Consider the following 57,671-nt stretch of genomic DNA (forward strand, 5'->3'; position numbering starts at 1 on the left):
GTAGCAAAATAAACACATCCATCGTCCTTCCTTATTGGCTGCATCGGCATCAAAAATGTAGAGTCCTTTACCATCAATATTTTTTCTTTGGCTTTCTTTATCTCCTCCGGAAATATCATTGATATATATAATGGTGCCATCCTGTTCTGCTCCGTATAAAGTATTTCCCTTTTCTGTAAGTTCTGCACGGGTTAATCTTGGAGGAAGTAATCCGTCAATAGTCAGAATATCTTTTTTTGCAGTAATATCCAGCGTTGCTTTGGGATTTCCTGTATTAATTCCTGTTTGAGCCAATACAACCGATGATGTAGCTATTAAAAAGCAGCTAATAATTTTTTTCATATTTAAAAAGTAAATTTAAATCCAGTCTCTTTTTGTATTTGTAAATTGATTAAATAGAAGCGTAGCAAAATAGGCACATCCATCTTCCTTCATTATTCTCAGCATCTGCATCGAAAATATAGAGTCCTTTACTTTCAATAAATTGTCTTTGGTTTTGTGCATCCCCTCCGGAAGCATCATTAATGTAAATTATTGCCCCATCCTGTTCTGCTCCGTATAAAGTATTTCCTTTTTCCGTAAGCTCTGCACGGGTCAGTCTTGGTGGTAATAAACCTTCAATCGCTGTAGCATTTTTTTTTGCTGTAATATCCAGAGTTGCTTTAGGTTTGTCTGTATTGATACCTACTTGAGCAAATAAAATGGGTGCTGTCCCAATTAAAATCAAACTTATCAGTTTCTTCATATATTTTTTCTTACAAAGATAAATTTTACAGAAAAAAATAAAGTACATGTTTTATTGTGTGAAATGTATTAAATAGGTTGATTTATAATTAGATATAGTATAAATAAGAAATTATTTTAGCGAGAAAATAATGAATAAAGTATTATAGTAGAGATTTTTCTTGCCATGATAAAAAAGTATAAATTATACAGATTTTGTAATAAACTATACACTTTGTTCAGAACAGTTCTTTTTACTTTTGTCATAAATAGATTGGAAATGAAGACTTCATACAATAATATGTCCCGCAAGGATTTTATCAGAAATTCAGCATTGGCAATGGCAGGATTAACTTTACTCCCTAATATGATGACCGCATCACCATTTTTTGATGGAAAAAATATTTCAGCAAAAGGAAAGCTTAGCCTTAAAAATGTTCGTCTGGAAACAGGATTTGAATACGATAATGGAGAAGTATCTGCTACAAAAACAGATTTGTTCTATATAGAAGTGGAAAACGGAAAAATCACAAAGATTTCTCCGAACCAGCCTCATGCAAAAGCCATAGATGCAAAAGGTTTATTAATGTTACCAGCATTTAAAGACATGCATATTCACCTGGACAAAACCTTCTATGGAGATAAATGGCAGGCTGTAAGAAAGAGAACAGGTGGGGTAAAAGGAATGATTGAGCTTGAGCAGAAAATGCTTCCCGAAATGCTGAAAAATTCTACCTTCAAGGCTGAAAAAATGATTGAATTACTGCAATCTAAGGGAACCTCATTTGCAAGAAGTCATGTGAATATTGAGCCTACTTCAAAACTCCAGTCATTAAAAAACTTACAGAAAGCTTTAGAGAACAAGAAAAATAGTTTCGGTGCCGAATTGGTAGCTTTTCCGCAACATGGAGTTTTTTATACAGACTCAGCACCTTATCTGAAAGAAGCTGCAAAAATGGATATTGATTTCATTGGCGGAGTAGACCCTTTCAATGTGGATGGAGATATTGAAAAAGTAATAGACTTCACAGTTCAGCTGGCATTAGATAATAAAAAAGGAATTGATATTCACTTACACGAAACGGGTGACTCAGGATTGGAAACGGTAGAATATCTGATTAAAAAAGTAAATGAAAATCCATCTTTAAAAGGAAAAACCTATTTGAGCCACTGTTTTATATTAGCGAAACTGGAAGAAAAAAAGCAGGAAGAGATTGCCGAAAAACTTGGTGAAGCACAGATCGGAGTGGTTTCTACTATTCCTTTCGGAAGGCTGATCATGCCGATTCCAACATTGTACAAACATAATGTAACTGTATTGACGGGTAATGACAGTATTGTAGATCACTGGAATACTTTCGGAACAGGAAGTGTACTTCAGAAAGCGAATTTAATGGCGCAATTATATGGGTATTCAACGGAGTTTTTATTATCAAGAAGCTTAAAACTTGCTACAGGTAATATACTTCCGCTAGATGATAAAGGCGCTCAGCAATGGCCTAAAACTGGAGATCGTGCAGACTTTGTTTTATTAAATGCAAGCTGTTCCGCAGAGGCTGTATCAAGAATCTCAAATGTAGAATCATTGGTACATCAGGGAAATGTAGTTTTTTAATTTCTTAAGATCAACCTGATATGAAAGTATTAGTATTTCTTTTAGCATTCGGGAGCCTGAGTGCCTGTGAAGAAAAATTTAATGATTTTCCAAAAGAAGAAATGATGCAGGAAAAAGATATATTAAACCAGGTAAAGAAAGGTAATGTTTTTGCTGTAAAATCTGCGCTGGAAAAAGGAGAAGATGTAAATACGCAGGATAAAAAAGGTCGTTCTTTACTGTTGATTGCAACCCTTGAAAAGCAAACTGAAATGGCAAAACTGCTGGTTTCTTATAAGGCAGATGTAAACCTTCAGGATAATCAGCTGGACAGTCCGTTTTTATATGCCGGAGCAAGCGGACAAACAGAGCTTGTGAAATTATTCCTGGAAAACGGAGCGCGTTTTGATCTGTTCAACCGTTATAATGGTACTGCTTTAATTCCTGCCTGTGAACGAGGGCACGTGGAAACGGTAAAGGTTTTGGTGAAGACTAAAGGCTTTCCGATCAATCATGTCAACCGCTTGGGATGGACAGCCTTAATGGAAGCGGTAATTCTTGGAAACGGAACTCAGAAATACCAGGAGATAGTACAGATCTTAAAAGATAACGGAGCCAGTCTTACCATTCCTGATCACAACGGGAAAACGCCTTTGCACCACGCAGAGCAATTAGGATTTGAAGAAATAGCTCAGATTTTAAAATCATAAAGTCAGAATGAATACTTCCTTAAAATCATCAGTATTGAATTTTATCGGAGGTAAAATCTTTGCGCTCTTATGATTTTACAATATGAGAAGGAACAAAAAAATTTAGATATATAATTTAGTTGGTGTTTTTCAGCCACAAAGGACTCATTTGTTTCTTTTGTGGCTATTTTAGTTTTTTCTGTGATAAATTTTATTAATTTTAGAAGAAATTCAGGGAGCGTGAGTTATCATACAGATCATTTTCCTATTTTGGGAATCCAGGAGTTCAGTGAAGATCAGCTTAAGGGCTGTAATTTGCTGTTTAATGAACTTTACGGGGCGCGTTCCATTGATGATCCGCATAAGCATGACTTTTTTATTATCAATCTTTTTGAGCACGGTGTAGGCTCGCATACCATAGACTTTACGGAATATCAGGTCAAAGATCATCAGATTCACCTTGTTTTTCCGGATCAGGTACATCAATGGGTGATTGAAAAGGAAACGGTAGGATATCAATTAATGATCAGTAGGGATTGGTTTGAAAGTTTTCTGCCTTCGCTTCGTTTTTCGGCTTCTTATTACCAGAATCATCCGGTTATTAATCTGACTGATGAGGTTTTTGCAAGTTTTTTGTATGAATTTCAGGCAATACAAAAAGAATTAAAGACAGAAAAGGTGTTTTGGGAACTGATCCAAAAGAGAAGTGAACTGATCGGTTTATTGGTAAGCAAATCTGTGGAAGGCGCATTTAAAGACTTTGAAGTTTATAATTCGAACCCTATTATTTCAAAGTTTTTACATCTTATAGATGAACATTTTAAAACGGAAAGGTCAGTTTCTTTTTATGCTGATAAACTCAATATTTCTGCCAATTACCTGAATATAGTTTGTAAAAAGAATCTTAATGCTTCGGCTTCATCTCTCATTCAGGACCGTATTTTACTTGAGGCAAAACGTCTTTTGAAAGTTTCAGAAATGTCTGTAAAAGATATTGTATATGATCTGGGTTTCTATGATCATGCAAGCTTCTCCAAGTTTTTTAAAATGCAGACAGGGATGACGCCATCTCAGTTCAAAGAATAATTTATACAAAACAAGACATAATTGATACACCGGTTTTGAAGCGAAGCCTGTGTAATTTTGTATTGTTAAAATATTAAATCATGCAATTTCCATATCAATTAACTGCAAAAGGAAAATATTCCCTGAAAAATGTCCGCCTGGAAACAGGTTTTGAATACGAAAATGAAGAGGTAATCGGAACGAAAACAGACCTTTTCAGTATCGACATTGAAGACGGAAAAATAAAAGCAGTAAAAGCAAATGAACCTGCTTCGAATGCAATTGATGCAAAAGGATATCTAATGCTTCCTGCGTTCAGAGATATGCACATTCACCTGGACAAGACTTTATACGGATTACCGTGGCAGGCACTTTCACCGAAAAGAAAAACGGTAAAGGATATGATCGCATACGAACAGGAAATCATACCTGAACTTCTGAAAACTTCTGTGGAAAGGGCAGAACAGCTGATCAGTCTTCAACAGCATTACGGAACTCATTTTGTGAGAACTCATTTCAATATTGATCCTACATCAGGTTTAAAATCTCTGGAACATCTTGAACAGGCTCTTCAAAATAAAAAAGATTCTTTCAAGGCTGAATTGGTGGCATTTCCGCAACACGGAGTATACTATACTGAATCTGCACCTTTAATGAAAGAAGCCGCGCAACTGAAAAGTGTTGGTTTTATCGGAGGATTAGACCCTTTAAGTATTGACGGAAGCATTGAAAAAGTAATGGATTTTACGGTACAGCTTGCTCTTGATCATAATAAAGGAATTGATATTCACCTGCATGAAGTAGGGGATTCCGGGATGAAAACAATCAATTACCTAATCGATAAGGCTATTGAAAACCCGGTTCTTCAGGGGAAAACTTTTGTAAGTCATGCTTTTGCTTTAGCACATCTTTCCCAAAAAGAAGCTGATCAGATTGCAGAAAGACTGGCGGAAGGAAAAGTAGGAATTGCTTCTTCCGTACCATTTAAAAAGACAATTATGCCAATTCCAACACTGAAGAAGCATGGAGTAAATGTTTTGATCGGGAATGATAACGTACAGGATTTCTGGAGTACTTTCGGATCAGGAAGTATGCTGCAGAAAGCTAATCTGATTGCTGAACTATATGGCTATGCTACAGAATTCGCATTGTCAAGAGCATTACAGTTTGCGACTCAGAGCACTGTTCCTTTAGATGATAAGGGTAAACAACAATGGCCAAAAGCAGGTGATGAAGCCGCGATTGTTTTGACGGATGCATCATGTTCTGCAGAAGCCGTTTCGAGAATTTCCAAAATAGAAGCCCTGATGAATGACGGGAATCTATTCTGGAGAAAGTAATAGACTTATATATTTTTTATATACACTTGTTTTTTGTGAATCAGCCACTAGAGTTTTCTTGTGGCTGTTTTGTTTGAAAATATGAATAGTAAGGCTTGATTATAAATGGCACACTATCAAGCTGTACCCAAAACAAAAACCATCAGAAAAATCTGATGGTTTTTTACTTGAATGAAGAAACTAGTTATTGTAAAGCTGCTAAAAGGTTTACTCCATCTACCGTAGCCCAAGCTCCCGGTACTAGAGAAACTTTTGTAACACCTGTAGCATTTGTGAAAGTCTTACCACCATTTGGACTAAAAGCGTATCCCCAAGCTCCAAGGTTGTCAGAGTTTACATAAGTAAGAGGCTCTACTTTTATTTTTCCAGTGTTAACCTGACTTGTTTCTGTTGCAGCATCCTGAATAAGTATGCTATAAGCTTTTTGAGTTCCAATATTTTTATAGCCGCTAGCATAAACATTAGAGAAGATTCCAGTACCCTGTTTTTTAAACTGGATAGCAGTAATTTCTGGAGAGTTTGCTGTTTCAGGGAGTGTGTTAGTATCTCTGATTAATGTGATGTTTGAGATTTTTGGTGCTACATTATCAGCATTCCCAGAAGCTTCAATTTCCATTCCAAAGTTACCTGTGCCGGTTTGGAATGCATACCAGTTTGTATTATTTTGTCCACTCCAAGCATCCTGCCAATCGAAAGAATCGTCAAAGTTACCATAAGAAACAAGATTTTTAGCGCTTACTGTTCCGCCAAAAAACTCATAACCATCATCGGTTCCTTTGTAAGTAACGAGATTTTCAAGTATAGTTCCTGCTCCTACAGCATAGAAAGTCATAGAATTGGTTTCAGAAGTACCATCACCGATTTTTTTACCAGCATATTCTACTCTTACGAATTTCATTGTTCCTGAATTTGAGTTTGGATCTGTTCCACCATAGTAAACGTTATTTCCATCTTCTGAAAGTGCTTGTGCATTTCCATTAATAGCTTTAATTGGTGCATTTCCATATAAAGTAATTCCTCCCCAATCTCCAGGAGTTTTAGTAGATGTTGTAAATACAATCGGTTCAGCTGCAGTACCTACTGCATTGATCTTTCCGTCTTGGAGAATTACAAGCCCACTTGTTTTAGTTGTAGTAACATTGAAAGTGGCTCCTGCTTCAATAGTAATTGTAGCATCGTTGGTTACCTTTACAATTCCATCTAATGTATAGTTACCTTTTTTAATAAGGATATTTTTTGAAATAGTGCCTGATAGTGTTCCGCTTCCACTCAAAACGCCTTCATTTGTTCCTGGAGTAGTAATTGAAGTACCGTCTCCTAAACCATCATTTACCTCGATAGTACATGAATTTAAGGCTAATGTTAACACAACTGTTAACGATAGTAATGATAAAACTCTTCTTTTCATTTTTATACTTTTTATACTTTATTTTTTATTATTAAAATTATTAGAATGTATACCCTACAGTTAAATTGAATGTAGTACCTCTGTAATAGCTTGTAAATCTATTATTTCCTTGCTCAAAATTAGTTTGAAGATAATTTTTATCTCCAATTAAGATTTTGTATTGGCTGTTTAAAATATTCTGGATTCCGAATTTTAAATTCCAATTTTTAGATAACTGTCCTTGATAAACAAAATCTAACTGACTGAATGGTTTTTCATAATAATTATCAGTACCTGTACCTCCTGTTGCATATATCTTGCTTCCCGAAACATTATATACAAGAGAGAATGTATGTGCTAAATTACTACGACCTTTTAATTCGTATTTTAAATCAGCATTAATGGTATATGGAGATGCTCCCTGTAAACCTCTTTTATTTAATTTTTCACCTGTAATGGCAAACCAGTCAGGTTGTTCCATGTTAATTTGATCCTGACTTCTTTCTACATTTGAATGCATAATGGTAGCATTAGCTCCCAAAGTGAAATTTCTAAGAGATTCAGATAATCTCCCCAAACCTAGGATTCCCTCTAATTCTATTCCGAATAATTCTGCTCTTTTTGCATTGAAGAAAGTGATGGTTGAACCAGTGGCATTTCCAGAAGGAACTAATGAACGTTCTATTGCATTATCAATTCTTTTGGCGAATAAATTAACCGCAAACATTTCTTTGTTTGTTGGGAAGTATTCCCATTTCAAATCGAAGTTATAATTTTCACTATTTTTAATTTCTGGATTACCGACAATATTTACGTTATCAGGATTAATATAAGTAATAGGCATAGTCTCAATTAATATAGGACGTGTAACCGTTTTACTAAATGAGAATCTAATGTTATTTTTATTATTAATCGCTTTCTTTATTGATAATGAAGGTAAAAAGAAGTTCTTATTTTTATCTAAATTTATCTTTTCATCTGCACTTTGTTCAGAATAGCGGATTAAAGTCATATCATTTTCAAATCTCGCTCCTAATAAAATATCCCAAGAATCATTAGGTTTAAAGTTAATATTAGCATATCCTCCATTTATAATTTGGTAAAAACTTGAATAATATTGTGAAACATCAGAGCCTTCTTGATAATACAAGTCTCCTTTTCTAATTGATGAATTAAAGACTTCTTGTGGATTATCAATATTAATAATGAAAGGCGTTAAAGTTGAATTAGATGTACGTCCAAAGATAAATCTATACGACGTTTTTCTGAAATCAGAAAAACCATTATAACCTAAGGCAATTTGAATTGGAAAATCTTTTCTATCTCCTTTTTCTCCTAAAGACAATTGATATTCAGCAAATGCTGAACCATAGAATCTGGAATCAACATCTAGATATTGGCGAATAATATTATTCCCACCATAGCGCATAGAAATATTTCCACCTGTAAGATTAGCTCCAGTAACTGGATCAATTGTATTTCCCTCTATAATCTTTCTATCAGGCTGCTGATAGTTATTAATAACATAACTTGCTCCGGCTTTAAGCTGATGTCTTTCATTTATTTTTTGTGAAGCAGTCAATTGTAAATCTAAAAATCTTGAAATATCTAATTGATTAGTTCTGAAGAACGTTGTTTTATTAAGTACCTGCCCGTCTTTATAACCATGGTTATCTTCTATAATATTATTAGTGTTTTGTAAATAGATGGCATTTAAGTTAATATTTGTCCCTCTATTTTTATATCCTAAACCTAATAAAACGGAAGATTCTGTTTCGTAATTATATTGTTTACGACTAAGAAAATTCATGTTCTCAATGAATGAATTTCGACCTAGTCCTTTGAATTGGTTATTATCTCCTTCCTTATATTCAAATTTACTTCCTTGATTTAGTGAAAATAGAATTCCTAAGTTTCCTGATTCTCCCATTTTTACTTTTTGGGCAGTTGTAAAACCAATACTTGTATTAGGCATTGCTTTTACATTATCTACATTCCAGGAATCTTTAAAAGAGTTCAGAGATTGATCAGCTGTAAATCTGTAGTTGTTAGGTCTTGCGTTTCTAATTTCTTCGGGAAGTCTTCTATCCCTAGAATTCAATCCCAGATATCCCTTCATTCCGTCCGCTCCCTCAGCTACTTTGAAATTATCTCTGAATGTACTTAAAGTATTTACTCCTACACTGAATTCTACTTTTGTAAATGGCTTATCAATCGTAAGCGTTTCAATATCAAAGGTAGCTCCGGCGAAATCTCCGTAAAGATTAGAGTTGAAAGTCTTGTAAATGTTTAATTTACCTACAACATCCGTTGGAAACTGCTTCAACGCAATGATCTTTTGGAAAGGGTTGTTGGATGGTGAACCAAGACCGTTAATTAATAAATAGTTGTATCGTTCTTCAAGACCCCTTACGAAAAGACCTCTTCCTTCTACCGTAGTGATCCCCGTTACTTTCGTAAGTCCCTGTTCTACGTTGGAGATCCCTTTTCTGGAAATCTCTTCAGCACTTACAGCCTGTTTTTGAACAATTGCTTTTTTCTGTTCTCCTAATACAGCAGTTTCAGTTTTCTTGTTGCTGCTTCCTTGGATTACTACGCCTTCAATTTTTTTCTCCTTAGTGATGGTGTCCTGCTTTATTTCCTGAGCATAAAACACTGAACCAGATAAAAATAAGACTGCAATGCTAAGTTTATTAATTTTCATTCTTTTTTACTTGCTTTATTTACTAGATTCTTTCGGTGCAAAGGAATAAAAGATTGCTCGGGTAAATGGTTTAGTAAAATTTAATTTTTTTTTAACTAAACATTAAGAAAGTGGAGTTATTGTTAACTTTATATGAACGATAACTAATTTGTTAATCTATCATTCAAAAATGATTAACTTTGAAACAGTAAAAATTTAAAATGAGTCAAAAGAAAATACTCTTAATAGACGACGAACAGGACATTTTAGAGATTCTGTCTTACAACTTGGAAAAGGAAGGATATGATATCCATACAGCTACCAATGGTAACGAAGGAATAGAAAAAGCAAAGGAAATTATTCCGGATCTTATTCTACTTGATGTTATGATGCCGGAAAAAGACGGTATCGAAACTTGTCAGGAACTTCGTAAGGTGAAAGAACTTCAAAAAACACTTATTGTGTTCCTTTCAGCAAGAAGTGAAGAGTTTTCTCAGTTGGCTGGTTTTCAGGCAGGTGCTAACGATTATGTGGTAAAGCTTATTAAACCGAAAATTTTGATCTCAAAAGTAAATGCTTTATTACAGCTGACTTCTCAGGTATCTGATAATGCAAAACTTATCGAAATCGGGGATCTTATTATTGATAAAGATAACTTCAGAGTTTCAAAAAGCGGTCAGCAGTTCCTGCTTCCTAAAAAAGAATTTGATTTACTTTATCTTTTGGCTTCCAACACAGAGAAGGTGTTCAAAAGAGAAGAAATTCTTGAAAAAGTTTGGGGGAATGATGTGATTGTAGGAGAAAGAACCATAGATGTTCATATCAGAAGATTAAGAGAAAAACTGGGAATCAATACCATCCAGACATTAAAAGGAATTGGATATAAGCTGATTGTTTAATCACTTAAAATCCTAACTTGACGTTTAATCTTTAAAACTTTGTAAAATTGAGATTTTACAGACTTACCCTCGTAGCCTCCAGTCTACTGACACTGGTTATGCTCTTTCTTGTGGTCGTTTTCGATTCACTGAAAGACATCTATTATGAAACCCCTCTATTCAAAACAGGACTTATCATTTGTATTGTCCTGATTTTTATTATCAATTGTGTCGTTCTTGAGCTCCTATTCAATTACTATGGTAGAAAACAGGTAAAAGGTTTATCAGATTTTCTCCCTCAGGAAATAGTAAATGATAATGACGAGAATATTACCATTAAAGAACTGGGAGAAAGATTTTCCGATCTCAATCAGCAGAAGGTAACAGAGATTGATATGATGAAGGAAATGGAGAGTTATCGTAAAGAATATATAGGAAACGTTTCCCACGAACTTAAGACCCCTTTGTTTTCCATTCAGGGCTACGTGGAAACCTTAAGAGACGGAGGAGTAGATAACCTCACCATCCGAGACAAATATCTTGAAAGAATTGATAAATCCGTTGAAAGACTTATTGCCATTGTTACCGATCTTGATATGATCAACAGGCTTGAGGCAGGAGAAATCAACCTTACCGTTTCAAAATTTGATGTAAATCTTCTGATCAAGGAAATTTTTGATCTTCTTGAATTCGAAGCCGAAAAACATAATACCACACTACAGATCCAGACTCTTCACCCACAGATTTTTGTGGAAGCAGATAAACAGAAAATTTCTCAGGTATTTATTAACCTTATTTCTAACGCAATTCATTACGCCAACAGACAGGAAGCAAAAGTGATTGTGAAAACCAGTGTTTTAAAAAATAAAGTACTGATTGAAGTAATAGATAACGGAATGGGAATCAAATCTGAAATCCTGCCAAGAATTTTTGAACGTTTCTATCGTGTGGAAACCAGCAGAAGCCGAAGAGAAGGTGGCTCAGGGCTGGGACTTGCTATCGTAAAACATATTCTTGAAGCTCATAACGAAAACATTACCGTAGAAAGTGTTTACCTTGAAGGAACGAAATTCAGTTTTATGCTGGAAAAAAGTAAATAGTTTCGGCAAAATGTAAGAAAAAAAAATATTTTAAAAAATCCTGAAATATTTTTTTGTCACATGTCATTTATTATATATTTGCACTAGAGATTTATCATAATTATAAAGGCAAAAAAGTAATTTAAGAAACTGATATGGTTTACAAAATCCGCGTAATATTAGATGCGAAAGAGGATATTTTCGTGATATTGAAGTTAAGGGAAAACAAACGTTATGGAACTTACATTTAGGAATTAAAAGTGCATTCAGTCTGCAAGGAGATGAACTTTCTACTTTTAATCTGTTAGAAGAAGACGGAACAATCGTAAAAAGTGTTCCTTTGGAAGATATGAGCGATGATGGTGATGGAGAGATTATGTCAGACGTTTACATTGATGAGGCTTTTGAAAATAAAGGAGACAAAGCACAATTCCAATATGGGCTTCTTGACCTTTGGGAATTCTTCTGTGAGCTTATAGAAATCATTGATGAAACAAAAGGAGTTAATTATCCTATTACGGTGTACAGATTCGGAAATGTTCCATTAAAGGCACCTAGCAAAAACGGAAGTGCTGGAGGTTCTAAAAAGAAATCAGCAATGCCTTTGGCAGATGATGAATTTGGATTTGAGGAAGATTTCGGAACAGGTGGTAATTTCTCAGATGAGGATGACAGCTTCGATGACGATGACGACGACGATTACAACGATGATGTCTTTGATGATGAGGACGACAATGATGATGAAAGATAACATATAAAAATATACACCTCAGGTTTTTAATCTGGGGTTTTTTATTGAACGAATCTGAAAAAATACGAGGATACAGATGAATCAGTCTCAAAAACTGGGGATCACATTGTTAGTATTTATGAAATTTAATTTGATACAAAGCTTTTATAACCTTATCTCATATTCTTAAGAAAGCAAAGGATTGAATCAATGAAACTGATTCTTTCTAAGCGAATGCCTATCCACAAGCTTTTTCAGCGACAAAGTCGCTCTTCTTAGCTTCCTGAAATAAAACATTTGAATATCTTTCTTTGCGATAAAAAGAATGTGTTTCTTCAATAAAAAGTATACGGATGTTTTTTTTAGTTCTCAACTTTTGCGCTTGACCCAAACAGAAGATTTTAAGATAAGTCAAACTCCGGCAAAGATGAATTTAGGAAAAACTTAATGAATACTTCAGTTGTCCTCTTTATTTTCAGCTTTATCAATACCTTCAGACAGAAGAAAATTTATCATAAGCCAATCATATTTATACCTCGTATTATTCAAAAGAACCTTCGTAATTTTCCCTTTTAGCCCCTTTCCCTAAAAAACAATCCTTATTTTTGTTAAAAATAGATTAATGAAGAAATTAATTTTATTAGCCGTAATTGGTCTGGGAATTGTTTCCTGTACCACTCAAAAAAACAGAGGGAAGATGACAGAACTACCAAAAGAATGGAAACACAATACTAATATTTACGAAGTAAACGTCAGACAATATACTCAGGAAGGGACTTTTAAAGCATTTGCAAAAGAAATGCCCCGCCTGAAAGCTATGGGTGTAAAAACACTTTGGTTTATGCCCATCACCCCAATTGCACAGCAAAATAAAAAAGGAAGTCTTGGAAGCCCTTATGCAGCAGCAGATTATACCTCTATCAATCCGGAATTTGGAACAATGCAGGATTTTAAAGATATGGTTAATGAAGCACACAGATTAGGATTCAAAGTAATCATAGACTGGGTGGCAAACCATACCGGCTGGGATCATGTATGGACAAAAACACATCCTGAATTTTACCTGAAAGATCCTGATGGAAAATTCCACATTGCCTCCGGAATGGATGATATCATTGAACTGGATTATAAAAACCCTGAAATGCGTCAGGCAATGATTGATGCTATGAAATTCTGGGTAACGGAAACAGATATTGACGGATTCAGATGTGACCTTGCTTCTTGGGTAGAAGTCGATTTCTGGGAACAGGCACGCCCTGAAGTAGAAAAAGTAAAACCACTTTTCTGGCTGGGAGAATTTGACGAATTGGAAAGCCCTGAATACGGAAAAGTATTTGATGCAAGCTATTCCTGGAAGTGGATGCATAAATCCGCTGATTATTACAAGAAAAATGAACCTCTTCAGGAGTTGAAAGATCTGTTGGTAAAATATTCCAATATCGGAGACAACTCAATGAGAGCGTGGTTTACAACAAATCATGATGAAAATTCATGGAACGGAACAGAATATGAAAAATATGCAGTAATTACCAAACCTATGGCAGTGTTTTCTGCAACATGGAACGGCGTCCCGTTGTTATATTCCGGACAGGAACTTCCGAACATGAAAAGGTTGGAATTCTTTGAAAAAGATGTGATCAAATGGACAAAAACATATCAGGTCGCAGATTTTTATAAAACATTATTGGATTTAAAGTCGTCTAATCCGGCTTTAAGAGGTGGAGACTCAAATGTTACAACCTATCTACTGAATACAACAGCTAATGACAAAATTTTAGCTTATGTAAGAAAAAACGGTAAAAATGAAGTATTGGTTGTTCTCAATATGTCAAAAGAGCCGGTAAACTTTAGCATTGAAGATGAGCACTTATCCGGAGCTTTCAAAAATGTTTTTGATAAGACGAAAAGAAATTTTGATGAAAACAAAGACTTTAATTTCAAAGTGTCAGATTACGCTGTATTTGAAAAATAAAATTACAGAAGTTTTACCATCTTAATAGTGAGTTTTTAAACGTTTCTATATTCTTCTCCGCCGGAGGAATGTCGAAATCGTAGATTTTGATGGGGTGGTTCTTCCATTCACAATAAATAATCCAGCGTATCCAATGAACAAACAGGAAATTATCAATATCATCAAAGGCAAAATAGCTGATAAAGCTCAATATTTCGAAAACCTTATTGCAGAAACGCGTGCTTCCAACAACGATACAAAAAGTTCAATGGGGGATAAATATGAAACAGGGCGCGAAATGCTTCAGCAGGAAATTAATAACCTTCAGCGACAGCTCAACGAAGTTTTGAATCAACAGGTTGTTTTACAGAAAATAACTTCAGACCCTTCTGAAAAAGTTCAGAACGGAGCTTTAGTAAAAACAAACAAAGGTCTTTTTTATGTTTCTGCATCCATGGGAGAGATCATTTTTGACAATCATAAGATTATGACAGTCTCGGCAGAATCGCCATTAGTAAAAGCTATGTTTGGCAAGAAAATGGGAGACGGATTTACCATTAATAATATCAGTCAGAATATTGAAAATATCTGGTAGATCAATCTTTCAAAATGATGAAACTTAAAAACTTACTTCTCTTTGTTTTTTTATGGAGCGGCTCGATGATCAACGCTCAGATCCGTGCTATTGTTTCGGGAGAAACCTATGATCTGGAATCTGTAAAGCTTACCGTGGATGATTTTGTGATTACCATGAATGCAGACGGATCAATTGCCGATTTCAATGCTCCCGGATTGAACGGGAAAGTTGAATATTATGAAGACCGTATTTTTGATAAAATTAAATACGGAAAACTGAAAAGTATTGGCGGGATTAAAATAGATTATTGGGATGATTCATTTTTTAATAAAGATAAAGCAGGTAACCTGAAAAGTATAGGGAATATTGCTGTTGAGTATTGGGATGACACAGCCTTTACCAAAGAAAAAGCAGGTAAAGTAAAGACTATTGGATCGTTGGCTATAGATTATTGGGAAGATGATATTATGGATAACAGCAGATTGGGTAAATTGAAAACAATTGGTGATATTTCCATAGACTACGGAATCAAGGACATGATGGATCAAAGTAAATTTAAAAAACTGGTGAAGTTTGGTCCCGTGAAACTGGAGTATTCAGATGATAAATTTATAGATAAAGACCGATATGGAAAGCTGAAATCTATCAGTGGAAATAGTGAAAAAATCAGTGTTTCTGTTTTCTAGCCCTAAATTAAAATATGCATTATATCATTGCTTCATAGATATCAGATACACAAATATTTAATAAAACAATAAGAGGCATTCAGAAAATGAATGCCTTTTTTTAATGCTTTTTTAGTAAATTTGAACCACAAAATTTCTCTCAAAATGCAAAACTACCTTGACCTTTTACAGCATATTTTAGATAACGGAACTGATAAAACCGATAGAACCGGTACCGGAACAAGAAGCGTTTTCGGGTATCAGCTGAGATATGACCTGTCTAAAGGTTTTCCATTGGTAACGACCAAAAAGGTGCATTTGAAATCCATTATTTATGAATTGCTTTGGTTCCTGAAAGGAGATACCAATATTAAATACCTTAAAGATAATGGGGTGAGCATTTGGGATGAATGGGCAGATGAAAACGGAAATCTGGGACCTGTCTATGGTGCACAGTGGAGAAGCTGGAACGGAGCTGATGGAAAAGTAGTAGACCAGATCACAGAAGTGATTGACCAGATCAAGAAAAACCCGGATTCCAGAAGATTAATTGTCTCTGCATGGAATGTTGCCGAAATTCCTAATATGGCGTTGGCACCTTGTCATGCATTATTTCAGTTTTATGTAGCTGACGGAAAATTATCATTACAGCTTTATCAGAGAAGTGCAGATGTTTTTCTTGGGGTTCCTTTTAATATTGCAAGCTATGCATTATTGCTGATGATGGTAGCTCAGGTTTGTGACCTTGAAGTAGGAGATTATGTTCATAGCTTTGGAGATGTTCATATTTACAACAACCATTTTGAACAGGTAAACAGACAGCTTTCAAGAGAAACAAGACCTCTTCCGACTATGAAGCTGAATCCTGAAATTAAAAATATCTTTGATTTCGATTTCGAAGACTTTACCCTGGAAAACTATGATCCGCATCCGGGAATTAAAGCTCCGGTAGCTATTTAATACAATCCGAAGATTTTATATCCTTTTGTAATTGGTATATTTCTATTATTTTTGATGTTTGTGAGAATTTATTGATCACCACAAATTTTGAAAAAATAATATGGAGAAAAAATTAAACAATAGTTACCTGATATTTTTGAATATCTTAATAATTGTTTACAACTTTTACATAAGTCTATCCGTTTTTAAAGAAAAAATCATTGTAACGGATGATTTAAGCAAACTCTATGAGTCAAAGTATATTTCTAAGTCTTACTTCAGTTATATCTATTCTTTTTTAGACTCTACCACGATGGCAGCAAGACCGGTTTCCGGTATTGTCACAGGAACATTGATTTTTTTCTCAAAGTCTAATGAATATATCTACCTTTTAGGAGCACTTTTTTTTCCACTGTCCTTAATCGCTATTTACTGCATTACAAAGAAGATTCTTTCAAAAGAGCTGGCAAGTTTGATTACTTTGTTATACTCTTGCTCCCTAATCGGGACCAGCATTCAGTTTTCCTCCATTATGCTCAATTCAAACCTGGCAACAATTTTCTTTTTATTAAGCATTTACTATATCTATGTTCGTGAAAAAATTGTTATCAGTTCACTGTTTTTTATTGCTTCAATATTGAGCTATGAAATTTTTCTTCCTCTCATACTTTTGAATCTATTTCTTATTAAAGACAATAAAAAAAGAATTTTGTTTTTATTATTGACATCAGGAATTATTATTATTTTCAGAAAGATCATTCAGCCTTCTATATTTGTAAACTCATATCAAAGAGATGATGTAGGCAAAATTTTTGAACTTAAAAGAGTATTGCAAATCATTGTTTTTTCTCTGAAGTTATTCTTCAAAGACCTGTTTGTAGGAATCTATAAAGGCATATTGAATTTTCGAAACCTTCCTGTCATAGAGATTCTATCATCCTTCCTGATCTCATTCGTCACTTATAAAGTATTCTCCGGCTATGATTTCAAAAGTAAATGGAAAGAATCTAAAAGTATTGTTCTTATATCTTTAATAGCAATAATATTATCGCTAAGTATTTTCCTTTTTTCATCCTATATTCCTACGATTTTCGGATTTGATAACAGAAATCTGGGTGCTATAAGACTTTTTTATACTCTTCTTATCGTTTTTGTAGTCGTTTCTACATCAATTAAACTGAAATTCGGGAATAAAATAACAAGTGCCCTTTTTGCAGTGATTACTTTTCTGCTCATTATTACCAATCTGAGTGTGAAGAATTCCTGGATTTACGCCGTTCAGTTTAATCATGAAATATTTGCAAAATTAAATACAGCTCTCAGATCAAACCATATTGAAGCCGGAGAAGTATGTCTGAAATATGATATTTTCAACGAGTTTACAACCAATTCTCATTTTACATTAAGAGAACCCATTTTTTACAATAACTGGGAAAGCCCAATGTTATCCCTAATGAATGGTATTGATCCTCAAAAAATCAAAGTTTATAATATGGAAAGGAAAACTGACTGCAATATTATATTTCTCTACAAAAACAGAACAATGATCAGAATAAAATAACACTGAAAGTATTCAGAGGTTGTTCAGATTCCTTCTGTTTGGGGTGAAATTCTGCTTTTAAAGATGAAAATCAGGGTATTGTTTCTAAAATAAGTTTTAAATTTGAAAGAACTTGATTTTAACCTTTAACAAAAGGCTTAATTATAAATCCAATCATAAAAATTATGAAATATTTAAAAATAAATATAGAAGAAGGAGCTGATCCCGAAGTACTGAAAAATATTGTACTTCAACTGAAAGGAGTCGCTTCCGCAGAAATTATTGACGATGAAAACCCTGAAAGCGAACTTAAAAAAGCTTTTGCCAAAACAAAAGAACAGTTGAAAACAGGAGATTACGAAACCCTTGTCAATGATATCTTTGATATCCTAATAAAAAAATAAATCTAAAAAATAAAGTAGACAGATGAGAAAGGCGATTTTATCAATGGCTATACTTGGAATTTTATTTTCCGCGAACGTATCAGCACAAACCGAAACTTCTGGAAGAGAAAAAGTGTACAGAGCTACCCACACCAAAGTTACGGAACTGAAGCACACCAAGCTGAAAGTGAACTTCGACTATCAGAAAGAGCAGATGAATGGAGAAGAATGGCTTACTGCTTCACCATATTTCTATCCGACCAATGAGCTGACACTTGATGCAAAAGCAATGCTGATCCATGAAGTATCCCTTGATAACAATGGTAAAAAATCTCCCTTAAAATATGAATATAAAGATGATATTCTAAAGATCACACTAGACAAAACCTATCAGAAAAATCAGGATTATACTGTCTATATTAAATATACTTCTCGCCCAAATGAAGTGAAGCAAGCCGGAAGTATGGCGATCAATGACGCAAAAGGACTTTATTTCATCAATGCACAAGGAACAGATCCGGATTTGCCAACACAGATTTGGACTCAGGGAGAAACTGAATCTTCTTCTGCATGGTTTCCGACTATCGATAAACCAAATCAAAAAACAACCCAGGAAATCTACATGACAGTTCCTGATAAATATGTAACACTTTCTAATGGAATTTTAAAAGCTTCTCAAAAAGAGTCCAACGGTCTTAGAACAGATCATTGGGTGATGGATAAAAGACACTCCACTTATCTTTTCTTTATGGGAGTAGGAGAATATGCTATTGTAAAGGATAAATGGAAAAATATTGCTGTAGATTATTATATCGAAAAGGAATATGAGCCTTACGCAAAGCAGATCTATGGAAATACTCCTGAAATGATCGAGTTTTTCTCCAAAAAGATGAATTATGATTATCCATGGGCTAAATATGCACAGATTTCCGGACGAAACTACGTAAGTGGTGCGATGGAAAATACAACGGCAACCCTTCATGGAAGCGATATCCTTCAAAAGCCGGGACAGCTTATCGATGAAAATAAATGGGAAGATACCATTGCGCATGAGCTATTCCACCATTGGTTTGGTGATCTTGTGACCGCAGAAAGCTGGAGTAATCTTACAGTAAATGAATCATTTGCAAACTATTCCGAATATCTTTGGAATGAATACAAGTACGGAAAAGATCAGGCAGATTATCACCTGATGTCTGACGTGAATATGTATCTTCATAATCCAAACGATTTTAAGAAAAACCTTGTAAGGTTCAATTATGAATCCCGTGAAGATGTATTTGATCTGGTGACGTATCAGAAAGGAGGAGGAATTCTTAATATGCTAAGAAACTATCTGGGTGATGATGCTTTCTTTGCAGGAATGAATGATTACCTGAAAACTAACGAATATCAAAACGCCGAAGCGCATCAGTTGAGACTGTCTTTTGAAAAAGTTTCAGGGAAAGATCTGAACTGGTTCTTCAATCAATGGTATTTTGGAAGTGGTAATCCGAAAATTAATTATTCAACAGCATTTGAACCGGTGAAAAAGCAAGTGACGGTAACAGTAAACCAAACTCAGGATCAGCTGTTCCAGTTTCCTCTTGCTATCGATGTTTATGATAACGGAAAACCAAAAAGATATAATGTTTGGGTAAATGCAGACGCAAAAAATACATTCAGCTTTGATGTTTCCAAAACCCCGGATTTAGTTAATATTAATGCAGATGGAATTCTTGTAGCTGATATTACGGATACCAAGACTCCTGAGCAAAATCTGATGCAGTTTACCACTTCTAAAGAATTTAAAAGCAGATATAATGCTTTAACAGGAATAAAAGATCAGGTAGGAAAAAATCCTGCCGCAACAAAATTATTAGCCGCTGCATTAAAAGATCCGTTTTTTAGAATAAGAATTAAAGCTTTAGAGCTTATGGATCTTTCCAATCCTGAACAGATGAAAGCTTTAGGAGCTGATGTGGAAAAATTAGCCACTAATGATCCTAAAACATTAACACAGGCTGCTGCGATTTCTGCTTTAGCCAAAACAAAAGATAAAAAGTATCTCCCGATTTTTGAAAAAGGAGTAGGAGCGGTTTCCAATGCGGTAAAAGGAAATTCTTTAGGTGCTTTGATTACGATTGATCCGTCAAAAGCAAATACATTAGCAGATAAAATTGATCTGGAAGGTGCTTCAGAAGAATTACAGGCAAAATTGTTACCAATTATTGTAAAGAATAAAGTAACTTCCCAAATGTCAAATATCGCTTCGATGGCTGCATTTTATCCGTTTATTAAATTCCAGAACCCGGAATTAGGAAAAGCAGCAGAAGACGGTTTCAACTGGATCATGACTTCAGATAATTTAAAAGCTACGGAAAGTATTACCAAGATCGTAGGATATGCAAAAAACCAGATGGGTGATAATCTACAAGCTAAAATGATGATGGTTCAAATACTGAAAGACGGTTTAGGAAAGAAAATGGAAGTTCTGAAACAAAATCCACAAAACGCTGCAAGTATTAATAAGCAGATTGATGCTTTAAACAAAGCAATCGAAAATTATAAATAATCTATTTAAGATGATAACTTAAAGCCGGCAAATTTGTCGGCTTTATTTTTATAATGTGATTCTAAGATTTTAAAAAACTTATTACAATAGTGAATTTTGATAATGTTACAAAAATCAGTGAATTTTACCGTTGTTTTTTACATTATCTTTCATAAATTCGTTTAAAATTTAGAAAATTATGAGTTTTGGAATTGAGGCTGCGAGTTACTATGTGCCTTCTTTGTATTTGGAAATTAAAGATTTAGCTGAAAAAAGAGGGATAGAACCAGCAAAATTGGAGAAAGGATTAGGACTTCATAAAATGGGATTTCCGGATGTACATGAAGACGCTGCTACTTTTGCTGCAGAAGCATTATTAAAATTAATTAAAGATTATCATATTAATCCCAAAGAAATTTCAAGAATTTATCTGGGAACAGAAAGTGCCTTAGATGCGGCTAAACCAACTGCTTCTTATGCAATGCAGATGGTTGAAAAAGTGTTAGAAGCAGAATTTGGTGAAAGAGTTTTCAGAAACTGTGATGTTGTAGATATGACGTTTGCGTGTATTGGAGCTGTAGATGCGCTACACAATGCCTTAGACTTTGTGAGAGTAAACCCGAATAAAAAAGCGGTTGTGATTGCAAGTGATTACGCAAAATATGAATTGGCTTCTTCAGGAGAATATACACAAGGTGGGGGCGCCGTTTCTTTATTAATTTCCGCAAATCCTGATCTGCTTGAAATTGAAAATCATTGGGGAGTTGCTACAAAAAGTGTTTTTGATTTCTTCAAACCAAGAAGACAATATAAAAAAGAAGATTTGAACGGAGCTCCGGAGGCATATCCCGATAAAATAGAGATTTTTACAGATGAACCTGTTTTTGACGGACAATACTCCAATCAATGCTATCAGGATAGGATTAAAGAAGCGTATCAGCATTATAAAGAAATTACAGGAGAAGAAAAACCTTATGAAAAATGGCGTTATATTATCTTCCATCTTCCTTATGCATTCCACGGGAAAAGAGTTTTTACAGAAATTTATAGTATAGAAAACGGACTTCCTTTTGGAACAGCAGATGAACAGAAAGCTGTTGCGAAATCTGAAAACTATCTTCAGCTTATTAATCAGAAAATAGAAAGTACCCAACGTGCTTCATCGGAAATTGGAAATATGTATACTGCTTCTATTTTTATGGCATTTCTGTCCGGCTTACAAACCTCCTTTAATGAAAATGAAGAATTGTCAGGAAAAGAAATTGGGTTCTTTGGATATGGCAGCGGTTCCAAATCCAAGGTATTTTCAGGAAAGATTTCAGACAAGTGGAAAGCTGTAGTGGAAAAATGGAATATATTCGAAAATCTGAAGAATAGAACTGCTGTGGATTTTGAAACCTATGAAAAACTTCATAGAAAGCAATTGGAGGAGTCGGTGAATCCCGCTTACAAAGGATTTGGTCTTGCTTCCATAGAAATTGATAATCCTGTCTCGGTAGGAGCAAGATATTATAGTTATCAAGGTTAAGATATTGTGTTATAAAATCATAAAAAGCATCTCAGGTTTGAGATGCTTTATTTTTTTGTTTTTTTTAAAAGAAATATGACGAATAATACTCTGTTTTAAGGCTTTTTTTGAAAATTATATTATCTCTTATTTGAATGTTATTTGCTAAAATACATGAATAGGGTTGATTATTTTTATTGATTATCTATAGAATTAGCATTTTTCTAATTAGTTTAATATGGTTTAATCGTTTGTTTGTCAATATTTTACTTGAAAGGGTGAAGGGTAATTTCTAAATCAGCATAACTAGAACTTTTGCCGGAACTCCAACTACTCCAGCTTATACAAGTACTCAGGTTGCTTATGCTGATATCTTGAAAGAACGTAGGATTGAGCTTGCTTTAGAAGGACATCGTTATATTGACTTGAAAAGGTTAGCTGTTGCAGCTGGTGTTTCCATGGATAGAAATCCTACAGATGATATTATTACAGTGAAGAATCTGCCAAACGATGATTACAGATATACTTTACCTATTCCTTTGAAGGAAATATCTGCAAACCCTAATTGCGAGCAAAACCCTCATTATAACTAAAGTATAAACATATTTATTGCATATAGCCCCTGTTGAAAAACAGGGGTTTTTATTTGTTGGATAATTATCTTAACCTCGCTTATAGGTGTTCAAAGCTATCAATCTGATTAGCTTTCAGAACAACTTGCAAGTAATATTGAAATACGCATGTTTGATGACACAATATCAAATGCTAAATTCAAAAAATATATAGCTGAAGTTTATATTTTAAGGTATAAGAATGTTTTATTTAATTGTGATAATTTTTAAATAAATTGAATAGAAGTGATTTTATCATATTTATTTGTGTTTTTTATTTTATTTATTTCATGATTTTTGTGTTTTTTATAATGTTTTGTTATTTGGTTTTTTGAATATTTTTCTTTTATTTATTTTTTTTAGTTAATTTTTTTCATTAATAATTTTGTTTTAATGAACGCGTGTAGATTATTTTATATGTTGTTAATATTCTGTTAAAGTTAAATTGAATTATTATTTCTCAATTATTATTTTAAATATGATTTATATTTTTAATTTTATTTTTGTTTTTAATGTATATTTTTAACTTAAACAATCGTTTTATTAGTATTTTGTAATTTGAAACTTCTACTTCTTATTAACATATTTGTCTCCGGAATATCTTAAAATTTGTTAATATGAATGGAAAATTATCTGTGCTAAGTGCCGGAGTCTTATTTTTTATGGGGCAAGGTCTTATGGCGCAAAAGGTAAAAAAAGACACAGTTTCCACTAAGGAAATCGAAGAAGTCTTGGTAGTGGGATATGGTACCCAGAAGAAAAAAGAAGTTACAGGTGCTGTGACCTCCATTAAAGCTGCTGATGTTGCCAATATTGCTGCTCCAAGTTTTGAACAACAGCTTGCAGGTAAGGCTGCTGGGGTTCAGATCACCAGTGCTACCGGTATTTTAGGGGAGCCGCCAAGAGTGAGGATCAGAGGGATTGCATCTATTACTTCGGGTACATCACCGTTGTATATTGTTGATGGTATTCCAATCTTTTCAGGAGATGTTGGAGGACAGACATCTACGAATGGACTGGGTGACATTAACCCTAATGATATTGAATCTTTTGAAGTTTTAAAAGACGGTGCTTCTACCGCTATTTATGGTTCAAGAGCTGCTAATGGGGTAGTTTTGATTACTACTAAGAAAGGAAAAGGAGGTCGATTAAGTTTGAATTTCAGTAACTATGCTGGATATGCAATGCCAATTGGTTTGTATAACTTACTTCAGACGCCTGATTTTATTACAATTTCAAATGAAAAAAGAGCGAATGCAGGGCAAAGTGCTGTAGCATTCGGGACAGAATATAATACAGACTGGCAGAAAGCGGTCTTAAGGTCTGCGGCTTTTCAGACAGATAATACATTGTCTGCATCAGGGTCGTTTGGCAAATCTAATTACTATACATCTATCGGATATACAAAGCAGGAAGGAGTTGCAATTCCTAATGAAATGCAAAGATTTTCTACGAGAGCTAATGTAGATCATCAGGCATTCGAATGGATGAAAATCGGAACCAACCTTAGTTTTACAAAAACGGATTATGTAGGGTTGAATACAGGAGCTTCTTCACTTTCTGGAAATATTTATAACGCCATTAAGCAGTTGCCCAATACGCCAATCTTTAATCCCAACCATCCTACAGGATATAATATTGATGCTACAGACCCAAGGGTCGTAGGGAGATGGCAAAATACATTATTGGCAGGTGATAATATTACAAATATTGTGTACGCGCTTAATAATAACAAAATGAGATCCAGTGTAAACAGATTGATAGGATCTCTTTATTCAGACATAAGATTATATCCATTCCTGAATTACAGATTTCAGGTAAGTGTTGACCAGTCTCAAACAAAAGGATTTATTTATTGGAATCCTGTACACGGTGACGGACGTGGATCAAATGGATATATCAGAAATGACTTCTCTGATTATTTAAGAGGGAATATTCAGAATATCTTAACATTCAATAAAACCTTTGCTGAAAAACATACAATTACTGCTGTAGCGGTATATGAATATCAGAAACAAAAGCTACAAAGCTTCTATGGAGGTGGTACGAATTTATCTACTCCTTTCTTCAATAATGGAATAATTTCGAGTTCTGTAGGGACTCCGCAATCCGGAGGAGGAATCACGGAGCAGGGGATTTTATCGTATGCTGGAAGGTTTAACTATAACTATGCAGGGAAATATTTCTTACAGGCATCTATCAGAAGAGATGGTCTTTCTTCATTACCAATGAAAAATAAATGGGGTAACTTCCCTGGAGTATCTGTAGGATGGACTGTAAGTAAAGAAAATTTCATGCAAGGTCTTGAAAACATAGTTTCTGATCTTAAGCTTAGAGCTTCTTACGCTAAGGTAGGTAACACGGATATTGGTAACTATCCATATTTAGGATTGTTCAGTAACTATAAGTATGCAGATTATACCGGGGTTGCATATTCTCAGATTTATAACCCTGATTTAAGATGGGAAACGAGTCACAAGTATGATTACGGATTGGATGTATCTCTGTTAAAAAATAAGCTCAAGTTGACATTTGACTATTTTGAAAACAAAATCTCTGATATGATTATTGAGGCTCCATTAGCACCTTCTCTTGGGGTTCCAAATAACAGCATCTTTAAAAACATTGGAGATATGCAGAACAAAGGATTTGAATTCTCCGCAGATTACAATGTTATCAATACTGAAAATTTTGGATTGGATGTGAATGCTAACCTGACATTAATGAGCAATAAGGTTTTAGCTCTTGCAAACAATAATGCAGATATTTTCTCCAGTGCAAACAATATTATTAGAGTAGGAGAGTCTTTGAGATCTATCTATGGATATGAATATTGGGGAGTAAATGCTGCGAACGGAAATCCGGTTTATTATAAAGCTGATGGAAGTTTAGTGCAGGGAGTTGTAGGAAAAGGTGTATATGCAGTATTTGATCCTTCTAATCCTAATGATGTAAGTAAATCGGCAATCTTAGCGCAGTCTGATAAAAAAGTATTAGGAAATTCTTTACCAAAGTATTTTGGAGCAGTAAGTTTTAAATTCAGATTTTACAACTTTGATTTAGGAACTACAGTGAGATATAGTGGTGGAAATAAGATCTTTAATGCTACCAGAAGAGATTTGATGACCTTAAACTTTAATAACAACTCTACTGAAATTTTAGGAAGATGGCAAAGTCCTTCTAATCCTGGGGATGGGATGACGCCAAAATTATATTTTGGAGATAATACCCTTACTAACCTTACAAGTAATGCTTCTTCAAGATTTTTAGAAGATGCGAGTTTTGTGAAGTTTGATGTAATCAGTTTAGGATATAATTTCCCTAAAGACATTCTGAAGAATGTTGGAGTTAGAAGTTTAAGAGTTTACTTCCAGGCTCAGAATGCATTTATCATTACTAAATATAAAGGTCTTGATCCGGAAATGGAAAATGCAGGAGTGGATTTCAATGGAACTCCTCGTCAGAGAGTATTCAGTATGGGCTTTAATGTTTCACTATAAAATTAAGATAACAATGAAAAATAATATAATAAAAAGGGGTTTATCAGTTTTATCAGCATCATTAGTAATGGCAATGATAGGATCTTGTTCAGAGGCTGATACCTTAGATTTGCAACCTTACAATAATATCTATGAAGATGTTGCTTTTACCACTCCGGTAAATGTAGATCTTGCCATTATAGGAGTTTATAATGCTGCACAGAATGGAGTTTATAAAACAGCTCCTGATGCGACTAATACCCCTAGGGGATATGTTTTTGGAGCAGCGTATACAGAGCAGAATGATGTTCGTGGAGAAGATATGGTGAATACCGCAACCTTTTACCAGTTAACTTATACTGCAACCTATGACGGAGGTTCTCCTAATAACTCACATTATTGGGTAAATGGTTATGGATTAGTTAATAAAGCAAATATTACAATAGCAGGAGTGAAAAAGGCAGGTGAAACTGGGGTGATTACATCTGCTGTACGTGATAACTATTTAGGCGAAATGTATTTCTTAAGAGCATTAGCTCATCTGGAATTATTAAAACATTTTTCACGCCCATATAACTTTACAAGCGATGCGAGTCATCCGGGAATACCTTATCGTACAACAGCAATTACAAGCCCTGCAGCTATTGAGGAAGGGCTTAAAGTAGGAAGAGGAACGGTAGCTGAAACATACGCAAAGATTCTAGCTGATCTAGATTTGGCAGAAACGCTTACTGCAAGTAAAGGAACAAGAAATGGTAACGCTAAAATTACCAGAGCAACTAAAGAAGCGGCTATCGCTTTGAAAGTTCGTGCTTATCTTAACATGAGAAACTGGCAAAAAGTACTCGATGAAGGAGCAAAGTTGAATGCTGCATATGCTCTTACTTTAACTCCTGAAGTTCCATTTATTGTGGCTAATAACTATAATAATACAGAATCTATCTTTACTATTGAAAACTCTGCGAATACTAACCCTGGTACCAATGCTGGTTTGGCGTCAATGTATAATGACAGATCATTAGTATGTATTAGCCCTATTATTTGGAGAAATTCAAAATGGCTTGTTGATGATAAAAGAAGAAGAGATACTTTAATGGTAAGAACAGCTGCTTCAGGTGTTAAATTCGTTAATAAATATAAAGATGTGACGAACTTATCAGATGGTGCTCCAATTTTGAGATATGCTGAAGTGCTTTTATCTATGGCGGAAGCTAATGCGAGGTTAGGAAATAATGCAGCTGCGTTAGAACTATTGAATAAGGTAAGAAACAGATCATTGGCTAAGCCTGCAACTCAAGCATATACTTCATCATCTTTTGCAAACACTACAGCACTTGTAGATGCTATCATTACAGAACGTAGAATCGAATTCTTAGGTGAAGGGATGAGATGGGGTGATATTCACAGATTACTTTATGATGATCTGGTGCCAACTCCTGGTATACCTGCCAAGATGTCAAATGGAATGCCTACAGGAGCTTCCTTTACATTAGGTACGCCGTATACAGGACCTCTTGGGGTGGCAATGATTCCTAAAACAGATTTCCGAATCCTTTGGCCAATTCCAAATGATGAAATAGTAAACAATCCAACACTTGCTTCACAGCAAAACCCGGGTTGGTAAAAATGAATATTTAGATCAGCTTAAAAAAGTGATTGAATCAGAAAGAAAAAATTATGGTTTAATTGACCGAAATAAAGAAAAATATATTTGGAAAAACTTATAGTTTAAGCTGGATTTATAATATAACATATTAACAAATTTTTAATTTTAACATCAGTAAGACTGTCTTTTTAGGCAGTCTTTTTGTTTTTTTTAAGGGGAATTTTATGATAAATTTCATTAAATACTCCATTTTTTATTCTCATTTTAACTCAAATCATTTAAAGTGTTGTTTTATATTTTTAATCAATATTTCTTTTTTTGGTTTATATTTTTAATCCAATTTAATTTATTGATGAACTTTTATTTTTATTTTAATTTTTGTTAAAATTCCCTTAATGATTAAAATGATTTGTCTTTTTGTAAAATTTTAAAAGTAATAGCGTGTTTTCTGTACGATTTTTATAGGATTGATGCGGATGTGACTGTTGTGCCAAGCGTTTTTAGCCTTTTAATAAATTGATGTTGCTAATATTTATTAACATATTTGTCATCTTGAATATATTAAAATCTGTTAATATGAATGTGAAATTGCGTGTTTTGACAGCAGGGGTACTGTTTTTTACAGGTCAGGCTGTGTTAGCTCAAGAAAAAGACTCTAAGAACGGTAAGGACAAAGAGACTAAAATTGAGGAAGTAGTTGTTCTAGGATATAGTAAAACAGCTACGAAAGCTAAAACTACCACTTCTTCGGTAACAGTTGGTTCTGAAACCCTAGAAAACAGACCGAATATTTCGGTATTAAATTCGATTCAGGGAACAGCTCCCGGTATCGTTGTTAACTCAGCATCTGGTTCTCCAGGTTCTGGAAAATTTAACATCCTGATCAGAGGAACAAGCTCTCTTAATGGTTCTACAGACCCATTATATGTGATAGACGGAGTTATTACCTCAGGATCTCAGTTCAGAAACCTGAACTCTTATGATATTGACACTTTCAGTATCCTGAAAGATGCTCAGGCAACTGCTATCTATGGTAACAGAGCTGCAAACGGTGTTGTTGTAATTACTACAAAAGGAGGTAAGTTTAACTCAGGATTAAAAGTATCTTATGACGCTTTGACATCTTTCAGTCAGTTACCTGATACTAAGTACAACATGTCTAATGCTCAACAGTTGCTATATCTTCAGAGAAACTTACAAACAGGTCAGGGAAATAAAATGACCAATAGTGAGATTGATAACTGGGGTGTAGATACTGATTGGAACAAACAATTTACTCGTATCGGTATTTCTCAACAACATAACCTATCCATTACTGGAGGTGGAGAAAACATCAATAACTTTTTCTCTTTAGGATATGTAGACAGTGAAGGTACTGTAAAATCTACTGATTTCAAGAGATTTACTTTGAGAAATAACATGAATGGTAAATCTAAAGATGGGAAACTGACTTTCGGAACTATCATTGGTTTAGGTTATTCAAAAAGAAACCAGCTGGATGATGAAACAAACTCTGGAATCTCTAACAATACTCTTCAAAATCCATTATTTGGAGGAGTTCTTTCAAGACCATATATTGCTCCTTCGCCATATGCGAATGGACGTGATTTATTCAATGCTGTAGGTGGAGATACTGCTGCCAGCAGACAATGGATCCTTCAGGACAATATCAACGGTGGTATTAGAAACAGATTTACAGAATTAAGTATTTCTGCCAATGCAAATGTTAACTATAAAATTACAGATTATCTAAGCGTTGGAAACAGAACAGGTATTGAATATAAAGAATATAAAAGAATTTTCGCTAGATCTCCTCTAGGATACCTTTCAAACAGTGTGGCAAAAAGTGATGGAGCTGACTATGGAGGATTTGAAGAGTTTGCAAATACAGAGGATTTAACATTCAATAGTATTACAAATATTTCCTTCAATAAGTCTTTTGGAGATCATACTATTAGTGCAGCAGCATACATGGATTATATTAAAGCTCATGTAACTTCTACTACTCAAAGACAAAATGGATTGAATCCTCTACAATGGGAATTTGGCGCAGGAACAGGATATATTCCGTTTAACCCGGATAAACCTAACTTTTACCGACCTTCTGCATCTGCTACAAAAACAACAGCAGGTACTTTAGCTTACTTCGGAACTATTGATTATGACTTCCAGGACAAATATGGAGTAAGTGGGGTGATAAGAAGAGATGGATCTTACCGTTTCTTACCTACAAACAGATGGGAAACTTTCTGGTCCGTAGCAGCAAGATGGAATATTGACAAAGAAAGCTTCATGGCAAATTCTGGATTCAGATTGCTTAAACTAAGAGCTTCCATTGGTACTACAGGTAACCAGAATTTAGGAATTGCATCAGATAATGCGAACCCATTAGCATTGCTTCCGAATAACTTCCTTGATTTATATAACGGTTTCTCAGGATACCAAAATATGTTAGGTTACAACTTTGTTAACCTGTCAAACCCTTACTTAAAGTGGGAACAAGTAAAACAAACTAACATTGGAGTTGATTATAACTACAAAGGAATTCTTGAAGGTAGTGTAGATTACTATCAGAAAAGAACATCAAGAATGTTCAACGATCTTCAGAAATCATCAGCTACAGGTTACTATTCAATCAGAGGTAATGATGGAATCCTTGATAACAAAGGTATTGAAGGTTTAATCAGATATAACGCTATCAAAACTGAAAATACGAGACTATCTATCTTCGCAAACGGGGCTTACAACTCTAACAAGATTGTTTCTATGTCCAGCGAAAACTTAGCGGGTGATGTAGTACACGCTATTGGAGGTCCTGCAGGTCAGTATCAGTTATATCCATACCTTGGAGTAAATTCTGCAAACGGAAATCTACAGTTCCTTGATAAAAACGGAAATATCACAGAAGCTCCTACAGCTGGAGACAGAAGATTGACAGGAAAATCAAGATATGCAAAATTCACAGGAGGTTTTGGATTTAATTTACAACACAAAGGTTGGTTCTTAGATACATTATTTTCTTTCCAACAAGGAGGATGGATCTATGATAACTTATATTCTTGGGTAATGGATCCGAACGCAGCAGCAAACAGAAACCTTTCTGCTGATCTTTTAAATGCTTGGACTCCTGATAACAAGAATACAGATGTACCTTCATTAGGTGCTTCAAACTTAAACCTAGGTTCTTCAGACAGATTCTTACACAGATCAGACTTTATAAGACTTAAGAATATCTCTTTAGGATATACATTTAACAAAAGTCAATTAGGTAAGCTGCCGGTAAGAGGTATCAAAGTTTTTGTTCAGGCTGAAAACCTTTATACTTGGACGAAATGGAAAGGATTCGATCCGGAACCGATTACTTCATATTCACTAAACGTATACCCTAACCCAAAAACCGTATCAGTAGGTTTAAATGTTGATTTTTAATATAGAAAGATTATGAAAAGAATTATAAATACAGTCTTAATTGTAGCTACTTTATCTTCTGCAGCATTTACATTGAACAGCTGCCAGGATGCTCTTGATATCAAGCAGGCAGGAGAGTTACAGGAACAAGATTTATATACAAGTGTTGCTAATTTAAATGAAGTTCTGAATGGATCTATATATGCTCAGCTAGATCCTATTGATGAGATCTATTTTACTGCTGTTTTTACAGATGAAGTAAAGCCTGGATCAGGAAGTGGAGGACAGGAATATGCATTACACAGACATTTCCTTGATGCGGCAAGCCCTGTGATTACGGGTGGTACAGTAAGTACTGCTTCAAGTGACGGGATTTGGTTAAATCACTACAAAGTAATCAATAGAGTAAACAGACTTCTTGAAGGAGCTAAGAAAGTTACACCTACTTCAGATAAAGAGAAACAAACATATAATGAAATCCTAGCACAAGCGAGAGCAATAAGAGCTTATTGCTATTTACAGCTTGAAGCGTATTTTTCTAAAGATATGAAGGATGCGAATGCGTTAGGAGTTATGCTTGTAAAAGACGTTCCTTCTACGGATGCTCAGTTACCAAGAGCTAAGAATAAGGATGTTTATGACTTCATTAATGCTGATTTAGATTATGCGAGAGGTATTTTAGGAAGTGCTAAAAATCCAATGAGATATTTCGTGGATAAGAATTTTGTAAATGCTGTTGCTGCTCGTTTTAACCTTTACAGAGGTGAGACTGCATTAGCTAAGCAATATGCGCAAGCAGTAATCTCAGAATCTGGATTGTCTCTTACAGCTGCAAAGCCAATTGAAGGAATCAATACTGTAGTAAAAGATGATAAAGGTAATCCTTATGCATCTGGACCTTTTACAGAAGACCCAAGTAAGGATTGGAATATTGCATTCTATGGAGGAATTGATGCTTCAAACGGAAACGGTATAGCAGGAGGTTCTTTCAACCCATATAGAAGAATGTGGGCAGATAGCGATAATGGTGAAGCTATATTCTCTCTAAACAGACTTCCTTTAGGAGCTGGTGGATCTATGGGGTCAAGATGGAATACGAATAACTCTAACCTTAAAGGAACACCAATGTGGTTCTGGGGAAGAAACTTATATAACATCTTCAAAAATACTCCTGGAGATATCAGAAAATATGCTTATTTAGACCCTTCATCAACTGCAAAAGATGATTATGCTAGTGCAACAGGTGGAAATACCAGAACTGATGCATTGGTAATTGATAAATATCCAGGGAAAACAAGTGCATCTACCAGAAATGATGTGAAAGTTTTCAGATTATCAGAGATGTATTTTATTCTTGCTGAAGCTGAAGTAGCTGCAGGAAATCTTTCAGCAGCACATGACTTAGTTCACGAAGTAAGAAAAGCAAGAAACTATGCAGATGCAGCAGTAACGCCTACTTACTCTAATACTCAGGTTGCTTACGAAGATATCCTGAAAGAACGTAGAGTTGAATTAGCTCTTGAAGGACACCGTTTTATTGACCTAAGAAGACTTGCTGCAAAAGCTAATGTTGAAATGGACAGAAACGATACTGATGATATTATTCCGGTTAAGAACCTTAAGAATGGTGATTACAGATATATTCTGCCTATTCCAATTAAGGAAATGTCTGCAAACCCAAATATGGAACAAAATGACGGTTACTATTAGTAGTCATTGTTAATATACTTAAAATTGCCCTTGAAGTTTACTTCAGGGGCTTTTTTACTCTTAGTAAGTGTGATTATTTTCAATAAACAGATTAACCTGATAATTCTTTGGCGTAACCCCCACAAGCTGCTTAAAAACTCTCGTAAAATAATTCGTATCAGAAAAACCAGTCTGAAAAGCAGTCTCCTTAATACTATTTTGCCCCGCCAGCAATTCCTTAGCCTTATTGATTCTTTCCTGTAGAATAAAGTCATTGGGAGAAATTCCCAGCTCATCCCGGAACATTTTAAAAAAGTTGGATTTACTTACATAAGCAAGCTTGGCAATACTTTCAATAGATAATTTCTGATGAAGATTTCTCTTAATATAATCCACTACAAAACCTATTCTAGATTTATTCTTTATAATATTCTTTTCTACCAGACTTCTTGCCTGTGTCTGCATAAGTCTTATTAAAAGTTCTTTAAGCGCAAAATCTGCCATGATATCCTTCTGAGAATTGTCATCCATAGCAATCCTCATGATATTATTCGTAGCAGAAGCCAGTGCCTGATTATTAAAAAGAAAATATTCATCCAGCTGAATATTCCATTGGGAAGACTCATCTACCTTAGGAAGGTTATAATTCAGGTAATTAAGAGAATCTTCTATAAAATCAGGATTAAGGCTTAAAGAAATACATTGTGTTGCTGTTTCGTCAGCTTCCGGAAAATCAATAATCATCGTTTCTCCCGGAGCAACTAGGATACTTTCACCTGGTAGATAATTAAAATAGTTGGTTTTATTATTCAATTTCATGTGCTTTTTGCCTCTCAGCATAGCTGTGAATGCAATATTTTCAAAGTGAAGTTCCACCCCAAAAGCAGCTTTATGCGTTTCATAAATACTAAATTCACAATTGTTTAGATTGAAAGTAGTCTGATTCTCAACCAGTCTCAATAGCTGCTTCTCATGGGTTAATTCAGGAGTATTTAATAAAAGCTTTCTATTGTTATTCATTTCTAAAAAATTTAAGGAAACCAGTATTTCAAATATATAAAATCCGAGCCTATGTTGCTGTTAATAAAATGATAAAATTCAAGCCATAAGACGATTTTGCACTTTTTTTATACGATTGTGCTATGTTTTTTGAGACATCCGCATGTAATTTGGCATTATCGAAAAAATAAAATAAGAATACAATGAGCACACTTACAGAACCAAGATCAACGACACTTTTACAGCGTCCGGAGTTTAAAAGCAAATATGATAACTATATTGGAGGGAAATTTACTCCACCGGTTAAAGGACAATATTTTGATGTAGTTTCACCTGTTGACGGTAAAAATTTCACTCAGGTTGCCCATTCTACCAAAGAAGATTTGGAGCTGGCTGTAGATGCCGCAGAAAAAGCATTTCAAACGTGGAAAAATACCTCATCTACAGAGCGAAGCATCATTCTGAACAAAATAGCAGACAGAATGGAACAGAACTTAGAATACCTTGCTACAGTAGAAACCATAGACAACGGTAAAGCCGTAAGAGAAACGTTGGCAGCAGACATGCCGCTGGCAATCGATCATTTCAGATATTTCGCTTCTGTGATTCGTGCAGAAGAAGGATCACATAACGAATTGGATAAAGATACCGTTTCCCTTATCGTTCATGAACCCCTTGGCGTAATAGCACAGATAATTCCTTGGAATTTCCCGATTCTGATGGCAGTTTGGAAGCTTGCTCCGGCATTGGCTGCCGGTAATTGTGTCGTATTGAAACCCGCAGAAAGTACTCCTGTTTCCATCATGGTTTTAATGGAGCTGGTAGGAGATTTACTGCCTCCTGGAGTTATAAATATTGTCAACGGATTCGGAGCTGAGCTGGGGAGAGCACTGGTTACAAACCCTAAAGTTGCTAAAGCAGCATTCACGGGATCTACTGCTACAGGTCGCCTGGTAATGCAATATGCCACAGAAAATATCATTCCTGTCACTCTGGAATTGGGTGGGAAATCTCCGAACGTATTCTTCAATTCAGTAATGGATGCAGATGATGAATTCCTCGATAAAGCCATTGAAGGAGCCGTTCTTTTTGCCCTTAACCAAGGAGAAATCTGTACATGTCCGTCAAGACTTTTAGTTCAGGAAGGTATCGCAGACGCATTCATAGAAAGAGTGATAGAAAGAGTAAAAGCCATTAAAGTAGGAAATCCATTAGACAAAACTGTAATGATGGGCGCTCAGGCTTCCCAGATTCAAAAAGACAAGATACTTTCTTATATTCAGCTTGGAGTAGAAGAAGGTGCTGAAGTGCTGGTAGGAGGTGATGTGAATAATTTAGGAGAAGACCTTGAAGACGGATTTTACATTCAACCCACTATTTTCAAAGGAAATAATAAAATGAGAATCTTTCAGGAAGAAATTTTTGGTCCGGTGCTGTCTTTCACAACCTTTAAAGATGAAGAAGAAGCGGTGAAAATAGCAAACGATACCATTTATGGACTTGGAGCCGGAGTATGGACCAGAGATGCTCATCAGTTATATAACATTCCGCGTCAGATTGAAGCAGGAAGAGTTTGGGTAAACCAATATCACTCATATCCGGCTGGAGCACCTTTCGGAGGGTATAAGCAGTCGGGAATCGGTAGAGAAAATCATAAGATGATGCTTGATCATTATCGTCAGACCAAAAATATGCTGATTTCTTATAACAAAAATAAGTTAGGTTTCTTTTAATATTAAATTTTAGAACGTGCCCGATTGCCCTGGCTTTTCCCAGGGCAAACAGGTCGGGCTATGCAGGGCTTCATTTTATTTCGGTGCTCCATTGTATTGCGCACTGGCTCGTTCCTCGCCGCCCTTACTATCCCTCACGAAGAGAATATCATTCTTATCCGGAATATTTCAGATGAGAAAGAGACTATTATCAATAAAACTGAATTAAAAATTAAAATATGATCCCAAAAACAATGAAAGCTGCTGTAGTTCAAGGCTACGGGCAACCACTGAAAATAGAAGAAGTACCCGTAAGAGAACCGGGAAGATATGAAGTTCTTGTGAAAGTGATTGCCTGCGGTGTATGCCACACGGATCTTCATGCAGTAGATGGCGATTGGCCCGCAAAACCTAAAATGCCTCTCATCCCCGGACACGAAGGAGTAGGAATTGTAGTAGCCTGTGGTCCTGAAGCTTTTGTAAAAGAAGGCGATGCGGTAGGTGTTCCATGGCTGTATAGTGCCTGCGGATGTTGTGATTATTGTATAACAGGCTGGGAAACTCTTTGTGAAGCTCAAAAAAATGGCGGATATAGTGTAGATGGCGGTTTTGCAGAATATGTTATTGCAGATTCAAGATATGTAGGGCATCTGAAATCAGATGTTAACTTTTTGGAAATAGCCCCCATCTTATGTGCGGGAGTCACTGTTTATAAAGGATTAAAGGAAACAGAAACAAAGCCCGGAGAATGGGTAGCAATATCAGGGATTGGCGGATTAGGACATGTGGCAGTGCAGTACGCAAAAGCTATGGGAATGCATGTAGCAGCTATTGATGTAGCAGATGATAAATTGGATTTAGCCAAAAAATTAGGGGCAGATCTTGTGGTAAATGCAAAGAATATAGACCCGGGAGAATACTTACATAAAGAAGTAGGCGGGATGCATGGCGCTTTGATTACAGCTGTTTCACCTATTGCGTTCAAACAGGGGATTGATGTTTTAAGAAGAAAAGGAACAATTGCTCTTAACGGACTTCCGCCAGGATCATTTGAACTCCCGATTTTTGAAACCGTCTTAAAAAGAATCACCGTAAGAGGTTCTATTGTAGGAACGAGAAAAGATCTTCAGGAAGCTCTTGATTTTGCCAATGAAGGACTGGTAAAAGCAACGGTAACTTCAGCTAAATTAGAAGACATCAATGATGTTTTTGATAAAATGAAAAAAGGTCAGATTGATGGAAGAATCGTATTGGATATTACCAACTCAAATTAAATCATGAGAAATAAGACTCGGTATATCTTTTGCCGGGTCTTTTATTATCTGAACTGATAAGTTTACACTCAAAAATATACAACAATGAAAGAGAAAATATCAAGGCTGTCTGCAACAGAAAAAGCTCTTGAAGTTATTAAGGAACTTGAAGAAAAATATGGTGCTTTGATGTTTTATCAGGCAGGTGGATGTTGTGAAGGAACCCAGCCTCAATGTTTTGAAAAAGGAGGTTTCTTTCCAAGAATGAATGATGCCATGATAGGAGCCATCAACGGACACGAATTCTGGATAGACCGTGATCTGTTTGAATACTGGAAATATTCTCATTTTACACTTGATGTTACCGACGGATTCGGACCTGGAGGATTTTCACTGGAAACCCCTTTAGGCAAAACATTTAAAGTGCAATATAAGCTCTTTACTCCAGAAGAATATGAAAATTTGGAGCCCGTACAGCGCAGTGAATAGTTTTTCCTAGAATCAGGTGACTTTTACAAACCGGTTCACAAACATAGCTGCGACAATATCTCCCACAGAGTTTAAAACAGTTGCTAAAGGATCTACCAATGTCCCGATAATCATTACAGCCGGAATAGCTTCCTGAGGTAATTTGTACACCGAGATCATCAGCATTTCACCAATATATCCGCCATTGGGAATTCCGCCCGCTACAATACTTACAAAAACAGTAATACCCAAAGCCAATAAAAGATTGGATGGATCAAAGAAGTCTTTCCCGATAATCAGAAATGCTACGTAAATTTTGATAATAGAAGACATGGAAGACCCGTTTTTATGAAGAGTTGTACCAATAGGAATTACCAGATTGGCAATCGAATCAGGGATACCGATCTTTGAAGCTGCCTGCAAATTAGCCGGCATTGTTGCAAAACTGCTACATGTACTTATCGCCGTAAGACTCGGATAAATAGCATTACTCCAGAAACTTTTCACCCCTTTCTGTCCGTTCGCCATAAACGCATAAATAGAAAAGAATACCAGAAAATAAATAATTCCTGCTACATAATATAATCCTAAAGGTTTAGCATAAAATCCGAAAAGCTGCGGACCTAATGTTGCCACCTGATAGGCAAAATAAGCACCCAAACCAATGGGAGCAAGCTTCATTACTAATAAAAGTAACTCTTTCATTACCTCATATCCCGATGCTATAAAAGTTCTGAATGCCTGTCCGCTTTCTCCTGTTTTTCTGGCAGCAAAACCTGTCATAAAAGCAAAAATAAGAAGTGCAAGCATATTCTGTCTTGAGAAAAGTGCGGTAAATTCTCCCACCGTGAAAAAACTCACAATTCTATTCCCCCAGCTTTCTTCACTGGCAGCTTCCGTAATCATCTCAGAACTTCCGGAAACCCCTGAAACAGGGAAGAGATATACTGCACAAATCGTGAATATAGCGGCAGTTAAAATGAAAAATAAAAAAGTAAGCGCCATCACAAGAATAATCTTCCCGAATTTTGATTGCTGCTCCAACGATGCAATAGAATTGGAAACAGCAAAGAATACCAATGGTACTACACTTACAAAAAGCAGATTAAGAAATATGTCCCCTAAAGGCTTTATGTATTCCACAAAACCGGGAGCAACAATTCCTATGATGCTTCCAATAGTGATTCCCAATAGTAAAAATATGATTCCGGAGTAGTTTTTTAATACCTCTTTCATGTGGCACTTTTTATCAAAGATAGGTTTATTTTTAACATTCTGTTATACAATTTTCAGACCTAAATTTCATAAATTTGGGTAAAATCGTTTCTATGGCTTATATAGATTATTATAAAATTTTAGGTGTAGATAAAAGCGCAACACAAGATGAAATTAAAAAAGCTTACCGAAAACTGGCTAGAAAGCTACATCCCGACTTAAACCCCGATGATAAGGAATCCGAAAGAAAATTCAAAGAACTGAACGAAGCTAACGAAGTACTAAGCAATCCGGAGAATCGTGCCAAATATGATAAATATGGCGAAAACTGGAAACATGGCGAGGAATACGAAAAAGCTCAGCAACAACAAAGACAATATCAACAGCAAAACAACTATGGCGGAGGTTTCTCCGGTGCAGATTTTGGAGAAGGTGAGGATTTTTCAGATTTCTTCCAGGATATGTTTGGTGGAGCAGGAGGTTTTGGCAGAAGTTCAAGAGGCAGAGCTTCAGGAAAGTTCAAAGGACAGGATGTAAATGCTGAGCTAAACTTACATTTAAGAGAGGCAGCAGTTACTCATCCTCAAACTTTTGAAATTAATGGGAAAAAAGTAAGGATTACCATTCCAGCCGGAGTACATGACGGACAGAAAATTAAGTTAAAAGGACACGGAAATCCAGGAATGAATGGAGGTCCGAGTGGAGATCTTTATATAACGTTCAATATTCCTGCTGATCCGGTTTTTGAGAGAATCGGTGATGATCTGAAAATAAAAGTTACCATTGATTTATATACTGCAGTTCTGGGTGGCGACGTGAAAGTAGATACCCTTAACGGAAGCGTGAATCTGAAAGTAAAACCGGAGACTCAAACCGGAACTACTGTAAGACTCAAAGGAAAAGGTTTTCCTGTCTATAAAAAAGAAGGTGAATATGGTGACCTTTTTGTAACCTATGAAGTAAAACTGCCAACCAATCTTACCGAAAAGCAAAAAGATCTTTTTGAACAACTTAAAAACGCCTAAGCTATGAGTGAAAGAATATCACGGGAAGAACTCGTAAGAATATACAATATAGAAATTACTTTTTTTGATGATCTTGTAGAGTACGGTTTGCTCAATATACAGGTTGAAGATAATACTCATTACCTAATGTATGAAGATCTTCCGGATTTTGAAAAATTTGCTAACTGGCATTATGATCTTGAAATCAATCTTCCGGGATTGGAAGTGATTCATAATATGCTGAAAAAACTAGAAGCTTTAAAACGAAGAAACAGAGAGCTGATGAATAAACTTTCTGCTTTGAATGACCAATATGAGGATATTTAGTTTAGTTTTGTAGCTCTTAAAAGCAATTTATATATTATGAGCGTGGAAAAGGTGATTATATTAAAACCTGAGAGAAAGAGTTTTGAAGATATTTATTTTAATGGAAATCAGGGAAGTTTGCTTTTTTCTCCTACTACTAAAGGGAAGACAATAACTACAATTATTGCTGCAATTGCTTTATTGATCGCCTTTTTTATAAAAGGAAGTTTAAGTAAAGAAAGCCAGGGGATCTTATATTTCCTAAGTTTTATACTTCTGCTTTGCGCTGTTTTCCTGTCTGTAAGCGTCAATAAAGTGTCAAGATGGAAAAAACAGGTGAATCATTATCTGAATACACTGGAGAAATGTAAACTCTACGAAATCAGAATTGAACAGAATTTCTTCACAGTTAATATTGATGGAGAAAAAGAAACCAGTGAATGGAAAGATTTTGAATTTTTTGACAGCAATAATGAATTTATTTCTCTGGAAGGAAAATACAATTATATGTTTCCGAGAAAATCAATGAGTGAAAGAGATTATTCTTTATTGAAGACTATTTTAAAAGATAATATTAATCAACAATAAAAAAAAGGAGCAAAATTTTTGCTCCTTTTTTTATGCTGACGAAATGATAATTTCTGTCTTCCTGTTTTTTTAGTCTAGCCAACCCATTTCCTTCATCCACTCATCATTGTAGATTTTTCCTACATATCTTGATCCGTGGTCGTGAAGTAAAACTACAATAACGTCGTCTTTCGTAAACTGATCTTTCATCTGAACCAATGAAGCAATAGCGCTTCCCGCAGAATAACCACAGAAAATACCTTCTTCTTTAGCCAGCTTTCTTGCATAGATCGCTCCGTCTTTATCCGTTACTTTTTCGAAATGATCAATTACAGACATATCATAATTTTCAGGAATGATATCCTCACCAATTCCTTCAGTAATATAAGTGTAAGCGTGATCATAATGAAGCTCTCCGGTTTCGTGGAATTCCTTTAGGATAGAACCGTAAGTATCTACACCGATTACTTTAATATCTTTATTTTTTTCCTTGAAGAATGTTCCGCATCCTGTAATAGTACCTCCTGTTCCGGCACCTGCTACAAAGTGAGTCAGTTTTCCTTCCGTCTGTTCCCAGATCTCAGGAGCGGTAGACTCGTAGTGAGCTGTTCTGTTGGATAAGTTATCGTATTGGTTTACATACCATCCGTTTTCAGTTTCTTTAGCTAATCTTTTGGATACTGAATAATAAGAACGTGGATCTGTAGGTTTTACGTCTGTAGGGCAAACAATTACCTCAGCACCTACAGCACGAAGAATATCACATTTTTCTTTAGATTGCTTGGAATTCGTTACAAAGATACATTTGTAGCCTTTGATGATCGCAGCTAATGCTAATCCCATTCCTGTATTTCCGGATGTCCCTTCAATGATGGTTCCTCCAGGTTTTAATCTACCGTCTTTTTCGGCGTCTTCTATCATTTTAAGAGCCATTCTGTCCTTTACAGAATTCCCAGGATTGAATGTCTCTACTTTTGCTAAAACTAATGCTGGAAAATCTTCACCTAATACATTGTTAAGCTTTACCAACGGTGTGTTACCTATAGTTTCAAGGATATTTTTTGCGTATTTCATAAATGTTTTATAAGCGATGCAAAGATAATGCTTTTAAAATTATCTATGCTTTGGATAATTTGTAGATAAAATTACAGCAATTGAGTATAAATTCAATTTTATAATAAATGTTGAGTTCAGCCTATTAATTATATTTGATTGCTTTCACCGGAGAAATCTTACTGATCAGATAACTTGGTATAATCAAAGCAAGAGCTGAAATAAGCAGAATCCCTAATGAAATAGAAATTATTGCAATAGGATTAAGATCTACAGGAACTGTACTTACATAATAATTTTCAGGATTAAGCTTAATAACTCCAAAGAATTTTTGAATCAAAATAAGTCCTAAGCCTATAGCATTTCCATACAAAAGTCCCGGAATCATAATGATTAAAGTATAATTGATGAAGGTAGCTCTAATCTGAGCATTGCTTGCTCCTAAGGTCTTAAGCAATCCAATAGAATTGGTTCTTTCAATAATAAGAATAAGAAGAACCATAATAATATTAATAACCACTACGATGAGCATAATAATAATGATCAATGCAATATTCGTGTCAAAAATACTGATCCAGTCGGTGATCTGCGGGAATTTTTCAGTAGCTTTTTCAGCATAGTTTTTATACCCGATCAGTTTTTCAATATCTGGAAAATCTTTATCAATATCGTTGATGTTTTTAAGAAAGATATCAATTCCACCAATCTCATCCGCCTTCATATCCTGAATTTTTCTTGCATGATTGATTCCTCCAATAACGAACTGCTCGTCAATGAGTTTAATATCAGTTCTATAGATCCCTACAATCTTGAATTTACGGTAAAGTGGTTTTTGATCTGCTTTTAAAAATACCGTAACGATACTGTCATTTACTTTCATGTGAAGATCATTAGCAATTTTTTGTGAAATAGCAACATCATTGTTAAAGCCTATTTCTGTAACCTTTGGAGTAGTACCGGCAAGAAGGAATTTTTTAAATCTTAAACTGTCAAAATCCTTTCCAACCCCTTTAAATATAATTCCTGCAAAATTATGTTCATTACGCATAATTCCGGTCACCGTTACATATTTCTGGGTATTTTCTACATCAGGAAGTTCCTTGATCTTAGCCATATTCAATCCTTCCTTATCAAGAACAGAAGTATTGTAAGAAGAATTTGATCGGGTAGACCTTACGGTAATGTGTCCGCTGAAATCTGCGAGCCTTTCCTTAATAGCTTTTTTGGAGCCGAATCCGGTGGCTACAGTAATCAGGGAAACAATGATCCCCAACGCTACAGAAAGCCTGCCAATGAAGATGATAACCCTTGATAGGTTATTTTTGTTATCTTTGGAAAATGCTATTTTTCTAGAGAAATATAAAGGAAACTTCAAGCTTATGAATTTAGATTTCAAAATTAAAAATTTACTTCTGATTTGCCTAATTTTTTTAGGAGTATTCAATCAATATTATTCTCAAACTCAAGATCCAGCAGTTTTTAAAACGGGAGCGGATCAGCCTGAGGTCTATTTACCACTTTTAAAAGGGAAAACAATCGGGGTAGTGACGAATCAGACAGGCTTAATGAGTGACAGGACTCATTTGGTAGATTTTTTAGTGAAAAACGGAGTGAAGATTAAATCTATTTTTGCTCCTGAGCATGGTTTCAGAGGTGATGCTGACGCCGGAGCTAAAGTGAAGAATGGAGTAGATGTGAAAACTGGAATTCCAATCGTATCTTTATATGCAAGCAATAAAAAGCCCAAGCCTGAGCAACTGGCAGGAATAGATCTTGTTGTTTTTGATATTCAGGATGTGGGAGTAAGATTCTATACTTATATTTCTACGTTAACCTATTTAATGGAAGCAGGAGCTGAAAATAATGTTGAAGTAATGGTACTGGATCGTCCAAATCCACATGATGGTTATACTGACGGACCGGTTCTAAGAAAAAAATGGGCAAGTTTTGTCGGAATGCACGAAGTACCTGTAGTCTATGGATTAACCATTGGAGAATACGGAAAAATGGTGAATGGTGAAAAGTGGCTGAAAAATGGTGTTCAGGCTAAGTATACTTTAATTCCGATGAAAAACTATCATAAAAAGCAACGTTATCCGATGCTGGATAAGCCATCACCTAATTTACCTAATGATAAAGCAATTAATTTATATCCAAGTCTTTGCTTTTTTGAAGGAACTCAGGTTTCTGTCGGAAGAGGTACAGACCAGCCTTTCCAGATTTATGGTTCTCCCTGGACGCAAGGTTTGCCATACAAGTTTACACCTCAGCCAAGTTATGGGGCAAAAGATCCTTTTCTAAACGGAAAACTATGCTATGGCGAAAATCTTTCCGATTATCCTAATGATTTAAGAGAATTGAACTTGGAATGGGTGATCAAAGCCTATAAAAATTATAAAAATCCTGAAATGGATTTCTTTTTGAAGAATTTATGGTTTGATACTTTGTCCGGAACTGATGAATTCAGAAAGCAGATTATTGCTGGAAAACCAATTCCGGAAATTAAGGCTTCATGGAAAAAAGATTTAGAGAGTTTTGAGAAAATCAGAACCCGATATGTGGTTTATGAAGATTAATAAAGACGAGCCTGAAGTTTGAAGATGGGAGCTGCAGCTTATCAAGGTCATAAAAAAAATGACTCTTTTCTTTTAAAAGTCATTTTAGTAGTATACGTCTGAAAGTAACTTCCAGCTTCACGCTTCCAACTCCCGACTTTTTTAATCAAAATTTTGGGGTGGGTTTTTGTCATTTTTGCCCTTATTCAATATAAATAATCCGATTGTTAAACCTACTACTCCTGCAAAAGCCGTTAATAAAGCTCTCTGCAATTTATCTGGAAGATCATTTCCCAGATAGTTCATTAAAAAAAGGATCACAAAAGTGATCACTGAAATGATAATATGATTTTTTCCGAATGGTTTCATTGTATTATTTGAATTTGTAAGAGATCATAACACCGCCTCTGTAAGGGATAATTTCACCACTTCTGTTAAGACCTTCTTGTCCGTCGTAGCGTTTTCCTGTAGTACGATCATAGCCTTTATAGAAGCCTTGAGATGTTCCGATAGTTGCATAAAGATCAAGATTCCAACGTTCTGATAACTGGAACTGATAACCTCCTGTAATTCCTAGCATAATAGAAAATCCTTTTTGATAGAGATTGGAATTGATGAAAACTTCTCCATCATCTTTTACATGCAAATTATCATTCCAATAGTTCCATTTTTGAAGGTTATAGGCTGCAAAAGATAAATTAGCTCCCACATACCAATGCTTAAAAGCCTCATTGAAGTAATATCTTCCTTCTGCAGATACAGAATAAAATTGTAATTCATGTCCTGCAAATGACTTCCATGGTGAGACAAAAACATCCCCCTGAATAGTATATTTCGGACTGATTTGTTTTTCTACACCCAAATTAATAATACCGATTGGCAGTAAAAGAGCATTTCCCTTTACATATAAACTTTTTTCCCCAGTTTGTTCCTGCTCCTGAGCATGTAACGATCCTATTGAAAGGAACGCCAGTGCACTCGCTAATACTCTGTATTTCATCAATGTGTTATTTTATTTGCTTTAATAATTCTTCTGCTAGTTTAGAATCTTTGCCGTTTCGAGCTGCTAAATTTTTAGACATTTCAGCATAATTTTGAGCTACTTCCTTATTTCCCGTTAACAAATACAGCTTACTTAAAATATAGGTGTTCTCAGAATTTTCTCCTCTCATAACGGATTTTTCAGCCCATTCGGTTGCTTTTTTTAATGAAGAAGGCGTTTTTACATGATCTGCAAACACCCATGCCGCTCTTAACAGCTCTTCAGGATTGAATGCTTCTGAATTTTTATAATAGTCTAAAGCTGCTTTCTCATATTCTGGGAAATTGGCATTTCTCTCATAGTAGCTTAGCTTTGTTTGATTCAGTTTTGTAATGGCAACCTCTTTTCCAACCAATGGTTCAGCAGCCTTCAAAAAGTATTCATCGTTGATTTTTTTATTTTTATCATCAATGGATTGGTCTGCTATTTTTGCTAATTTCAATTGAGCATCGAATTCTTTGTAAGTTTCTTCAGGAAGGAACTTAATGATCTCAGCTTTTCTTGAACTAAAGGTTTTATAATTGGGATCTTCCATAGATTTCAGGAAGTATAGTAATAATCCTATTTCGTCTTTAGTAAGTTCTTCAGTGCTCTTCTTATTTTCAAAATATCTTTCGGAAGCTTTTTTAGCGAATTCATAATCACTATCAGAATTAAGCTTCATAATATTGATAAGAAATGCAGGATCTTTTTCTCCTTTAGCAAATCTATCTTTCAGAGATCCTCCTTTTCCTCCCTGAGAATTAATATCCTGAGCCATTGCCACAAAAATGCCCTCTTCCATATAACCTGAATTTCTGGAAACAAGTTCTCCTTCACCGTTTAGAAAAAGATAAGTAGGATAAGAACGAACTCCAAATTTTGAGGCAATATCTCTTCCTTCACCTTTTTCCATATCAAATCTGGCATTGATGAAATTGGTGTTGAAATAATTTCCAACAGCTTTCTGAGTGAAGACATTTTTCTCCATCATTTTGCATGGACCACACCACGAAGCATAGGCATCAATAAAAACCAATTTTTTTTCCTTCTTGGCTTTTGCAATAATATCTTTGAAAGGTAGGTCTTGGAACTGAATAGATTCCTGAGCAGAAATAACGATAGCACAAAAAATAGATATCCCGGAGATGATCTTCTTCATTTTCAAATAAGATTTGAAGCGAAGATAATTATTTTTCAAAATATAAAAGCCTTAACTCGTGTTTTGATAGTGATATTAACTAAATTTAAGACTTATGAGATTGTTGTTCTATGCTTTTCTGCTGATTCAGTAGTGTGATTAATTTTTTATAATTCATGAAAATTTAAGTCTGTTAAAGGTGTTGTATATCATCAGTTTAGAAATAAAATGATTTTATTCTGAAGTTTTTATAGCTGTAAAAGCGGTATTGAACATGAATTTTAAGATAAAATTATTTCACCAAATGGTCCTCAGATGTTTGTTATATCTTTGCAAACTAATAAATTATCCACAAAAGAGATTGTAAAAATGTAGGCTTTATTTCACATATTGCCAGGTTTTCTTTTGTGATAATATGAATGCAGAAGAAATTGAATATTAGTTTTAAACACGCCTTATCCCAAAAATCTGTTTATATCGCTGCCTTATCTGCCTGCTTAATTGCTGTGGTGGCTTTTGCTGTTTTAAGTCTTTTAATCACTGAAGACAATCGTAAAAATACTGAAGATTTTGCCAAAAAAACGTTTTTCAGGAAGTATGAATCGGTTGAAAATGAATTCAGGAATATTGAGGATTATCAGTATTTGCTGCGGGCACTGATTCAAAAGGACGGATTGAAGAATTATAAAGACTATTCTCTGGTTTTAAATGATTTAAATAAAAAAAGAAATCTTTTAACATATAGCTGGTATTATTATCAAAATAACGGAACCGGAAAGCCGGAAAGTAATAATCCATTAGCTGATCTTTTCAGAAACAGAGAAAACCCTGATAGTTCCATCATTATAAAAAATAATGGTCCGGGACATTTTAAAGATCTTCTGAGGACTCGTAAAGACAGTATCTATTGGATGAGCTATGATTCTCTTGTACTTCCAGATAAAAATATGCTGTATTATGGCTCTACCGTAAGTTTGGATGATCTCCACCAATATTTCATCAATGTAGATAAAAGTTCAAATACTTATGCCTATGTTTTTACAAAGGAAGGAATCTGTATTACTCATCCTGAAAAGAAATACCTTGGAAAGAATATTTTCGAGTTTACAGATATTAAGCCAAAAGATACTTTAATCAGCATTACCCAAACAGGTTATACCAAAGAAATTGCCATTTCCGAGTATCTTGGAGTGGAGGTTACCCGGTTTATAAAACCTTTAAAAACAGATAATTTTGATGGATATACTGTAGTAAATCACGTTAATTTTATTATTGATGAAAATACAAATAAGGTGAAAAAGTATACGGTGTTTATATTTCTGGCAGCTTTATTCCTTATTGTTACTGTCTTTTTCCTGTTTCAAAGGTCTTCCAATATTGCATATAAAGAAAAAGAAAAAATTCAGTCTGAAAAAAACCTTTTACTGATTGAAAATGAGAAAATGCATAAAGCGGAAGTCATCAATCAGCTTCAACAGCTTAAGAATAATATTAATCCACATTTTTTATTCAACTCTTTGAATTCTCTTTATATGTTAATAGGAATCAATAAAGAAAATGCTCAGAAGTTTACGATGAATCTTTCTAAAATATACAGATATCTCATTGTTCCTCCAAAGGAAAATATAGTTCCTGTATCAAAAGAAATTGATTTTATCAAAAAATATATGGATCTCCTGAAAAGCAGATTTGATGAAGAATTACATTTTGAATTGAATATAACATGTCCAGAGAGTTTAGAAAAGCGCATTCCTTATTTATCGCTTCAGATTGTAATGGAAAATGCTATAAAACATAATGTTGCCACGATTGATCAGCCCATGGAAATCATCATCATTGTAGAAGAGGAAGGGGTTACAGTAAAAAATACTTTTCAGCCTAAAAAAGAAGCCGTGCAGGGGGAGAAATTCGGAATTGATTATTTGAACCAAATTTATGAATATTTTAAAAATAATATGCTTCATATTTCAGTAGATGGTGATTATTTCATATGTTTTTTACCGTTAATGAAGTGAAATTGAAAAAATCCATTCACTCCCGAAAATTAACCTTTCACTCCCTAAAACCCATTATATAAGTCGCTATACCTCTAGCTTTGCCAGCTGAAACTAAGATATTTACTATTTGGAATGAATCGGACTATTTTAATGAAGAATTACAGGCTTGCACTGTATCTTGGACTTGCCATGGCATCGCCGGCGGTACTTGCACAGAAGAAAGACACTGTAAAAACGACCAAGGAAAAAACTGAAAAAGCAGATATTTCATCATCAAAAAAATCAAAAAAAATTGAAGAACTGATCAAGAAAGGAACTTATAAGAAAGGACTTTTTAATACGATTCAGGTAAAAACAGATGTTTATTTTGAAATTCCAGACAGCTTGATGAACCGTCAGTTTTTGGTTGTCAATAAACTATCTCAGGTACCGATGCAGGTGAATGAGGCTGGTTTGAATAAAGGAATGAATTATGAGAATAAGATCATTTCTTTTCACCGTGACAGAATTGCCAAAAAGGTTTGGGTAAGAACTTCTGAAGCTAAAGTATCATCTCCTAAAAATGATGCTATTACCAAATCTGTGAAGGATAACTTCTCAGAATCTATCATTGAAGTTTTTGATATTGAAGCTCAAAACAACGATTCCACTTCTGTGGCAATTAAGGTGAATAAAATTTTTGACGGAAATCAGAAAAGCTTTAATGATGTTCTTGCCAATGTAGGACTTGGGGGATCGGTAAAATCAAGCCTTTCCTATGTAGAAGGTGTGAAAACATTTCCTCAAAACCTGGTGGTGAAATCCCAATTGAGTACTTCTGTAAATGAAGGCGGGGTAGATCTTCCTGTAACATTAGGAGTGACCACGAACCTTGTATTACTTCCTAAAGTTCCGATGAAACCAAGAGTAGCTGACCAGAGAGTTGGGTTTTTCTCTGAGAAACACTGGTTCTTCAATGACCGTCAGCAGAAAATGGATGAGAAATTCTTCATTACCCGATGGAACCTGGAGCCTAAGGATGAAGATAAGGAAAAATATCTGAGAGGTGAACTGGTAGAGCCTAAAAAACCGATTGTTTATTATATAGACCCTGCAACTCCAAAGCAGTGGCGCGAAAAAATCATCGCAGGTGTTCACGACTGGCAGGTTGCCTTTGAGCAGGCAGGTTTTAAAAATGCTGTAATTGCCAAAATGCCGGACGAAAAAGATGAAGATTTTGATATTGATGATGTAAGATATTCGGTAATTACTTATGCTGCCTCTCCTAAATCCAATGCGATGGGACCATCAGTAGTAGACCCGAGAAGTGGTGAGATTATAGAAGCAGATATCATCTGGTGGCATAATGTAATGACTTCTCTTCAGGAATGGATGAGAATTCAGATAGGACCTATAGACCCGAAAGCGAGAGGAAATAAATTCAGTGATGAATATATGGGGGAAGCTATTCGTTTTGTGTCATCTCATGAGGTGGGGCATACCTTCGGATTGAAGCATAATATGGGATCTTCCTTTGCGTTTCCGGTAGAATCTCTTCGTTCCAAAGAGTTTACTGATAAAATGGGGGGAACAGCTCCGTCCATCATGGATTATGCCCGTTACAATTATGTAGCTCAGCCGGAAGATGGTGTTACTGCTATTACTCCAAAGATCGGAATCTATGATAAATATGCCATTGAATGGGGCTACCGTTGGTATCCGGACGAATTTGCGGAGAAAAAAGCATTGAGAAATCTGATAGAAAAGCATGAAGACGATCCAATGTATTTCTATGGTGAGCAACAGAGCTACCTTGAAACAATAGATCCGCGTTCACAGTCTGAAGACCTTGGAGATGATGCTATGAAAGCCAGCGAATACGGAATGAAAAACCTGAAAGTGGTAGTCAAGAATCTTTTAAACTGGTCTTATGAAGATGGTAAGGATTATACGGATGCTGGTAGATTATATATGGGTACTATCGGGCAATGGGATCTGTATACAGGACATGTGATGGCAAATGTGGGAGGTATTTACCTGAACAATACTGTTTTTGGTAATAAGAAAAAAGCTTATGAAGCAGTACCTGCTGAAACCCAGAGAAGAGCGGTAGATTATCTGGTGAAAAACTCGATCAATCTTCCGGAATGGCTGTTCTTCAACCCGATTACAGAAAAAACCTATCCGGTGAAAAATTCACCAATGGGACCTTTCGAGCAGGCACCTTATACTTTAGCAAGAGGAATGCAGTATGCCAATATTTATTCCTTGTTTATGGATGACAGATTGCTAAGGCTCCTTGAAAATGAATTAAAACATGAAATGTCAGGTTCAAAAGATGAGGTTTACACCGTAGAAAATCTGTTTGATCAGGTAAGAAAGGCAGTTTTTAACAAAAAAGGAAGCCTTACGATTCTTGAAAAAATGGCACAGAAGAATTATGTAGATGCCCTGATTGTTTCAGTAAATAAACTATTTGAAAAAACAGCAGTGAAAGGTTTGAAGACAGATGAAACATTACAGATGCCATTGATCTGTAACTATCATGAAGAAGGAAAAAACCTTAGAAACATTAATTATTCATCCATGAAAAGAGTATCTGAAGTGACAACTTATAAAAGAGCGGAACTACAAAAAGTTCTGGACTTACTGAATACAACCAGATACAAAGGTGATGATGCTTCAAGAGCTCATTACACAGATTTAATCATTCGTATTGAAGAGGCTTTAAACAAATAAACAGCAATGAAAAAAACTCTAGTACTTTTACCTCTTTTAGCTGCTCAGGTTGCTTTTGCTCAGGAAAAGAAAACGATTACGGGTAAGATAGAAGATGGTAGCACTTCCAGCGTAATTGCTGGAGCATCTATAAAAATAGAAGCACAATCTGTTTCTACAAAAACCGATTTAGACGGAATTATCGAAAGTGTATCTGTAGGTACAGTTGCCGATAAAGACGGAAAATTTATATTGGAAATACCAGTAGATACCAAATCTATTCTGGTGAGTTATCCGGGATATGAATCAAGGATGATTCTTATCAATGAAGACAAAACAAATTATACAGTAAGACTGACACCTGAAATTTCAGATAAAAACAAAATTCAGGAAGTCATCATTACAGGATATCAGAAGATCGAAAAACGCAAGCAGACTTCAGCAGTTGCAACCGTTAAAATGGATGCAATTAGCCAGGCAGGGGTTGCGAGTGTAGACCAGATGTTATCAGGACAGATTGCCGGTGTGGTAGTGACTCCTGAAACAGGATCTCCGGGAAGTCCGGCAAAGATCAGAATTCGTGGAACAGCATCTCTTTCGGGACCTCAGGATCCGTTATGGGTAATTGATGGACTTCCATTGGAAGGAAACGATGTGCCTAACTTCAGTGATAAAGATAATATAGACCAGCTTCAGAACTTTTCAATTGCAGGGCTGAACCCGAATGATATTGAAGATATAACGATCTTAAAAGATGCTGCTGCTACAGCTATCTATGGAGCAAGAGCAGCCAATGGAGTCATTTCCATTACCACTAAAAAAGGGAAAAAAGGAACCCTGAAACTGAACTTTTCAGCAGATACATTTATCACAGCCCGTCCGGACTTTGATAAACTTAATCTTATGAATGCTTCTGAAAAAGTAGATCTTGAATTATCACTTGCCAGAAATACAGGGTTGACATACCGTGCTGATAGAGGAGAAGTCATGAGAATTTTAACTCAAAACCAACAGCTTGATGATTTTAGAAACGGAGGTTTTGATGCTTTGAATCCATTGACTCGTCAGCAGATTAATGCATTAAGAAACAATAATACCGATTGGGGAAAATTACTGTACAGAAATGCAGTAAATAAACAATATGGAGTAAGTATTTCAGGAGGAAGTGACCGTTCTGATTATTACTTCTCTCTAGGGTATTACGATGAAGAAGGAACAACCATTGGTACAGGTTTCAAACGTTACAACCTGACCTTGAAGAATAATTATAAACTAAGCGATAAATTAAATGCCGGAATCTCTATTTTTGGTACCCAAAGTGAGAAGGAGTCATTTATGACAGATGCAGATGCAGCAGCAAGCCCTGTTAATTATTCAAGAAATGCCAATCCTTATCTGTCCCCTTACAACCCGGATGGAAGCTACAGATATGATAAGGATATGGATGGTTATAAAGATGTATATGTTCCGTTCAACTTCCTTGAGGAAAGAGAAAATACAAATTATACACTGAAAAACCACTCTCTGAAAGCAATATTGGATTTAGAATATAAGGTTTCAAAAAGCTTAAGATTTACTTCACAATTGGGAATTCAGTACGATACCAATAAAACGGAGAAATATGCTGCTGAAAACACTTATTTTACAAGAAAATTCAGAGAAGGGACACGTTATTATAAGGATGGACAGTACCGTTATTACTTACCTGTAGGAGGGATAAAACAAAACTGGAACAATGAGTTCTTCCAATACAACTGGAAAGTACAGGGAACATACAATACCAAAATCAATTCAGTACATGAAATTGACTTGATGGCAGGAACAGAAATCCGTAAAACGGATGATAATACAACGCTTACCAGAGCATTTGGTTATGATGCTGCCACAAGAACCGGAACACCAATTGTTTTCCCAAGCTCCAATGATGCTGCAGAAAAGAAATATGAGACGTACCGTGAGATGCCTCGCGTAGAAAATGCTTATGCTTCCATGTTTGCTACAGCTTCTTATACCTATGACCAGAAGTATACTTTCTTCGGAAGTGTAAGATATGATGGAACTAATTTATTTGGTGTTAATAAAAAATATAGATACTTACCGATATGGGCAGTGTCCGGATCCTGGTTGGTGACAAAGGAAAATTTTATGAAAAATATTCCTGTGATTTCTAATCTTAGATTAAGAGCTTCTTACGGATTACAAGGGAATATTGACCGTAATACTTCACCATACTTTATCGGGGAATATGGATATACCAATATATTGCCAGGAACAAAAGAGAACGTTATAAACGTGATCAGCCCTCCAAATGACAAACTTCGTTGGGAAAAAACAACAAATACCAATTTGGGTATTGATCTGGGCTTCTTCCAAAACCGAATCAATCTTACAGCAGATGTTTACAACAGAAAAGGTACGGATATGATTAGTATGAGAGAAGTTCCGCTGGAGTCAGGATTTGAATATACAATGGCAAACTGGGGAAGTCTTACCAATAAAGGTTTTGAATTGGCAATTTCTACCAGAAATATCAATAAAGATAATTTCAAATGGTCTACCACGATCAACTTTGCGCATAACAAAAGTAATGTGGTGAGTGAACAACCTCGTGATAATGCCCGTCTTCCTACCAGAGAAGGACTACCGGTAAATGCCATTTTTGCATTGAAAACTGCAGGAATAGATGAAAACGGAAACCCAATGTTCTGGAAAGGCAATGAAAAAGTGAAAATTGAAGATTTCTTCGGATTGTATGATCCCTATGCAGATTTCCTTCCTGGTTATTTTGCTCAGTCAAAACTTTCAAACGAAGAAGTGAGGAATCTGTTTACCTATGTAGGAGACAGAGACCCGAAATTTACAGGAGGTATCATCAATACCTTTAAAATACATGATTTTGACGTAACAGTTTCTGCAACATTCAACCTTAAGCAGATGGTTATGAGAACACCGTCCTATAAAGGAATGGAACTGGATAGAGGAAGAAATTATACAAGAGAGATCTATGAAGCTGGAACTACACTTCCAGGTATTACCAGCCCTGAAGCAGATAGCAACCCGGGATGGATGGGGAATAAATGGCTTTTAGATAACAGCTACAATGTTTACAATCTGTTAGATATCTGGGCGAAGGAAATCAGTTATGTGAGAATCAGTAGTATCCGTTTAGGATATACGCTTCCTAAGCAATTTACCAACTCAATGGGAATAAGTAATCTGAGAGTGAGCGTTGAAGGACGTAACCTTTTCGTATTCAGTAACGGATACAAAGGATATTTCGATCCGGAAACTTATGGAAATATTTATGCACAGCCTATTTCCCGTTCTGTTACACTTGGATTTAATGTTTCTTTTTAAAACTTGAAAAAAATGAGAAAAATAACAACATTTATCGCATTGGCAGCTCTTAGTTTTACCAGCATAGGATGCGATAGATTTTTAGATATTCAGCCTGAAGGGAAAGTAGTTCCTGTAAATGTAGACGATTACAGAAAAGTGCTTACATCGGCTTATGCAAAATACCCTGAGCATAAATCTCTATTAGCATTACGTACAGACGAACTTAGTCTGGATGAAAATGCCAGCGGATTTGCTTATAACCGTGAACTTGCCATGTGGAAAGACACAGGTTATGATTCCAATACAGTAGAATATCCATGGGTAAGATTCTATTCCACCATTTTTTACCTGAATCAGATTATCAATGAAGGAAGTAAAACGATGGCAGATTCTCCCGAAAAGCAACAAATATTAGCTGAAGCATATGCATTGCGTGCCTATTCATATTTTGATTTGGTTAATTTGTATGGTAAGCAATATAATGCTGCTACAGCATCTACAGACAAAGGAGTGCCAATCAGTTTGGAAATTGATGTAGAGCAGGTGTTGAAACCTTCTTCCGTACAGCAGGTATATGATCAGGTATTTGCTGATATTGCAAAAGCAGAAGGTCTGATGCTGGAACAACAGCAGCCAACAGGGAATAACTACAGGTTTTCCAAAATTTCTTTAAAAGCATTTCAGGCAAGAATCGCACTATATCAGAGTGATTGGAACAAAGCACTGGATTATTCACAGCAGGTGCTTGCTATCAAAGACGGGTTAAGTAATTTAAATACAACCAACGTAGCTCCCCATCATTATGCCTCTGTAGAATCTATTCTGGCTTTGGAAAATGCATTCAATGGTTCTGTAAAGAACAATTTATCTTATGCAGCTCCGGAACTTATTTCAGCATACAATAAAACTACAGATAAGAGATTTGGGCTTTATTTTGAAAAGGATTCAGATCGTTATAATGTTATTAAAAAAGGAGATTCCGAATTTAGAGTAAGCTTCAGAACGGCAGAAATGTATTTTATCAAGTCTGAAGCCTTATTGAAATTAAATAAAATTGATGAAGCTAAAGAAACTTTATTAACTGTTTTAAAAAACAGATATACTCCGGAAGGATATGCATCAGTGCAAAACCAAGTTGCTCCGATGAATACTATCGATTTCATGAATTTTATTCTGGACGAAAGATTTAGAGAATTCGCACTGGAAGGTCAGCGATGGTTTGATCTTAAAAGAACAAGCCAGAAAAAGATCATTCATACAATCAGTGGAAAAGAATATATTCTTGAGCAGAATGATGTGAGATATACGATAGCATATCCGCAAAGTGCAAGAAAGAATAATCCTAATTTATAACACTTCATATTAACAAACCCTCGAAACCGCCAGAGCTTAATCGTTCTGGCGGTTTTTTTGTACTTTTGCATTGTTATGAAAATTGCCATAATCGAAGACGAGCTGCTGGCTGTTAATTATCTGAAAGAGCTTTTAGATAAGCAAAATATTGTTCCCGTGACGGAAACAGTAGTTCTTCGTTCCAAAAAAAAGGCAATAGACTTCTTCGAAAACGATTCTGCAGACCTTATTTTCATGGATATTCATCTTGGAGACGGGATGAGCCTTGAGATTTTTGAGCAGGTGGAACTTTTCGCACCTATCATCTTCATTACAGCTTTTGATGAGTATGCAATGAGGGTTTTCAAACATTTTACAATAGATTATCTTTTAAAACCATTTGAAGAAGAAGATCTGCATCAGGCATTACAGAAGTTTGTTTCTATCCGGAATAACTTTGATCCCGAACCCGTTTTGAAATCTATTTCCACATTACGTCAGGGAGAAGATGCTGAGGTGATGAAACGTTTTATGGTAAGAGAAGGCAATAAGCTAAAGTCTATAGATGAAAATAATACAGCTTACTTCTTTGCATCCGGAAAATACCTTTTCCTGACAACAATGGATCATCATACCTACATCTATGATGACACTATTAAAGATATTATTCAAAAGTTAAATCCACAGGTTTTCTTTAAAGTGAATCGAAAATTCATCATTAATAAAGAAGCAATTACAGAAATTATCAAGCATTCAAGTCAAAAAGTAGAACTGAAGCTTTCTCCGGAACCTGAAGTGAACACTGAGATTTTTATTAGCAAAATGCAGATTGCTGAGTGTTTGAACTGGCTGAATAGCTGAGGTATTTTATAAAATATTCTTATTCATCTTAGGTAATGTCTTCTTTAATCTGCTCTCAAAAGATACAGTTAAAGAAAGACAAAATCCTGGTCAATGAAAAAGAAACCGGAATCCTGAAATCTCCTTATCGGGATCATTTTGAGTTTCATACTTTAAAAAATGAAAAGGTTTTTGATGAAGACTTCAAGGGTTACCTTAGCAAAAGATCAGTTTCTTTATTATCTGGATATGAAATCTACAGACGGTAAAACTACTCAGATTCCGTATGAAGTATTAATAGCATCTTTTAAGCCCGATAGAATTGTGAGTACAAATTAGATTTTATATTGATAATAGAGTTATTAAATCAGCTTACCCTAATTTTAAGTAAATTTATAAAAATAACTGAATAATGAATCAAAATATAATAAATCAATATAACATTTCTTTTCAAAATAGAGTTTATGAATGGGAGACTTTTGGTAAAAAAATAAGTAAAATAGTCACTACTAATAATAAATATTTAACTTCTTTTTTAAATTCTTGGAATTCAGTGGAACAAATAAATAATTCTTTATTACCTGATATAATTCAAGCATCTAATAATCCAAGCTTAGAAATTGATAGTGATTCGGCAATAGTAGATATTATTATGGGGGATAATTTAGTAGACTTTTACGATGATACTTTAGGATATGTAAATAGTATACCTTTACAGGACTTTAAGGAAATTGTAATAGGATGGAGGGACTTCTTAGAAGCTCTACCTCTAAGTGGATCAAAAGTGTAATTCCTTATATTTTATCAATTTTATCTAATATTTTAAGGAAATTAAGTAACCCCTACTTAATATGTCATTTCTCAGAATAAAGAAATAGAATTTAAATTTTTAGCTCATATAGAAGCTGAAGATATGGATGCTGTATTAAAATTAATAGAATAGAACATTATGAATATAGAATTTTTAAAATATTTACAAGATAATCCGGCAGCAAAACCCGGTAATATTGAATATGAAGGAAGAATTGAACCTCTCTCTCTTTCTGAAATACAACAGTTGGAAGCTATATACAATAATGGGAATATATTTCCCAAAGCATTAAGAGAACTTTTATT

45 protein-coding genes and 1 pseudogene (2 of these 46 cut by a window edge) are annotated in these 57,671 nt (G+C 35.1%); 35 read left to right on the top strand and 11 right to left on the bottom strand.

What is annotated here, in order from left to right; genetic code table 11:
* Together AC5YGG_RS10930 and AC5YGG_RS10935 are read right to left on the bottom strand one after the other, a co-directional pair.
* Positions 1–342 carry the 5' portion of a phage tail-like protein gene (locus tag AC5YGG_RS10930; RefSeq protein ID WP_496144531.1) on the bottom strand. The gene continues 12 nt to the left of window position 1, outside the view, so 342 of the gene's 354 nt are visible here — the first part of the coding sequence; the start codon lies at positions 340–342; the stop codon falls past the left edge of the window.
* Positions 343–391: 49 nt separating this feature from the next.
* Positions 392–745: a phage tail-like protein gene (locus tag AC5YGG_RS10935; RefSeq protein WP_496144532.1), complete on the bottom strand. Its 354-nt coding sequence runs from the start codon at positions 743–745 to the stop codon at positions 392–394.
* A 258-nt stretch (positions 746–1,003) separates the two neighbouring features.
* On the opposite strand from AC5YGG_RS10935, the gene AC5YGG_RS10940 reads away from it, so the two are divergent.
* The 4 genes from AC5YGG_RS10940 to AC5YGG_RS10955 all read left to right on the top strand — a co-directional run bounded on the left by AC5YGG_RS10940 (position 1,004) and on the right by AC5YGG_RS10955 (position 5,411).
* Positions 1,004–2,338 (top strand): amidohydrolase, encoded by a 1,335-nt coding sequence (locus AC5YGG_RS10940; RefSeq protein ID WP_496144533.1) that lies wholly within the window; start codon positions 1,004–1,006, stop codon positions 2,336–2,338.
* 20 nt (positions 2,339–2,358) lie between these two features.
* Complete coding sequence (locus tag AC5YGG_RS10945) at positions 2,359–3,027, top strand: ankyrin repeat domain-containing protein (RefSeq protein ID WP_496144534.1); 669 nt, start codon at positions 2,359–2,361, stop codon at positions 3,025–3,027.
* Between the two features lie 219 nt (positions 3,028–3,246).
* Positions 3,247–4,092, top strand: a complete 846-nt coding sequence (locus AC5YGG_RS10950) for a helix-turn-helix domain-containing protein (RefSeq protein ID WP_496144535.1) — start codon at positions 3,247–3,249, stop codon at positions 4,090–4,092.
* 80 nt (positions 4,093–4,172) lie between these two features.
* Positions 4,173–5,411, top strand: coding sequence for an amidohydrolase (locus tag AC5YGG_RS10955; protein ID WP_496144536.1), 1,239 nt, complete (start codon positions 4,173–4,175; stop codon positions 5,409–5,411).
* Positions 5,412–5,595: 184 nt separating this feature from the next.
* Here AC5YGG_RS10955 and AC5YGG_RS10960 read toward each other — a convergent pair whose 3' ends face one another.
* Positions 5,596–6,819: a beta-helix domain-containing protein gene (locus AC5YGG_RS10960; protein ID WP_496144537.1), complete on the bottom strand. Its 1,224-nt coding sequence runs from the start codon at positions 6,817–6,819 to the stop codon at positions 5,596–5,598.
* A 40-nt stretch (positions 6,820–6,859) separates the two neighbouring features.
* A complete protein-coding gene (locus AC5YGG_RS10965; RefSeq protein WP_496144538.1) occupies positions 6,860–9,502 on the bottom strand; it encodes a TonB-dependent receptor plug domain-containing protein in 2,643 nt (880 codons plus the stop codon).
* A 200-nt stretch (positions 9,503–9,702) separates the two neighbouring features.
* Here AC5YGG_RS10965 and AC5YGG_RS10970 point away from each other — a divergent pair, with 200 nt between their 5' ends.
* From AC5YGG_RS10970 to AC5YGG_RS11045, 16 genes and pseudogenes are all read left to right on the top strand, one after another.
* The gene (locus tag AC5YGG_RS10970; protein ID WP_076548984.1) at positions 9,703–10,380 is read left to right on the top strand and encodes a response regulator transcription factor; all 678 of its coding nucleotides are present in this window, start codon (positions 9,703–9,705) and stop codon (positions 10,378–10,380) included.
* 47 nt (positions 10,381–10,427) lie between these two features.
* Complete coding sequence (locus tag AC5YGG_RS10975) at positions 10,428–11,459, top strand: sensor histidine kinase (protein ID WP_496144539.1); 1,032 nt, start codon at positions 10,428–10,430, stop codon at positions 11,457–11,459.
* A 134-nt stretch (positions 11,460–11,593) separates the two neighbouring features.
* A pseudogene (locus tag AC5YGG_RS10980) lies at positions 11,594–12,189 on the top strand (IS1096 element passenger TnpR family protein).
* 601 nt (positions 12,190–12,790) lie between these two features.
* Positions 12,791–14,140, top strand: a complete 1,350-nt coding sequence (locus tag AC5YGG_RS10985) for an alpha-amylase family glycosyl hydrolase (protein WP_496144540.1) — start codon at positions 12,791–12,793, stop codon at positions 14,138–14,140.
* 133 nt (positions 14,141–14,273) lie between these two features.
* Positions 14,274–14,714, top strand: a complete 441-nt coding sequence (locus tag AC5YGG_RS10990; protein ID WP_496144541.1) for a hypothetical protein — start codon at positions 14,274–14,276, stop codon at positions 14,712–14,714.
* Between the two features lie 14 nt (positions 14,715–14,728).
* The gene (locus AC5YGG_RS10995) at positions 14,729–15,382 is read left to right on the top strand and encodes a hypothetical protein (RefSeq protein ID WP_496144542.1); all 654 of its coding nucleotides are present in this window, start codon (positions 14,729–14,731) and stop codon (positions 15,380–15,382) included.
* Between the two features lie 144 nt (positions 15,383–15,526).
* Entirely contained in the window at positions 15,527–16,321 is a 795-nt protein-coding gene (locus AC5YGG_RS11000; protein WP_496144543.1) for a thymidylate synthase, read from the top strand.
* Positions 16,322–16,421: 100 nt separating this feature from the next.
* Positions 16,422–17,861 (top strand): hypothetical protein, encoded by a 1,440-nt coding sequence (locus AC5YGG_RS11005; protein WP_496144544.1) that lies wholly within the window; start codon positions 16,422–16,424, stop codon positions 17,859–17,861.
* Between the two features lie 164 nt (positions 17,862–18,025).
* A complete protein-coding gene (locus tag AC5YGG_RS11010) occupies positions 18,026–18,244 on the top strand; it encodes a hypothetical protein (RefSeq protein ID WP_496144545.1) in 219 nt (72 codons plus the stop codon).
* A 22-nt stretch (positions 18,245–18,266) separates the two neighbouring features.
* On the top strand, positions 18,267–20,777 hold the full coding sequence (locus AC5YGG_RS11015) for a M1 family metallopeptidase (RefSeq protein ID WP_496144546.1): 2,511 nt from the start codon (positions 18,267–18,269) through the stop codon (positions 20,775–20,777).
* A 178-nt stretch (positions 20,778–20,955) separates the two neighbouring features.
* Positions 20,956–22,284, top strand: a complete 1,329-nt coding sequence (locus tag AC5YGG_RS11020; RefSeq protein ID WP_496144547.1) for a hydroxymethylglutaryl-CoA synthase family protein — start codon at positions 20,956–20,958, stop codon at positions 22,282–22,284.
* Positions 22,285–22,565: 281 nt separating this feature from the next.
* The gene (locus AC5YGG_RS11025) at positions 22,566–22,856 is read left to right on the top strand and encodes a RagB/SusD family nutrient uptake outer membrane protein (RefSeq protein ID WP_496144652.1); all 291 of its coding nucleotides are present in this window, start codon (positions 22,566–22,568) and stop codon (positions 22,854–22,856) included.
* 635 nt (positions 22,857–23,491) lie between these two features.
* On the top strand, positions 23,492–26,374 hold the full coding sequence (locus tag AC5YGG_RS11030) for a SusC/RagA family TonB-linked outer membrane protein (RefSeq protein WP_496144548.1): 2,883 nt from the start codon (positions 23,492–23,494) through the stop codon (positions 26,372–26,374).
* Positions 26,375–26,387: 13 nt separating this feature from the next.
* The gene (locus tag AC5YGG_RS11035) at positions 26,388–27,977 is read left to right on the top strand and encodes a RagB/SusD family nutrient uptake outer membrane protein (protein WP_496144549.1); all 1,590 of its coding nucleotides are present in this window, start codon (positions 26,388–26,390) and stop codon (positions 27,975–27,977) included.
* A gap of 558 nt (positions 27,978–28,535) precedes the next feature.
* Positions 28,536–31,388 (top strand): SusC/RagA family TonB-linked outer membrane protein, encoded by a 2,853-nt coding sequence (locus AC5YGG_RS11040; protein ID WP_496144550.1) that lies wholly within the window; start codon positions 28,536–28,538, stop codon positions 31,386–31,388.
* A 12-nt stretch (positions 31,389–31,400) separates the two neighbouring features.
* Positions 31,401–33,077: a RagB/SusD family nutrient uptake outer membrane protein gene (locus AC5YGG_RS11045; protein ID WP_496144551.1), complete on the top strand. Its 1,677-nt coding sequence runs from the start codon at positions 31,401–31,403 to the stop codon at positions 33,075–33,077.
* Positions 33,078–33,137: 60 nt separating this feature from the next.
* Here the strand turns inward: AC5YGG_RS11045 and AC5YGG_RS11050 are convergent, their stop codons facing one another.
* Positions 33,138–34,076, bottom strand: a complete 939-nt coding sequence (locus AC5YGG_RS11050) for a helix-turn-helix domain-containing protein (RefSeq protein ID WP_496144552.1) — start codon at positions 34,074–34,076, stop codon at positions 33,138–33,140.
* Between the two features lie 182 nt (positions 34,077–34,258).
* Between AC5YGG_RS11050 and AC5YGG_RS11055 the strand changes: the two genes are divergently transcribed.
* The 3 genes from AC5YGG_RS11055 (at position 34,259) to AC5YGG_RS11065 (ending at position 37,509) form a co-directional block, all read left to right on the top strand.
* Complete coding sequence (locus AC5YGG_RS11055; RefSeq protein WP_496144553.1) at positions 34,259–35,788, top strand: aldehyde dehydrogenase family protein; 1,530 nt, start codon at positions 34,259–34,261, stop codon at positions 35,786–35,788.
* A gap of 218 nt (positions 35,789–36,006) precedes the next feature.
* Entirely contained in the window at positions 36,007–37,041 is a 1,035-nt protein-coding gene (gene adhP, locus AC5YGG_RS11060) for an alcohol dehydrogenase AdhP (protein ID WP_496144554.1), read from the top strand.
* Between the two features lie 84 nt (positions 37,042–37,125).
* Positions 37,126–37,509 carry a DUF779 domain-containing protein gene (locus tag AC5YGG_RS11065; protein WP_496144555.1) on the top strand — a complete coding sequence of 128 codons (384 nt, stop codon included), beginning with the start codon at positions 37,126–37,128 and terminating at the stop codon, positions 37,507–37,509.
* A 12-nt stretch (positions 37,510–37,521) separates the two neighbouring features.
* On the opposite strand, the gene AC5YGG_RS11070 is transcribed toward AC5YGG_RS11065, so the two are convergent.
* Positions 37,522–38,724 (bottom strand): dicarboxylate/amino acid:cation symporter, encoded by a 1,203-nt coding sequence (locus AC5YGG_RS11070; RefSeq protein WP_496144556.1) that lies wholly within the window; start codon positions 38,722–38,724, stop codon positions 37,522–37,524.
* Between the two features lie 92 nt (positions 38,725–38,816).
* On the opposite strand from AC5YGG_RS11070, the gene AC5YGG_RS11075 reads away from it, so the two are divergent.
* The 3 genes from AC5YGG_RS11075 to AC5YGG_RS11085 are packed head-to-tail and all read left to right on the top strand — an operon-like array spanning position 38,817 to position 40,601.
* Positions 38,817–39,728 carry a DnaJ C-terminal domain-containing protein gene (locus tag AC5YGG_RS11075; RefSeq protein WP_496144557.1) on the top strand — a complete coding sequence of 304 codons (912 nt, stop codon included), beginning with the start codon at positions 38,817–38,819 and terminating at the stop codon, positions 39,726–39,728.
* A gap of 3 nt (positions 39,729–39,731) precedes the next feature.
* Positions 39,732–40,034 carry a chaperone modulator CbpM gene (locus tag AC5YGG_RS11080; RefSeq protein ID WP_496144558.1) on the top strand — a complete coding sequence of 101 codons (303 nt, stop codon included), beginning with the start codon at positions 39,732–39,734 and terminating at the stop codon, positions 40,032–40,034.
* 36 nt (positions 40,035–40,070) lie between these two features.
* Positions 40,071–40,601 (top strand): hypothetical protein, encoded by a 531-nt coding sequence (locus AC5YGG_RS11085; RefSeq protein WP_496144559.1) that lies wholly within the window; start codon positions 40,071–40,073, stop codon positions 40,599–40,601.
* 69 nt (positions 40,602–40,670) lie between these two features.
* Here AC5YGG_RS11085 and AC5YGG_RS11090 read toward each other — a convergent pair whose 3' ends face one another.
* A complete protein-coding gene (locus tag AC5YGG_RS11090) occupies positions 40,671–41,654 on the bottom strand; it encodes a PLP-dependent cysteine synthase family protein (RefSeq protein ID WP_065396048.1) in 984 nt (327 codons plus the stop codon).
* 124 nt (positions 41,655–41,778) lie between these two features.
* Positions 41,779–43,008 (bottom strand): ABC transporter permease, encoded by a 1,230-nt coding sequence (locus AC5YGG_RS11095; protein ID WP_496144560.1) that lies wholly within the window; start codon positions 43,006–43,008, stop codon positions 41,779–41,781.
* 4 nt (positions 43,009–43,012) lie between these two features.
* Between AC5YGG_RS11095 and AC5YGG_RS11100 the strand changes: the two genes are divergently transcribed.
* Positions 43,013–44,209, top strand: a complete 1,197-nt coding sequence (locus tag AC5YGG_RS11100) for an exo-beta-N-acetylmuramidase NamZ family protein (RefSeq protein WP_496144561.1) — start codon at positions 43,013–43,015, stop codon at positions 44,207–44,209.
* A gap of 141 nt (positions 44,210–44,350) precedes the next feature.
* On the opposite strand, the gene AC5YGG_RS11105 is transcribed toward AC5YGG_RS11100, so the two are convergent.
* The 3 genes from AC5YGG_RS11105 to AC5YGG_RS11115 are packed head-to-tail and all read right to left on the bottom strand — an operon-like array spanning position 44,351 to position 46,371.
* On the bottom strand, positions 44,351–44,557 hold the full coding sequence (locus tag AC5YGG_RS11105) for a hypothetical protein (protein WP_065398796.1): 207 nt from the start codon (positions 44,555–44,557) through the stop codon (positions 44,351–44,353).
* A gap of 4 nt (positions 44,558–44,561) precedes the next feature.
* Entirely contained in the window at positions 44,562–45,188 is a 627-nt protein-coding gene (locus tag AC5YGG_RS11110; RefSeq protein WP_496144562.1) for a DUF3575 domain-containing protein, read from the bottom strand.
* 7 nt (positions 45,189–45,195) lie between these two features.
* A complete protein-coding gene (locus tag AC5YGG_RS11115; protein ID WP_496144563.1) occupies positions 45,196–46,371 on the bottom strand; it encodes a thioredoxin family protein in 1,176 nt (391 codons plus the stop codon).
* Positions 46,372–46,769: 398 nt separating this feature from the next.
* On the opposite strand from AC5YGG_RS11115, the gene AC5YGG_RS11120 reads away from it, so the two are divergent.
* The 8 genes from AC5YGG_RS11120 to AC5YGG_RS11155 all read left to right on the top strand — a co-directional run.
* On the top strand, positions 46,770–48,365 hold the full coding sequence (locus AC5YGG_RS11120) for a sensor histidine kinase (protein ID WP_496144564.1): 1,596 nt from the start codon (positions 46,770–46,772) through the stop codon (positions 48,363–48,365).
* 114 nt (positions 48,366–48,479) lie between these two features.
* Positions 48,480–51,065: a zinc-dependent metalloprotease gene (locus AC5YGG_RS11125; protein WP_496144565.1), complete on the top strand. Its 2,586-nt coding sequence runs from the start codon at positions 48,480–48,482 to the stop codon at positions 51,063–51,065.
* Between the two features lie 6 nt (positions 51,066–51,071).
* The gene (locus tag AC5YGG_RS11130; protein ID WP_496144566.1) at positions 51,072–54,401 is read left to right on the top strand and encodes a SusC/RagA family TonB-linked outer membrane protein; all 3,330 of its coding nucleotides are present in this window, start codon (positions 51,072–51,074) and stop codon (positions 54,399–54,401) included.
* 12 nt (positions 54,402–54,413) lie between these two features.
* Positions 54,414–55,736, top strand: coding sequence for a RagB/SusD family nutrient uptake outer membrane protein (locus AC5YGG_RS11135; protein WP_496144567.1), 1,323 nt, complete (start codon positions 54,414–54,416; stop codon positions 55,734–55,736).
* Positions 55,737–55,811: 75 nt separating this feature from the next.
* On the top strand, positions 55,812–56,576 hold the full coding sequence (locus AC5YGG_RS11140; protein ID WP_496144568.1) for a LytR/AlgR family response regulator transcription factor: 765 nt from the start codon (positions 55,812–55,814) through the stop codon (positions 56,574–56,576).
* Between the two features lie 159 nt (positions 56,577–56,735).
* Positions 56,736–56,894, top strand: coding sequence for a hypothetical protein (locus AC5YGG_RS11145; protein ID WP_496144569.1), 159 nt, complete (start codon positions 56,736–56,738; stop codon positions 56,892–56,894).
* 73 nt (positions 56,895–56,967) lie between these two features.
* Entirely contained in the window at positions 56,968–57,345 is a 378-nt protein-coding gene (locus tag AC5YGG_RS11150) for a hypothetical protein (protein WP_496144570.1), read from the top strand.
* A gap of 159 nt (positions 57,346–57,504) precedes the next feature.
* A protein-coding gene (locus tag AC5YGG_RS11155; RefSeq protein WP_496144571.1) for a hypothetical protein crosses the window boundary here: on the top strand, positions 57,505–57,671 show its 5' end (the start). The gene runs 316 nt beyond the window's last position; the window shows 167 of its 483 coding nt (coding positions 1–167); the start codon lies at positions 57,505–57,507; the stop codon falls past the right edge of the window.

It is taken from the genome of Chryseobacterium sp. CS2K3 (assembly GCF_059515185.1).

Coding starts and splice junctions, on each gene's coding strand:
- AC5YGG_RS10935 (WP_496144532.1), bottom strand. CDS start 745: ATGAAGAAACTGATAAGTTTGATTTTAATTGGGACAGCACCCATTTTA.
- AC5YGG_RS10940 (WP_496144533.1), top strand. CDS start 1,004: ATGAAGACTTCATACAATAATATGTCCCGCAAGGATTTTATCAGAAAT.
- AC5YGG_RS10945 (WP_496144534.1), top strand. CDS start 2,359: ATGAAAGTATTAGTATTTCTTTTAGCATTCGGGAGCCTGAGTGCCTGT.
- AC5YGG_RS10955 (WP_496144536.1), top strand. CDS start 4,173: ATGCAATTTCCATATCAATTAACTGCAAAAGGAAAATATTCCCTGAAA.
- AC5YGG_RS10960 (WP_496144537.1), bottom strand. CDS start 6,819: ATGAAAAGAAGAGTTTTATCATTACTATCGTTAACAGTTGTGTTAACA.
- AC5YGG_RS10965 (WP_496144538.1), bottom strand. CDS start 9,502: ATGAAAATTAATAAACTTAGCATTGCAGTCTTATTTTTATCTGGTTCA.
- AC5YGG_RS10970 (WP_076548984.1), top strand. CDS start 9,703: ATGAGTCAAAAGAAAATACTCTTAATAGACGACGAACAGGACATTTTA.
- AC5YGG_RS10985 (WP_496144540.1), top strand. CDS start 12,791: ATGAAGAAATTAATTTTATTAGCCGTAATTGGTCTGGGAATTGTTTCC.
- AC5YGG_RS10990 (WP_496144541.1), top strand. CDS start 14,274: ATGAACAAACAGGAAATTATCAATATCATCAAAGGCAAAATAGCTGAT.
- AC5YGG_RS10995 (WP_496144542.1), top strand. CDS start 14,729: ATGATGAAACTTAAAAACTTACTTCTCTTTGTTTTTTTATGGAGCGGC.
- AC5YGG_RS11000 (WP_496144543.1), top strand. CDS start 15,527: ATGCAAAACTACCTTGACCTTTTACAGCATATTTTAGATAACGGAACT.
- AC5YGG_RS11005 (WP_496144544.1), top strand. CDS start 16,422: ATGGAGAAAAAATTAAACAATAGTTACCTGATATTTTTGAATATCTTA.
- AC5YGG_RS11010 (WP_496144545.1), top strand. CDS start 18,026: ATGAAATATTTAAAAATAAATATAGAAGAAGGAGCTGATCCCGAAGTA.
- AC5YGG_RS11015 (WP_496144546.1), top strand. CDS start 18,267: ATGAGAAAGGCGATTTTATCAATGGCTATACTTGGAATTTTATTTTCC.
- AC5YGG_RS11020 (WP_496144547.1), top strand. CDS start 20,956: ATGAGTTTTGGAATTGAGGCTGCGAGTTACTATGTGCCTTCTTTGTAT.
- AC5YGG_RS11030 (WP_496144548.1), top strand. CDS start 23,492: ATGAATGGAAAATTATCTGTGCTAAGTGCCGGAGTCTTATTTTTTATG.
- AC5YGG_RS11035 (WP_496144549.1), top strand. CDS start 26,388: ATGAAAAATAATATAATAAAAAGGGGTTTATCAGTTTTATCAGCATCA.
- AC5YGG_RS11040 (WP_496144550.1), top strand. CDS start 28,536: ATGAATGTGAAATTGCGTGTTTTGACAGCAGGGGTACTGTTTTTTACA.
- AC5YGG_RS11045 (WP_496144551.1), top strand. CDS start 31,401: ATGAAAAGAATTATAAATACAGTCTTAATTGTAGCTACTTTATCTTCT.
- AC5YGG_RS11050 (WP_496144552.1), bottom strand. CDS start 34,076: ATGAATAACAATAGAAAGCTTTTATTAAATACTCCTGAATTAACCCAT.
- AC5YGG_RS11055 (WP_496144553.1), top strand. CDS start 34,259: ATGAGCACACTTACAGAACCAAGATCAACGACACTTTTACAGCGTCCG.
- adhP (WP_496144554.1), top strand. CDS start 36,007: ATGATCCCAAAAACAATGAAAGCTGCTGTAGTTCAAGGCTACGGGCAA.
- AC5YGG_RS11065 (WP_496144555.1), top strand. CDS start 37,126: ATGAAAGAGAAAATATCAAGGCTGTCTGCAACAGAAAAAGCTCTTGAA.
- AC5YGG_RS11070 (WP_496144556.1), bottom strand. CDS start 38,724: ATGAAAGAGGTATTAAAAAACTACTCCGGAATCATATTTTTACTATTG.
- AC5YGG_RS11075 (WP_496144557.1), top strand. CDS start 38,817: ATGGCTTATATAGATTATTATAAAATTTTAGGTGTAGATAAAAGCGCA.
- AC5YGG_RS11080 (WP_496144558.1), top strand. CDS start 39,732: ATGAGTGAAAGAATATCACGGGAAGAACTCGTAAGAATATACAATATA.
- AC5YGG_RS11085 (WP_496144559.1), top strand. CDS start 40,071: ATGAGCGTGGAAAAGGTGATTATATTAAAACCTGAGAGAAAGAGTTTT.
- AC5YGG_RS11090 (WP_065396048.1), bottom strand. CDS start 41,654: ATGAAATACGCAAAAAATATCCTTGAAACTATAGGTAACACACCGTTG.
- AC5YGG_RS11100 (WP_496144561.1), top strand. CDS start 43,013: ATGAATTTAGATTTCAAAATTAAAAATTTACTTCTGATTTGCCTAATT.
- AC5YGG_RS11105 (WP_065398796.1), bottom strand. CDS start 44,557: ATGAAACCATTCGGAAAAAATCATATTATCATTTCAGTGATCACTTTT.
- AC5YGG_RS11110 (WP_496144562.1), bottom strand. CDS start 45,188: ATGAAATACAGAGTATTAGCGAGTGCACTGGCGTTCCTTTCAATAGGA.
- AC5YGG_RS11115 (WP_496144563.1), bottom strand. CDS start 46,371: ATGAAGAAGATCATCTCCGGGATATCTATTTTTTGTGCTATCGTTATT.
- AC5YGG_RS11120 (WP_496144564.1), top strand. CDS start 46,770: ATGCAGAAGAAATTGAATATTAGTTTTAAACACGCCTTATCCCAAAAA.
- AC5YGG_RS11125 (WP_496144565.1), top strand. CDS start 48,480: ATGAATCGGACTATTTTAATGAAGAATTACAGGCTTGCACTGTATCTT.
- AC5YGG_RS11130 (WP_496144566.1), top strand. CDS start 51,072: ATGAAAAAAACTCTAGTACTTTTACCTCTTTTAGCTGCTCAGGTTGCT.
- AC5YGG_RS11135 (WP_496144567.1), top strand. CDS start 54,414: ATGAGAAAAATAACAACATTTATCGCATTGGCAGCTCTTAGTTTTACC.
- AC5YGG_RS11140 (WP_496144568.1), top strand. CDS start 55,812: ATGAAAATTGCCATAATCGAAGACGAGCTGCTGGCTGTTAATTATCTG.
- AC5YGG_RS11145 (WP_496144569.1), top strand. CDS start 56,736: ATGAAAAGGTTTTTGATGAAGACTTCAAGGGTTACCTTAGCAAAAGAT.
- AC5YGG_RS11150 (WP_496144570.1), top strand. CDS start 56,968: ATGAATCAAAATATAATAAATCAATATAACATTTCTTTTCAAAATAGA.